Here is a 57372-nt window from a genome sequence, read left to right as displayed (position 1 = left end):
TTTGCCTTTGAACTCCACTCCGTAGAACTTGCTGTAGAAGTCCTGAGCGCGTTCTTTAACGTAGTCGGCGCTAACTTTGTCTGGGTAGAACTTGTGAGCTAAGAATAGTTCACCAAGTGCCATCGAATCGGTATCGGGGTTACCCCACGGTTTCGTCCAGTATGGCGCTTCGATTACGTTACCTTCTTTCACGGCCCGCAGCGCTTGCCACTTCGCGTCGTTCTTTACGGATTCAAGTACCTCCGGGTAACGGTCCTGGACGATCACGTAGTCCGGATCCCACTTGACAACTTGTTCAAAGTTGTATGGTTTGTAGCCTTGAATGTCGTCTGCAGCAACGTTCACAGCGCCTGCGCGGAGCAGCTGGGCGCCCACGTATTTGTCGTTTCCGTAGGTTTGGTCACCTTCGTTGGCGACGAATACTTTGACCCGCTGGTCGTCGGGTACTTCTCCGACTGCTTTTTCAACGTGGTCGCGCGAGTCTTCAACGAACTGCCACAATTCTTTCGCCTTATCTTCCTTGCCTGTTAGTTTACCTAGCGTTTCAACGCTCCACTTGAGCCCGTCGGTGTACGCTTTGTCAGAGTTCGCCAGGCGTGGGTTCTGCGCTTCTTTCTGCTTCCCTTCGGCACGCAGAGAAACGGTCGCGTAGGGAATCTTCAAGGAGTCTAGTTTCTTGAGGTCCTCAGGGTTCGCCTGGGAAGCGACAATCACGATGTCTGGTTTGAGGGCCGCGACTTGCTCAACGTTCATGGATTTTAAGTCGCCGGGCGTGGGGAGGTCTTCAACTCCGGGGAAGACGTCTTTCATGTAGTCACCGAGGTCGCGTTCCCATTTTGCTTCGGTACCCACCACTTTGTCTTGCGCTCCCAGCTGAGCCAGAATGTCGAGCGAGTGGTGTTGCAAGACGACCATGCGGTCAACGGGAGCTTTGACTTTAACTTCGTGATCGGCCTGGTCGGTGAATGCTATTTCACTTTTCGATGTCTGCGCTGAACTGCTGGTTGCAGAGGGGCTGCTGTCTGCTTTGTTATCCGTTGAGGTTGTGCAGGCCGCCATCGTGAGTGTGAGGGTGATGGCACTGAGTGATGCGATGGATAAGCGCTTTAAATTCTTCAACTATCTTTCTCTCAAAAACGGGTGGAAACGTATTTTCCCACGCAAAAGCGTGATAATTACCCTAGCACACATGAATCCGGGGGCCGCGTTGGTGCGCCTGCCCCCGGACTCATACAACCGCAGCAGAGTGAGCCTGCGTCGCTATATACAGCGCCGGCTTCGCGCTGGCTGCAACCTTACTTGGTTTGCTTGTATTTGGCGCCTGCCCACGCACTATTTATTTTGCGTGTATTTTGCATTTGCCAGCACGTTACTTATTCTGCGTGTATTTTGCTTCGATTTTCTCTCCGGTTTCGGTGTCAATGTGTTTCCAGTAGTCGATCGCTTGGCGGGCAACGTGGTCATCGACCCCGTCGAGTAGCATTCCGCTGACGGTGTCGACCAGGCGGGTGCGCGCGGCCTCGTCCATTACGTTGCGCACGAGGTCGTGTGCTTGCCCCCAGTCGTCATCTTCTTCGTGCAGTGAGTACGCGGCTCGCACAAGTTCACCGTCCGCTTCCCAACCGTTGTCAACCGGGCCCTGTTCGTCTTGGAACGCGCGTTCGTACGAGTTCGGAGCGTATACGGGCGCGTCTCCGGAGTGGAAGAACTGCATCGCTCCTTCTTTGTCATACGAGTTCGTGTTCACGATCGGCCGGTTAACAGGTAGTTGGTTGAAGTTCGTGCCCAACCGGTTGCGTTGCGCGTCGGGGTAAGAGAATACACGGCCGAGCAGCATCTTATCGGGGGAAACCCCGGTTCCCGGCACCATGTTCGAGGGACTGAACGCCGCCTGCTCGATCTGCGCGTAGTAGTTCACGGGGTTTTGGTTCAGAGTAAAGTGACCCACCGGAATGCGCGGGTAGTCTTTTTGCGACCAGGTTTTAGTGAGGTCAAACGGATTAAACCGGTAGGTCTTCGCTTCTTCGTACGGCATGATTTGCACTTCGAAACGCCACGTGGGGTAGTCGCCGCGAGCAATGGCGTCGAACAGGTCTTGCCGGTGGAAATCAGGGTCGGTTCCCGCTAGTTTCTCGGCTTCTTCGTTGGTGAGTCCTTCAACGCCCTGTTCGGTAAGGAAATGGTATTTAACCCAGTAGCGTTCCCCCTGCTCGTTGACCCACATGTAGGTGTGTGAGCCGTAGCCGTTCATGTTCCGGTAAGTCTTGGGGATTCCGCGGTCACCCATTAGGTAGGCAACTTGGTGCGCGCTTTCGGGGGAGAGAGACCAAAAATCCCACTGCATGTTGTTCGAACGCAGCCCGGAGTCTGGGGTGCGTTTTTGCGAGTGGATGAAATCGGGGAATTTCATGGGGTCGCGCACGAAGAAGATGGGCGTGTTGTTGCCGACGAGGTCGAAGTTTCCATCCTCGGTGTAGAACTTGAGTGCGAATCCGCGAACGTCACGCCACGTGTCGGGCGAACCCTGTTCTCCAGCGACGGTTGAGAACCGGGCGAGCATTGGCGTTTTCGTACCCGGTTGGAAGAGTTTGGCTTTCGTGTATTTAGACACGTCGTGCGTGATAGTTAGCTCACCGAATGCTCCGGCGCCTTTAGCGTGAGGGCTGCGTTCGGGAATGCGTTCGCGGTCAAAACGCGCAAGCTTTTCTACTAGTGCTACGTCGTGTAGCAGTAGTGGGCCGTCTGGTCCGACACTGAGGGAGTCCGCGTCGCTTTCCCTTACCGCACCCGTTTCAGTTGTGGATGGTTTCTTGGGATCGTGCTGTTCCAGTCCGTCGAATCGTTTCATGGTCCGCTCCTCCTTGACGCTGTTTGAAAACGATGCTTTTCCACTCTAACCGCCGAAAGGTGTGGGCGCTCTTCGAAGCTTTAGATATGGACTCCGTAACTCTCGCTGGACTTAATTAAGAATGGCATTCTGTGTTAGGGTGGCCTTATCTAGATTTGATCCTGGAGGATAAACATGACTCTCCCAAAAACTGAATCCGCACAAGGCTCAAATGGAGCACGCATCTTAAAGGGTAGTGATTCCACATCGCTGGTGCGGTACCTCGTGAATATTGGCGTATTTGCCGCCCTATACTTCGTGATTTTATTTGCCACCGGAATGCTCGGGGTCTTATCGCCCGCGGGAAGCTTGGTGGGGTGGAGCATCGGTCTGATAGCGAATGCTCTGGTCATAACCTTGTTTATGGCGCGTACTCCAACCGTGTGGGCGCTTGCTGTTCTAGGGCTATTAGTGGGCTTACTGATGGTGGTTACAGGGCACTCGTTCCTAACCCCACTTACTTCCACGATCCTAGGATTTGTGGGTGGCCTAGTGGCAGCTACTGGTGGTTTTGCCAACCGAACTAAAAACTCCCTTGCGTACGCTGTCTTTTCACTTTGGTTAATTGGGCCGCTTCTACCAATGTTTTGGGATCGGTCCGGATACTTGAAATACATAGAAGAATCCATGCAGAACCCAGCGTACGCGAAAGCGTGGGGCGCTTTGTTTACGAACACCACTCTTATCATCTGGACCTGCGTAGTGTTCGCGCTGGCCCTGGGATCGGGTTACTTGGGGAACAAGATGCTGGGCAAGCATTTTCGACGCGCTGGCCTCGTCTAAGGCAAATGGACGGGCCTCGTCTAATGCAGATACAGACAATGGGCAAACCGGGCGCTACGGCAATGCAGCGTAAACACCGGGGTGGGGCAAAAGCGAACACGAGCAGTCAGGTGGACCCTCGAACGGGCATTATCCTGCTCGCCGCAACTAACTGGGTCGCGTGGCATCCGCAAAGCGCAACATTCATTCTTGTGCTGGTCGCATGCGCATTCGCCGCGGCAATCGGATTCACCGGCAGAACTGGGGTTGCGCTCGGGCTTGCGGGCACATACTTTGCTTTGTTGGGCCTGCGGTATCTTCCACTAGCTTGGCCTAACCTTTTAACCCACGTTTTGGGAATTAGCGCGTACTGGAGTTTGAAACTACTACTTGCGCTGCTGAGTGCAGTTTGGTTCCTCACCGCGATCCATATTTCCGATCTTGTTGAAATTTTGCACCGACTGCGTGTTCCGATCCGCGTAGTTGTTCCGTTCGCGGTGTTATTCCGATTTCTTCCAGTGGCTTTTGGGCAGTTCAAGCTGGTTTGGCAGGCGATGCAGCTACGTGGATATACCGGAATAGCACTAGTTACGCACCCGGTGCTCACTGCTGAACGAGTAGCGGTACCTGCGCTAGCAGCGGCGGCGCGTTCGAGTGATGATTTAGCGGCTTCTGCTTTGCTGCGAGGCGTCGGTGCCAATGCGCGGCCCACCCCGGTGCGAGTACACCGGTTTCAGCTTTCCGACGCGGTGCTGCTTGCGATTACCGCGGCGATAGTTGCGATAGTGCACACGGAATATTTGAACGTGGACGAGTATCTGCATTCCGTGCTAATGGGCGGGTCTGCCCATGCATTAGTTGGCCAACCATGTCTTGGGCTTGGAGTTGGGCTCGGGCTTGGATTTGGAGGGGTTTGATGCATCCGAGGCTTTCAGCATTAACGTCGTTTTTGCGGGCAAGCAACCTACGCCGAGGCAAAAGCAACATTGCGCTTCAGACCAGTGCCACTCATATGTTGGATAATGACCAGTGCGCAACCGACGACGCCGCTTTTGAAAGTTTTTATGAGGGAGTTGGCCGAGTCGGTGAGCGAGTAGTGTTGCGCAACGCTGGCTTCAACTACTTGCACGGTGGAAGAAATGAATGCGCTGTGCAAGACCTAAATCTAGCTTTAGAACCCGGCTCAACCACTCTTCTGTGCGGTGCCTCAGGTTGCGGAAAGTCAACGGTCTTACGGATGGTGACCGGGTTGGTTCCACATTTTTACGCGGGAGAATACTACGGTTATGTAAAGATCGGCGAAACTGATGTGGCAACCACCCCACTTGTGAACGCCGGGAGAATAATCGCTAATGTCGCGCAGAATCCTAGACGACAGTTCTTCACCACTGATGTTGACTCGGAACTCGTATTTGCTCCAGCTAACTACGGTTGGGGCCTGGAGAGAATCCAACAAACCGTGGGAACTGCTTGTGAGTTGATGGGCATAAACAGTTTGCGTGCTAGCTTGCTTTCTCACCTGTCAGGTGGTCAACTGCAACGCGTTGCGTGCGGTGTTGCGCTTGGGCAAGACACTCCGGTTGTGGTTCTCGACGAGCCCACGTCGAATCTAGACGAAGCAGCAATCTCTCAACTGCGGCGCACACTCGATCTTTTGCGGAAACTGGGGAAAACGGTGCTGATTGCCGAGCATAGGGTCCATTATCTTAACGGGCTTATTGATACGGCGGTGTACCTGCAAGACGGTCGGGCGAAAGCTACGTATACGGGCGAAGAGTTTTTCGCGCTGTCCGATAAGAAACGTAAGCAGTTAGGCCTACGGAGTTTGGAGTGCGTTGCCCTGCAACGCTTGCCTGCGGCGCAGTTTGATCAGCCACAGCGGTCAAAAAAGAGCTTTTCACGCCAACAGCCCTCGAACCTGGCCACCCCCGCCACAAAAGGTGGTCTGCTGCTAAAAGGTCTGATTGTGAAGATCTCGCGCAGAAAGAACATCACCTACCCGCAAATGTTTTTTCCAGCCGGTGCGGTAACGGCAGTTACTGGTCCAAATGGGGTTGGGAAAACGACGTTAGCTAACGCGCTGTGCGGTTTCAAAAAGATCTGCAAGAAAAGGGGTGACACAGAAGCAGTGCGAGTACTCGTAGGTGTGGATGGTCAATGTAGGTCATTGCATAACTCTGATTGCTTCTTAGTGATGCAAGACGTTGGCCACCAGTTGTTCGCATCCCGCGTGGACAATGAGGCACCAATCGGGGTTCTGCAGTCTCTAGGGTTAGCAGACCAGGCTGCTGCCCACCCGCTTTCCCTATCGGGTGGGCAGCAGCAACGGCTTGTGATTGCAACAGCGCTTGCCCAGGATTGCAAGGTTTTGATATTTGATGAACCCACGTCGGGGGTGGACTACAGGCACCTGCAGTCAGTAGCCACAAAAATACGTGAGTTAACGAACGAAGGAAGAGTCGTCATTATCCTCAGCCATGATGCGGAGTTTATTAATGCATGCGCCGACTACCGAATAGATCTGGCGCCGTCCGGGTCGTCCAGGGGTAAGAAGAAAACATGCACCGGTTTGGAAGGAAACAAGCATGAGTGACAATGCTGCACCAATTAGTCTCAGGGGTGGTCAAAAAGCGCTAAAAAAAGTGCTTGCGCCAATCTCGAAGCGGATCCTCGTAGCAAGAGTTTTAGCGATGGTGGCAGCAGTCCTGGCGGTAGCTCCCTACGTTGCGCTGGTGGAACTTGGGAACGTGTGGTTAAACGGCGCAGACACATCGCGCGTTAAGCCTATTCTGTTTTGGCTCCTAGCTGCGTTCTCATTGCGCCTAGGGTTTTATTTTGGCGCGTTGGTTATAACACATTTCGCGGATCTAAAACTAGGGTATCTATTGCGCAAACAGGTGGTAGATCGGCTGGCTAGGGCGCCACTAGGGTGGTTCACGGAAACAAATTCCGGGCGGGTACGCAAAAGTCTGCATGATGACATCAAGCAGATCCACCATCTGGTAGCACACGCACCCGTAGAGATGACTACCGCAGTGATACAACCTGTGCTTACGCTCGCCTACGCATTTTTTCTGGATTGGCGATTGGGACTTTTAGCAATCTCAACCATCCCAGTTTACGCGGTGGTTATGGCGTATGAAACCCGCGGAATGGGAGATAAAACCATGCAGATGGATACCAAGCTCGCTCGCATCAGCACAACCATGCTCGATTTTGTAGCGGGAATTACGGTAGTGAAAGCGTTTGGCAGAACAGGGCAGGCCCACAGGCAGTACCGGGAAGCCACTGAGGAGTTCAGGAGATTTTATATAGGCTGGTGTGGTCCGCTGATGAAGATCGCATCGGTGGGGGAGGCTGTAGTTTCAGTTCCGCTGATTCTTGCGATCAACCTCGCGGTTGGAGCCGCGCTGATCACTGCCGGGTGGGTTGAGCCGGCGCAGGTCATGGCCACAACCTTGATTGCACTGCTGCTTCCGCGAACTATAACGATTTTCGCGACCCTTAATTGGTCGTATCAAACAGCAGGTGCGGCGGCCTATCGGATTGTAAAACTGCTTAACACAGAGCAGTTACCCTCGGTTGAAACTGGTAACACTGCGCATGCGTACGACGTTGAGTTCAAAAGTGTCACCTTTGGATATGCGGGTGAGGATGATCCAGATCCAGCTGTAAAATCGTTTTCTTTGCGTATTCCTCAAGGTAATGTAACAGCACTAATTGGGCCGTCTGGTTCAGGCAAGTCAACAGTTGCTTCTTTGCTTGCAAGATTCTTCGACGTCCAAGCCGGGGCGGTGTTTATCGGTGGGGTTGATATTCGCCAGATGGATACTCGCGCGCTGTATAAAACAGTGGGGTTTGTTCTACAGAATTCGCAGTTAGTGCGTGCTTCGATTCGAGACAACATTTCGCTGGGCCGTCCGGAAGCGGTATTTGAAGACATCGTGGCGGCGGCGAAAGCCGCAAATATTCATGAGGAGATAGTCGCGCTTCCCAACGGGTACGACACGGTATACGGCGATGAAATCCAACTTTCAGGTGGGCAACGGGGCAGAATAGCGATTGCTCGCGTGCTGCTCATGGATACCCCGATCCTCATTTTGGACGAGGCCACGGCATATACGGATCCGGAGGCGGAAGCACAAATACAACGAGCACTCACTCGGCTAGCAAAAGGACGCACCGTGTTGGTTATCGGACATAAACCTGAGGTCATTAAAGGAGCTGACCAGATTGTAGTGCTAGACAACGGTTGTATTGCCGCCTGCGGTACACACCAAGAACTTAGTAGTAATAGCAACTACCAAAAGCTCATGAGGCAGTCTAGTCACGCAAGGCAGTTTATGCACCCACGCGAAAGGATTACGCAGTGAGTATCGTTGAACGGTTCACGAATGCTACGGTCCCGCTGGGGATACGCCGAACCATCCGGCATGAACCGACGTTGCAATACACGACGTTAGCTAGTGTGCTGCTGGGAATAGTAGAGGGAATTGGGCTTTTCTTACTGGTTCCTAGCGTGAGTGCGCTCGTGTCTAACAACTCGGTGTGGGGTTTGCGCACAGGTGGGTGGGTGATAGTGCTTGCTGTGCTCGCAGTGGTTGGGTTCGCATTGCAGTACTCGCGTTCTCAGTTTGCGTATAGACTTGCTTTACGTTTTTTTGAGTTGATGCACGTGCGCATTGGACAGCAGGTTGCCCGTGTTCCCCTGGGATGGTTCAAACCTGGGGTGGCGGCACGGCTGTCACGCGCGGTTTCGTCTGAGTTAATGCAAACGGGGCAAATTGTTGCACATGTGGCGGCACCACTACAGACTGCGCTAGCGGCTATTTTTACGCTCACAGTCGCCACCTGGTTTTGGAACCCGTTGATGGGGCTAGCGATGACTATTGCGATTTTGATATTTGTCGCGCTCACCCAAGTAAGTGTGTACTTAGGGCGGATGGGCTTTCAAAGTAGGGAACCTCGCGAAGCAGAGTTGAGCGCGCGCATTGTTGAGTTCGCTACATGTCAACCACTGCTTCGCGCGTCTGGGCAGGCTGACCGTTTCCAACCACTTGCAAACGCTAACCGAAGTTGGTGGAAGACAAGTGTGCGGGCACTTTGGTTACAAACGGGCGGACTCGCAGTTTCGGGTGTGGCGGCGCAGCTCGTGGTTATTGCGTTGATTTCTTTTAGTGCTCTAATGGTTACGCACACAACTATGGCAGGTGTTGCCGGAATTGGCTTCATAATTGTGGCGTTGCGGTTTATGGAAACTTTGTCCGCTGCTTCAGAGGGGTTTATTAGCATGGAGTCCACCCGGGAGCCGTTAAAAGCCATTGAGGCAGTTTTTGCGGCAAAGCCAATGCCACAACCTCAAGAGAATGCGCCATTGTCTAAGCCCGGAGAGGCTAAACTCGAACACGTAGATTTTGGATATAACCCGAATAACTTGGTTCTTCGAGATATTAATATTGAGGCGCCACGCGGGTCAATGGTTGCCCTGGTGGGGCCCTCGGGATGTGGGAAAACTACCACGGCCATGATAATTGCAAGATTCTATGATGTAAATCGTGGGCGTGTGCTGGTAGGGGGCGAAAGTGTTCGGGACCAACCTATCGAGCAGTTGATGCAGCAGATCTCCATGGTGTTCCAAGATGTGTACCTGTTTGATGACACTTTAGAAGCAAATATAGCTATCGGAAACCCAAGTGCGAACACGGAAGAGATACAACGGGTTAGCGAGTTAGCGGGAGTGGGGGAGATTGTTCGGCGGCTCCCTCAAGGGTGGAAAACCCGAGTTGGGGAAGGTGGTAAACGCCTCTCAGGTGGAGAACGCCAACGCGTATCAATAGCACGTGCACTATTAAAAAAGGCTCCCATTGTGCTCTTAGATGAGGCAACTAGCTCACTGGATCCAGAGAATGAGTCGAATATCGTCAAGGCTGTGGAGGAACTCCGGAAGACATCTACGGTAGTTGCCATTGCCCATAAACTGCACACCATAGAGACCGCAGACAGAATCTACATGTTCACCCCAGATGGTCGTATCGACAAAGCCGGTACCCACAGTGAACTGATGCGAACTTGCCCACGGTACGAGTCGTTTTGGAAGGCGCGGGAGGATGCCACGGGGTGGCGCCTAGTGTGAACTAGAGGTGGAACAAAGCGATAATAAAAGTGTGAGACCAAAATGTGAAGCCACGAATCCGGGTATCGGACCAACAAAACGGTCGCAAAACTCGTCGCAGCTAGCGGCAGTTACCGCGAGACCGGGGCCGAAACCCTCATTTTCTAAAGATGATGTTGTGAATGCGGCTCTCAAGATGAATCTACACGAGTTCACCATGGCACAGCTTGCACGCACCGTTGGGACAGTACCATCAGCGCTCTACCGCCTATTTGCCTCGCGCGACGCGGTCTTAACTGCCTGTCTGGATAGGATCGCCGAAAACATGGATTTAGGCCGCATCGGTTCGGGTTCCACACCGAGAAACCAAAGTACCTCAATAATATTGAAAGAATACGCTGAGGTGTGTTGGCGAACAATGGAACAATACCCCGGCCTGTCGCAAGTGCTTACAAGCAACCCGAATGCCCCAAGAAGTATCAGTGAGCCAATGGAAAAACTGATAACTAACCTTACGAAACGTGGTGTGAGTCGCGGGCAGGCATTATTCGCCTTGGACTTCTTAGGTGATCTAGCAATCTCAACTCATCTAGCAATTCAACCGTATCGGCAGATGGACGCGGCTCAGCAGCGTGAGCACAGGCGACGTGGGGGAACCTGGGCGATGCGCAGCTACTGGCTGGACCGCGGAAGCTACGATCAAAAAGTTGATTTTGTGATCCGCGGTCTAGAAAGTGACTGGCCCGAAATGGAGTAGTGAGCGAATCGACAGAGCCTTCAAAGCCTTTGCAATATCCTGCTAAAGTTAATACTCAAGACGCAGGTGCGGCTGAGAATGGCTGTGCCCGCGGTAATCTACGTTCCGAAAGGGCAACCTAGAGCCAACGTGCGCTAGATTGCAGAGCGAGACTAGCGAATACAGGGGTAGAAGAGCTGATCATGTACCGCGCCCGGACTGCATTGGTGTGGGTCAGCCCGGTCATCGTGTTCATGCTCGCTTTATCCGTGGGCCGTTACCCGGTGAGCCTCGGATCCCTATACGACGCAACTAGCGCATATCTAACCGGTGCTCCGATGGACGCCGGTCAGCTTGCACTGATCCGCGTGCGCCTTCCACGTGTGCTCGTCGCCATGATTGTTGGGGCAGCGTTATCTTCCGCAGGCGCGGCGTTCCAAGGCTTGTTCCGCAACCCCGTGGTCTCACCAGACTTGTTGGGCGCTTCGTCCGGTGCTTCCTTCGGTGCTGCGCTCGCAATTTTCGTTGGAATCTCCAGCCTGGGCATACAAGTTGTCGCATTCACGTTCGGACTGCTGGCCGTGATAATAGTAGCTACCCTCAACGGACTGCTCGTGCGCCGCGCTAACACAATTATCACCCTCATCTTGTGCGGTATGCTCATCGGCAGCCTGTTTAACGCCTTTGTTTCACTGTTGAAATTCGTAGCTGATACCGAAACAAAACTACCGGCCATCACGTTCTGGCTGATGGGTTCGCTCGCGGGCACGCAGCTCAGTGACTTAAAAATTCTGTGGTTATTTGTGCCCGTAATGCTTGTCCTCCAACTGGTGAGGTGGAAGATTAACCTCCTCTCTCTTGGCGATGAGGAAGCGAAAATGCTGGGGGTAAACGTGGCTGTGTACCGGTGGCTAATCATTGGTTGCGCCACGCTACTGACCTCACTTTCAGTTGCAGTGAGCGGCAATATTGGGTGGATCGGTTTGGTGGTGCCACACCTGGCGCGCATGCTGGTGGGGTCTAACTACGGGCGGCTCATGCCCGCAACTATTCTGCTAGGGTCTTCATTCTTACTGCTTGTCGACACGGTTGCTCGGCTTTTGTTCACCGTCGAGGTGCCGCTCGGTATCCTCACCGCGATTGTGGGCGCACCCTTTTTCTGCGTCCTGTTGTTCCGCGCGCAAAAGGGGTTTGTATGATTATTAAAGCGCGCGAACTAGTGTGCGGATACAAGCCTGGGCACCCAATTATTGGCCCCATTTCCCTCGGGATTAAACGCGGATCAATCACCTGCATAGTTGGGCCAAACGGGATCGGTAAGACCACTTTGTTCAAAACCCTCTTGGGCCTGCTGAAACCTCTTTCGGGGAGTTTTGAAGTAAGTGGCAAGGATGCGTCGCAATACTCGGCGAAAGAATTTGCACGTAAAGTCGCGTATGTACCTCAAAGTCATATTCCACCATTTCCATTTACGGTCGAAGATTTTGTGGTTATGGGTACGAACCCACATTTGAATGAACTGGCTTCGCCTGGGGAAGAAGAGTTTGAGGTAGCGCGCCGCGCATTGGCGAACATGGGGATTTCGCATTTAGCTAAGCGCGATTACACGCAGATCAGTGGGGGAGAGCGGCAACTGGTTGTGATTGCCCGCGCGTTAGCACAACAGGCGGAGCTGATCATGATGGATGAGCCAACTGCGAGTCCGGACTTTGGGAATCAAGTGTTGGTTCTGCAGCGGATTCAACGGTTGAGCGAATCTGGGTACACGATTATTTTTATTACCCATGATCCGACGCAGGCTTTCACAGTTGCAAACGAGGTTGTGGCGTTGGGGCGTAATAGCTTCGTGCAGGCCGGTAACCCTAGTGCCGTACTGACCGAAGCGACTTTGAGTGATCTGTACGGGGTGGACGTGCAGGTAGCGGCGATCCCCGTGCAAGGCGCGGGCGTTACTACAAATGTTTGTATTCCAGCACAGTTAACGAGAGGAAAGAGGAGATGAAGTTACACTGAAAGTGGCGGCAGATAGCCGCTCTTATGGCCGGTTTAGCCCTAGTGGTGACTGGCTGCGCATCGAGTGGTGGTGGTTCGGAGAGTTCGAGTTCACCGCAAGCTAGTGAATCCGTGTCGGATACTTACACGTTCACGGATTCTACGGGTAGGGAAGTGGAACTACCTAGAAATATTGAGCGCGTGGCTAGTGGCGGCCCGCTTGCAAATATCATGTTGTACGCGGTGAAACCCGAAGTGATTGTGGGTTGGTCGAAGAAGCCTTCGAAGGAAGCTCGCGAGTGCATGGATAAGAAGTACTGGGATCTGCCCGAGTACGGTAAGTTCTACGGTAAGTCCGGTGACTTTAACCGCGAGGCGTTGATGGCTGCCAAACCACAAGTGGTGATTGACGTTGGCGAGTGGGATGAGGACTACAAGAAGGATCTGGATAAGCTGCAGGAGCAGATCGGGATTCCGGTTGTCCTAATTGATGGGAATATTAAAGAGAATCCGTCTGCGTTCCGAACCATGGGTAAGCTGTTGGGTGAAGAAGAACGCGGGGAAGAACTCGGTAAATACTCCGATGAGGTTCTGCAGGATGCGCAGGATCGGGTGAAGAAGATTAAGGACCACAAGAAGGTTTATGTGGGTGAACGCGAAGATGGTTTGTCCACGATTCTTGCGGGTACGATTCACGCTCAGATTTTTGAGATGGTTGGCGCCGACGTGGTGGCCACACCGGAGGTGGCGAATAAGCAGCAAGGTGGCGGCACGGTCTCGTTAGAGCAGGTGCTTGCGTGGAATCCGGATGCAATTTTCTTTGGGCCCGATTCGATTTATGAGTCGGTTGCGAGTGATCCGACTTGGAGCGGGCTTAAAGCTATTCAGAATGGGGATTACTACAGGATTCCGGATACGCCTTACAACTGGGTGGGCCGCCCCCCAGGGCCGAACCGTCTGATTGGGATCCGCTGGGTTGGGAACATGCTTTACCCGGACGTGTTTGATTACGACATGGAGAAAGAGGTTAAGCATTTCTACAAACTCATGTATCGTCACGATTTGACGGATGAGGAAGTGGCGGACCTGTTGGGTGATTCAGATTCGCATGAGGAGAAGGCTGCATGAGTAACCCGTGGTACCTGTACGATCGCCTGCTGGAACCGATCGGTGACAGTGTCACGGTTGAGGATTACCAGGTGGGGCGTTCATGGACGCAGGTTCATACGAGTGAAGGTTCTGTTGGGCTGGCGATGAACACGGAGTTTGGGACGCGCCCGTAGTTAACGGCCGATGACTCGTTAATTGGTAAGCCTCTGCGTTCGGTTGCGGAACTTGTGAAGAGTTGGAATGCGCCCGAAGCTTCGGTGGGAATGGCGGCAATAAACGCTTGGTATAACACACCTGATGCGTTGAAGTCGTTTACCCCACATCCGAATGCTCGCGAGCATGATGCGTTTGCTGTGTACGCTCAGGACATTGTGGACAAGCGGGTGGCGGTAGTGGGGCACTTTCCGGGAGTTGAGAACCGATTGAGTCAAGCTGGTGAGCTCACCGTGTTGGAACGTAAACCGTGGCAAGGTGATTATCCAGACCCGGCATGTGAATACGTGCTCGGCAACCAAGATTACGTGTTCATTACTGGGAGTACGTTTGCGAACCGGACGGCGCCGCGTATACTGCAACTTGCTGAAAATGCGTGGGTAGTGATTATGGGGCCTACTACTCCTTTGGCGGCCGTTTTATTTGAGGAAGGAGTGGATGGATTATCCGGACTCGTGGTGAGTGATCCGCAGAAACTTAAGAAGTCACTGCGCGGCGTTGGTGGTTTGAGTCATTTCGACGCTGGTGTCACGTACGATGTTGTGAAACCACGATAGTTGTGTGAACGCGAAGACTCCCGCTTGGCTAAGTAGTTGCAGCTCAGTTAAGCGGGAATCTCTTAACGGCGATATTAGCTTGGGTTATTCCAAAGTGCTTGTCTATCGTCAATATCCTAGCGTTGGATAACTGATTGTCATTATTCTCAACTAAGACACTGACAATATTTGCGGTTGTCGAATAGTGAGACCCCACGATATGCATTTCAACGGAATCACCCAAACTTTTGGGCGGGCTCCCCGCGTAACTTCTACAAGCTCAAGGAACCGCCCGCAAACCTCTTAAGCATGCTTTCACCTAACCGGTCGTAGCTGCTTCGAAAATACAATTACTACATCGGAACCACGTAATCCCGGCAATTACTTGATTCTCAAAGTAATTCCAAACCCACGTATTTATATCCAAATGAGCCCCTAAACAGTTGCCTTCACGCTACTATGGATACTTTTGTGTAGCGGGGGTAGTTTTTCGTGAAAGGGGTGCACTTTCCACGCAGAAGAATAAACAGATATAGGCCCACACTGAAACGAGACAATCAGTACTGAAACTCTTCGATTGGTCTTTGAAACGGAAGATTATGCTCGATTTCAACCGCTCTGTTTCCGACAATGGATGTCACTCATTGATAAGCCCAAGGGTGCGATCTCTTAGCAAATCACCGTGGTTGCCTCAGCGGCCTATCGAAGCAGCCTGATCATCACCCTTGATAAACGCTAGTGCCACCAACGCTGGGATAACGGTCAGAGCTAGAACAATAAGATATGTCGCTACGTGACCGTCCTTAATCAATAGACCTGCCAGCAGAGCAGAAATAGATGAGGCGCCTAAAAAGACCAGGTCGCCAATAGAATCTACGCGCGAGAGGTGCGCATCATCCGTGACATACTGACTCAGCGTACCCGAATAAATAAATAAGCCAACCCAGCAGAAATCTAGAAAAAATAAACCTGTCGATGCCAAAAATACAGAATTAACAGTCGAGTACGTACCGAGGATAGCGCCGACACCAAGGAGGGAGACCAGAAGGACAGCACGATACTCCTTCAAAGGGATAAAGCGTTCGAGCACGATAGACGCAATAATTCCTCCTACGCCAGAAGCCGCCATGGTGAAACCGACTTGCCATGGACTGAGTCCCATATGGACCCCGAGATGAACAACAACACCAAACGCATAACCTGCAGTTGTTGCCCCCAGGGCAAAATGTACTGCCATCATCGCAACAAGTGTGCGGCTCTTGACTACATACCCGACACCTTCCCGAATATCGTTGGCAATAACAAGAAGCGAGAAATTCTTTGCCTTTTCACCTTCACGGGGCGTCGGCTTATCTGGAAGCCTCGAATAAATTGCGCCATTGAATAATGACAATACTGCGGGCACAAACAGGGCGTATGCTCCACCAAGAATTCCCACTAAACCACCTGAAATCGATGGTCCACCGATCGCAGCAACTCCCTCTATCGTCTCAACTCGAGAGTTAAATTTCAGCATCGCCTCGCGCCCCAAAACCTGGGGTATATAACCTGAACTCGCAGCAACACCGAATTGACTTGCGACACCACGAACGACCCCTAAGGCAACCGTGATCGCCATATTCGCAACCCCACCCAATAGCAGGCTCCCCAGCACCGTCAGGCAAAAACCTTCAACGAGATACCCCGCAAAAACAATTTTCCTCCTAGGTAACCGATCAGCAACTGCCGCCAAAGGCAATGAAAGGAATAACTGAGTCATCAAGGTGACGCCAGCAAGAGTCGATGCCAATGCGATCGAACCTGTCGCATAAAGAAAAGCTAACGGAAGCGCGAGTTGCGCAATAGCATCACCAATCAAGTTTATCAGCGTCGTACTGTATAACTTACGAAACAGGGCGTTCTCAGAATTCAAGATTCTTCACCTCAATGGCATCATTAAAGCAGCTGCGCGTAAACGAAGACCACATGATACAGGAATAGAGGCTGAAAGTTCTTCACAAACCATCCTGTAAATATCGTAATGGTACCGCTCTCGTGGCGGCCAAGAGCGTAGCCTCCGCAGCGTATCTTCATAAATAAACTGTTCACATTCGATAAGGTCATCCAGCTTTTCGTTTCTAGAGTCATGCTCATCAATTTCTGCTGCCATAAGGTGCACACGAAGGTGGGAAATTACATCTTCTCGGCATGCCGCCCCATGCCTGAGTGCCAAGGCGATTTTAAGACGGCTCGTACTCAGAAGTACTCGCTCTTCAAAGGGCAAATTAAGCGGAGTCCAAAGGTCTTTAACCAGCTTTTCATACCTTGAATCTTCATTCATAGCCCAAACCACATTTCCATCTTAAAAATGATTTGGTGATACGCTCCGCGAGAACACGATGGCCGTCAATGTTTCGCGCAACGGGACCAATCGCAGCTTTTGCATTTGCACCAATTACGTATTCTCGCTCACCGATAGACGAGTCTATACTGCGCAACGATTCACGTGGTATGTCTCCGTTTGGTTCAAGACCAAGACATAGGATAACGAAATCATATTTACTCAAATCCAGACTTACCCCATCCACACGCTGCGGCAGCTTCATTCCGCACCAGAGGCACCACCGCCCATCAGGGTCAGCTTTTACTGTTGGTTCGATGCCGATGGAGGTGGTGTTGGTGGCGAAGTAACCTGCATGCCAGGCAGTATCGCAGTCCCATACGAGTTGGCTGATTGTGCCGTCGGACTGCACTTGGTAGTGGGTGGACGCGGGACGGGTTTGCCACACGTCGTAGCAGCTCCTAATGGTGAAGTTGCCTGCGTTGTGGTGGATGATGACCTTATCGATCCGCCTACCGTTTCGGCCGTGTGTGTAGTGTGTGTTCATGATGAGGTAGATGTCGGCCTCAAGGGTGTTCCAATTCTTCATGACTGGTTCTCCTTTGTGTTTTCAGTGGTTGAGGGTTCGGTTAGGGAAGGTCGGGTTTCGGCTCGGTTAGCGATCGCGTCCAGTGCGGTGCGCATCTGGACTGGGACGGGTAGGCCGAGGCAGGTGGCGTTCTCGACGAGGGAGATACCTTCGTTGGACAGGTAGAAAAAGATGACCGCTGCCCTCAAAATTCCTGGGGTACCGAGGATGTGGACGTCGATGAGGTGTGCGAGGCCGACGAGGGTGAAGATGAGGATCTTGCGGCTGATGCCCCGGAAGTCGACGGAGCTGGAAGGCGGCGTTCATTGATGGCGACGAGGACGCCGGTGGTGTAGTCGGCGATGGCGAAGACGATCAGGGCGTAGACGAGGCCGTCGAGGCCTCCGAGGTAGGCAAAGCACAAGCGATCCGCACCACCCGAGCCCAACCACAGAAACCTTGACACCAGACAAGGAGAACTCGCTGAACTGGGACACCACCCAAATGTGTTCATCGAAGACGACAACCTCGAATAAGTAGGCTCAGATGCTCAAGCACGTAACGCATATTTCGTCCTCCATCAAGAAGGACTCATCAACGCAGCTTGTCTTGGACTTAAAGCAAGATTCGACTCGAACATTCGCTCGTATCAGACAAAGAAGCCATCGCCGCCAAAGCCGCGCGCAAAGCTACACGCTCTGCCGAAGAACTCAAGCTCAAACAAGAAGCGAGCCGGTGGCGGCACAAAGCTGACGACGCCGGGAATGACTACCGGGCCGAACGCAACCACCTTCATAAGGAGTCTGACGAATACCCAGACAATGCCCACAGTGTACTCAACGCGAGCGAAACTAGGCGCGAACTATTCACGATCAGCTGGGAAGCGCACTGATCAAGTCTCGCCACGAGAGATTCTGCAGCGGTGACCGATTTCTTTATACAGCTGCAGATCACCAGATACTGCTGACAAATAACGCTTGCACTCGGATATGCCGTTAACGAGGAATTAAAAGTAGTCAATTTGCGAGTTGTCGGAAGCTCGTGTTTTCGTTCAAACCACCACTGTGTATTGAAAATCATCGGCTTCGCGGTTATACGGAGAATGACAATCCCTCGTCTGTTTCATTTTATGAGTTCATATTGCACCAATAAATTTTAACAATCGATAATTGGCATATCTTGCTATATCTTGAGCGGCGAGTGGGTTCCTTCTTGCTGCAAGTGATAAAACTGGCTGTGTCGCCTTTCCACCCCGAACCTTTCGGCGGCACCCAAACTTTTCGGCGCAAGCCACACTTTTTGGCACTACCCCCTTAAGTACTATTCCCGACCCCAGCGAAGCGCCCAAAAGCCGATCGAGAATCCTCTCCCGTGCCTGTTCCAAGCTTCTTCGGAAACACAACAACCCTCTCGAATTCCTTGTTCTACTAGGTAAAACTCGGAACCGGAGGGGTTCATTTCGCACTCACACTTTTGTACCCAGAGTGGCGTGCAGGCGGTGGAGCTAAGGGGATTTGAACCCCTGACCTCTTCCATGCCATGGAAGCGCGCTACCAACTGCGCCATAGCCCCGCGTACAGCAATAAACTATATCGGATCACAAACCGCGTAACCAAATCTTAGACTGTGTTAACACTCACCTGTTTTATTTCCTCAGCGATCTGTCGGATCACGGGTTCAAGAGGGGAGGATGAACGCCAAACTAACCTTAACTTCCGAGTGGGTTGGGGATCTTCGAAGCGGATCAGATGCAACGAGTCAGGCTGAATAAACGGAGGTTTTACCGACAACTCAGGAAGTAAAGTAATTCCCGCTCCCGATGCAACCATGTAACGAAGTGTTTCCAGTGACGTCGCAGCAAATTGGGCCTGCCTAGCGCCCACGTGTTGACACGGCGCCCACGAATGGTTCCGCAAACAATTGCCTTCCTCAAGCAACAAAATAGTTTCCCCACGCAGTTCCTCAAGGGAAACAGGTTCTTTCAGGCAAGCTAAACGATGTGAATCCGGCACCGCTAGAACCAAGTTTTCTTCAAATAGAAACGAGGAAGAATAGCGGGGGTCTTCAACCGGATCCGCCACAATCACCGCATCAAGACCGCCCACAGCAAGCTGGTTAAGTAGCGTAACCGTTTTCTCCTCCACGAACTGAAGTTGCGCATTCGGTATGCTCTTATTCAGCCGAGGCAGCAGATGCGGAAGTAAATAAGGAGCAAGAGTGGGGAAAATGCCAATGGAAATACGTGCCGCCCACGGATCTGCCCCCCGATCCGCCGCGTCTCTAATGTGAGTCAAGTCCGACAAAACGTGGCGTGCATACGCCACGACCTCCCGCCCAACGGGCGTGAAAAGAATCTGCGAGCCACAGCGCTCCACCAAAGCCGCACCCAAATCAGACTCAAGCTTACGGACCTGAGTTGACAGCGTAGGTTGCGACGCTCCAGCGGCAGCAGCTGCGCGGGTGAACGTGCCCTCATCCGCCAAAGCAACCAGGTACTCCAAATCTCGCAGATTCATTTCACAATCCCTAAAACAACAATCGAACTAAAACCCGCCGCGATAGATCCGTGCGGAACCGCAATCGTGCCTCATGCTTAGTCCTGAGGTACCTTGCTCGCTCAGCGCAAAAACTACTCATGGGTACTTGGCTAGCTCAGCGCACAAAACCACGAACGGGTACTTGGCCAGCGCGGCAAGCGTATCTAGTTAGCAGTGTGGCGGATAGAGTAATCAAACGCTCCCAGCGCGGCTGTTGCTCCAGCACCGAGCGCAGTTAGGATCTGCTTATACGGCGTATCCGTGCAATCCCCAGCGGCGTAAATGCCTGGCACAGACGTCGCTCCCGTGCGGTCCACCTTGATTTCTCCGCGACCATTCAACTCCAGAACTCCTTCAAGCCACTGCGTGGAAGGCACCAGGCCGATTTGAATGAACACACCATCTACGTCCAAACGGTGTTCTTCCTGCGTTGCCCGGTCTAAATACGTAAGTCCGGTTACCTTCGAACCATCACCGTCAATGGAGGTTGTTTGAGCGCCCGTCACAAAATCAATATTCGACCGTTCGCGCGCGCTCTTTTGCAAAACCTCGTCGGCCATCAGATGGTCTGCGAACTCAACTACCGTAACGTGCTTCGCCACGCCCGCAAGGTCAATCGCAGCTTCAACCCCAGAGTTACCACCACCAATCACAGCCAGGTTCTTCCCCTCAAACAACGGTCCGTCGCAGTGCGGGCAGAACGAAACTCCCTTGTTGCGGTACTCAGACTCTCCGGGAACCCCAAGAAGTCTCCACGACGCACCGGTTGCCACAACTAGATTCTTCGCTTCCAGTGCACCCCCAGCTGCGGTAGTTACCTTATGAAAACCGTTTTCTTCAGCTGGCGTTAACCCAATTGCCTCATGCGGGGCGTAAACGTCGACATCGTAGTGCCGTACATGTCCCTTCAGGTCTTCCGCAAGCTGAGGTCCAGTGGTTGCGATTGTGGGCACGAGGTTCTCAATGCTCATCGTGTCGAGCACCTGTCCGCCTTCGCGTTCGGCAAGAACCGCTGTGCGTAGGCCCTTGCGGGCACTGTAAATTGCGGCGGACGCACCTGCCGGACCACCGCCGACGACGAGAACGTCGTATGGTTGCGCATTGTTCATCTCTTCAGTTGCCCGGGACTGCGCATCAGTGTCGATCAGGGCGATGAAGTCATCCACGGTCGCGCGGCCTGAGTGGACCATTTCGTCACCTTCGAACACCGCTGGAACAGACATTATGTTGCGTTGTTCAACTTCGTCTTTAAACGCTCCACCTTCGACGGTGGTGTGTGAAATCAACGGGTTAAGCACAGAGATCATGTTCAACGCCTGAACTACATCTGGACAGTTCTGGCAGGTGAGGGACATGTACGTTGTGAACTCGCGAGGGGTTTTAACCGCCTGGATGGCCTCCACCTGCTGGTCCGTTAGTTTCATTGGGTGCCCACCGACGTGCAGCAGTGCTAGCACAAGCGATGTGAACTCGTGTCCCAGGGGGATACCTGCGAATGTTACGGCTACGTCAGAATCGTTACGGCGAATAACAAAAGATGGGGTGCGACGCATTGGCTCTTCAGCGATAGAGACGAGCTCGCTCTTATCAGCAATCTCTTGGAGCAACTCCCGCATCTGCGTTGACTTATCGCCTTCATCCAAAGAGGCAACGAGCGTGATCGGTTTGCGCAGGTTTTGTAGTACTTGCGCCAGTTGGGCGGATAGTTGGGGATTTAGAACACTCATTAAAAGTCCTTTTCGTTAGTGTTGGCGGCCCTTTCGGGGCCGCCAACACGTGTTTTCCAATGGGGTGGAAGGTCTTAGATCTTACCTACGAGATCGAGTGACGGCTCGAGTGTCTCTTCGCCCTCTTCCCATTTCGCAGGGCAGACCTCACCCGGGTGAGCCGCAATGTACTGCGCTGCCTTTACCTTCCGAACTAGTTCTGCTGCGTTACGCCCAATCCCTTCTGAGGTAACTTCGAAGAATTGGATTGTGCCTTCTGGGTCGATGAGGAAGGTGGCGCGGTCTGCGAGGCCTTCTTCTTCCCGCATGTTCTCGAAGTTGTTGGTGACTATGCCGCGTGGGTCACCAATCATCGGCCACTTGATTTTACCGATAGAGTCTGAAGATTCATGCCACGCCTTGTGGGTGAAGTGCGTGTCGGTAGAAACGGAGTAGACCTCCACACCGAGTTTTTGTAGTTCGTCGTAGTAATCAGCGAGGTCAGATAGTTCCGTTGGGCAGACGAATGTGAAGTCTGCTGGGTAGAAGAAGAAGATTGCCCATTTTCCAAGCACGTCTTCTTCGCTTACTTCCACGAATTCCCCATTCTTGAACGCTTGCGCGGTGAATGGTTTGATCTTCGTGTTCATCAGGTTCATTACGATCTCCTTTTGGAAACTCTTACCTTTTTAGAAACTAATATCTGTAAGTCGCTTGCCCTTTTGAAATCCTCAAGCAACCCCATTATTGGTCATAGCTATAGAGAAAGCAAATACCATCAGATGCGTGAATACGTACTGGTCAAGACCTGTTCTGCAGGTAGGTGTGAGGTGCTCGCATGAATATAGGTAAGCCTCGTTGTCATCGCATTTAACTGTTTGTGTTGTGAGTTACATTGCTTATTGTTTGAGTTCGCTTTCAGCTGACGCGCCTGAGTTTTTGAATTTGCAGCGGGGTTATTGCTGGGCTGGGTGGTTGTTTGAGTAGAATTATGGGAGTTGAGTTATTGGGGGAGTGGATATGAAACCGCTGGTGATTGGGATTGCTGGGGGAACGGGGAGCGGGAAAACGACGCTTACGCGTGAGTTGATCCGTAGTTTTGAACAGCAAGTTTCGGTTATTTACCACGACAATTTCTATAAGGCTCATGTTGGGCTTACGTATGAGGAGCGTTCGGCATTAAATTATGATTCGCCGGATGCGTTTGATACGGATCTGATGATTGAGCAGTTGCATCAGCTTATGTCCGGGGTTGCGGTTGATTGTCCGGTGTATGATTTCAAGATTCATAACCGTAGTGATGAAACGGTGCGGATTGAGCCGAGTCCGGTATTGATTGTCGAGGGGATTTTGATTTTCGCGTACTCGGATTTGCGGGATTTGTTCGACATTAAGCTATTTGTTGATACGGATGCGGACGTGCGGATTCTGCGTCGAGTTAAACGTGATGTGGTGGAGCGTAAACGTACGCTCGATTCCATAGAGTCGCAGTATTTAGGTACCGTTAAGCCGATGCATGAGTTGTACGTTGAGCCTTCTAAACGGTATGCGGACTTGATTATTCCTGAGGGCGGCCGGAACTTGGTGGCTCTTAACATGGTGACTAATCGGATTCGTCATCATTTAGACAGCGCGGGTGTGGAACATTAGTTCCGCCTGCAGTGGCCCTGGTGTTTGAGCTGTGTTTACTCCAACGGCTTGTAAATCGGAATTCAGCAGTTTCGGACCCACGTGTTTGTATCCTGCGGCGCGCATTCGCTGCAGTAGACGGCGTAGTGTTTTCTCGTTGTCCCACTGCGGGTGGTCTAAACGCTCCCACACTAGGTCTGCTAGTTGGTATCCGTCTGCGTTTAGTTGAACGGTGGCGCGAGCATTCGCAATGATGGCCTCAATTTTCCTGCGGTTTCGGATTACCTTGGGGTCTTCTAAGATTCGGTTCACGTCCACCGGCCCAAGTTGAGCCACCCACTCTGGGTTGAACCCCACGAACACTTCCCGCAGGTGCGGGCGTTTAGCGAGGATCGTTGACCAGCGCATTCCACATTGGAAAATGAGTAAGGACAAGGTTTCAAACAGGACTCTTTCAACGAATTGCGCTCGGCCCCACTCTTTAAAGTAGTAATCCCGTGTCTGTGCATTGTGCGCCGCCCATGAGGGCAGCGAGGGGAACTGTTCAGTAAGTAGTGCTTGTGGCATTGGGACACCTTTCTATTTTGGGGGCATGTGCACCTGGGCAGGTGGTAGTTTTATTCTTCCCGGCAGTGGCACGTTTGAAAATGCCGCGTGTAAACAATGGGGAATGTCCGGGGTGTGGATAAGGTTTATCCACTGCGTTTAGTAGACGCATTGCGTGCCTTAGAGTAGTGCCTTGGAGTGGAGTGTTGTGTGAATACTGAGATGACTGTCGCGGGCCGGCGCGTTCTGGTTGTACGCAGGCGTCAAAAACATATGTATCTGCGGGTTAAGAGTGGGTATCTGCTAGTTACAGCGCCGACCCGGACTTCTTTGAATACGGTCCGGAGTTTCGTGCTAGGAAAAGAAAAGTGGATTCGAGACCGGATCAATTCTGGGGTGCAAGACCGTCCCGCTATTGTGCCAGGCAAGGTAATTAAAATTTGGGGTGAGGATGTGCGGTTGGTGCACGCACAATCTGCGAACATACACCTCGGGCACGTAGGGCAAGGTCGAGCGTTAGCTCCGGGTTACTCGCTGTCTAGCGGGGTTCTTACCGTGTACTCACCGCACGACCGTGGGTCTGATTGGGAACGTGCGTGTGCGGATGCGTTTAGCAATATTTTGCTTGAGGTACTGTCACAACTGCGGCATGAGTGGGAACCTAAAATGGGTGGAGGCCCAAGGCGGTACTCGTTGCGGAACATGAAAACTCGGTGGGGGAGTGCGCGGGTGGATGGTGAGAGGATAACTATTAACACGAGGTTGGTGCATTATCCACGACGATCATTGGAGTACGTGCTGGTGCACGAACTTGCGCATCTTCACGTGCCCAACCATGGCACTAACTTTTACGCCATGGTGGACCGGTTTTTACCTGATTGGCAATGCAGAAGAAGTGAGCTGAATACTCTAGATCGGGAAACTGCTTGGTGAGAGTCGTAATGCGGCAGGTGCGCACCTTAGCATGCTGTAGAGGTTCTACTGGACCCTTTGTTCGTTAACAAGACTTATCTTGTTTTGAGGCTTTACGTGTCCGGATTGTAGGAAGGTTTTCCACAGTTGGGTTTGGGCTCTGGTTTTATTTGTGGGGTTCGTTTATTGTTTTTTTTAGCGGTTGGTTTTTGTTAGCTGGCGGCTTGTTCGTGTAGGCGAGTTTGAGGATTTTCGATGTTGCGGACCCTCTTTAGTAATCGTGTGTCTCGACTAGTTTTAGTGTTGGTTTTGTTGTTGGCTTGTGTGCTCACTGTTTCTGCCTGTGGTGGTACGAGTACGGGTGAGGAGTCTAAGGGCGCGGTTGGGGCTTCTCCTGCAGCGTCGTCGTCTGGTGGGGGTTCGTCTTCCCCGTCGGTGTCGGCTTCTGAGGAGGCATTGGTTCCTCCGCCTCCGGTGTCGGAGCGTTATCCGCATGATAAGCCTGAGTATCCGCAGGAAGGGTATGTGCATTCCCAGGAGGGGGCGATTAAGGTTGCGCAGTATTTTACGGAGCTGATTGGGTATTCCTACAGCACTTTGGATACCAGGCCTCTTGAGAAACTATGCGACAAGAAGACAGCGCAAAACTGCTTGGAACTCATAGAGAGTGTAGAGGAGTCTCACAAGGACCATTCATGGTATGTGAATGTCGATACAACGGATTACTCCGTTAAGGGAGCATATCTTCCCAAAGAGAACACCCCAGGTGAGATTGCTTTCCGTTTTATCGTCAAGGGGAGCACCTACAAGTTCTACAACGGTAAACCGGGTGCAGTTGAAGAAGATGTCTCCGATCCGGATCAAGAGGTCGTGGTCAATCTTACATGGAAGAACAATAACTGGATAGTTACAGACGGTACGTTCATGTTCCTAGAGGAGAAATAATGGGTAAGCCGCTTGTCTTCTTAGCTTGTGCAGCTCTGCTGATATCCGCAGCAAGTCCGGATGGTGAAGGGAATACTCATAGGAGAAAGTTTGGTGAAACGCATGAAGATACAAAGAGCTTAACGTTATCTCCCACAGGCTTTATAGATATTAATGTTCAGTCTCATAGTGTTATTTATTCTTATGATACGGGTGGTGAGGCTTCGGTTGCTCAGCCTAGTTATGAGGCTTCTGCTCCTGCTGCGGGTGGGGTGAGTGCTTATCGTGGGGGTGGGGCTAGTGGTGGTTGGGGTGGGGGTAGGGACTTGTCGTTTAAGTCTTCTGCTGCGCCTGCTGGGCTGGGGGAGGAGCCGAAGGTGGTGACTCCTTTTCAAAAGGCGATTGCGGCGGTGGCTGCTGATAGTCCGCCTCAACCACGGTTGCATGTCCAGCCTGATCGGGGGTGGGTGTGGACTGGGTTACCAACTATTTTCTACTATACGAATACGTCTAAGACCTCGCGGGTTGATGGGGCGGAGGTTAGTTGGTATGTGACTACTCACCGGTTGGATTATGCTGATGGGAGGACGCAGTTGTTCAGTGGTGATGGTGCTCCGTATCCTAATCAGTCGCTGGTGCATGAGTATGTGGAGCCGCTGCGTAATATTGAGGTTCATTCCACTACGTTTTGGAGTGCGCGAGTGAAAGTTGATGGGCAAGTGTTCACGCTCGACACTAATCGCACTACCCATGAGGTTAGTAGCATGTTTGATGCTAAACGCCCCCGCTCGTCCCTAGTAGTCACCCCCGGATGGGACGAATAACCAACCAGCCCCCAAACAGGCCAAATAACCAACCAGCCCCCAAATAGGGCGAACAACCACTACGACGAGTGGCACCCTCAGGGAATACTTTAACTGCCAGCAGAGAAACCCACTGATTTCATAACGTAAATAGAAACCTGATTATTAACTAGAAAACTAATTACTACCTAAAACCAGCCTGGTTCAAAACCAGCATGGTTCAACCCTGGTTCAAAACCAGCATGCTTCAACAAATCAAGGGAGGACACACACCGGCATGTCCTCCCTCAAAAAACTGTTCTCTAACAGAACGCCGCAGCTAACGCCGCGTCCAATGCCTTCTCAAATAACGTCTCACGCTCCGCGGAGCTCATATCTGCTGACGAGTCCAGCAAATTATCAGAAACCGTCAACACAGCCAACGCTTCATTATCAAACTCAGCTGCAACCCCATAAAGCGCAGCCGCTTCCATCTCCACACCCAACACACCATACCGAGCTAAACGCTCATTCTGCCCCTCAGGCGTCAAGTAAAAATGGTCCCGCGAAATAATAGTTCCCACATGCGCATTCGCACCAGCACGCTGCGCCGCAGCAGCTACCAAGTTATACGAAGCCACAGCACTAAAATGCACACCCGGCAGGCGCGGAACGTTCATAGAAGACTCCGTATGCGCACCCACACCAATCACCACGTCACCAACCTTCACCTTCGGCGAAAGCCCACCACATGTTCCAACGCGAATGATCCGCTCAACATCAAACTGAGAAAACAACTCCGTCGCATAAATAGTGATCGACGGCTGGCCCATACCCGAACCCATAACGGAAAGAGGCTTACCATCCACCGTTCCCGTATAAGCAAGCATGCCGCGCACATTATTTACCTGGCGCGCGTCCTCCAACACAGTCTCCGCAATCCGCTTTGCCCGCAGCGGATCACCCGGCATCAAAACCGCCGGAGCGAAATCCCCAGGTTCCGCAGCAATATGAGGTGTAGCCACAACAACTCCTAAAAACTAAAAACTAATCAAACAAAAACGACACCGTAGTCACCAAAGCAAAATCTAAGCCAGCGATCATGCCGCTAACTTGCACGGCGGGCAACTAGCTCAGAATCCGGATCTGGAATGGGTACTGATAAAGCTCGCCTCGGTTCGCTAACACCGCACCCCGGATTGAACACCACAGCGTCGCAATGAAAGCAATGCCCCACAGAACGACAGTTACAGGAATTAAAATGAATGTAAATAGTAAAGCCCAACCAATCAGGGTCATTATAGTAATCCCCAAAGCGAAGTTAAACGCTCCAGCCGCGGCCCTTTGCGCAAACGGATCTTTACCCCGCGCAAGCGCCCAAATAACAAGAGGACCAACGAACCCTAACCACCCCACCGAGAAAACCATCGCAATTAAGGCTGACAGGTGAGCGATAACAGCCAACGCATTCCCGCTCGGAGCGTTCGGCACATTGTAACGAACATTATTATTACTCATACAACTAATGATTACACGAGCAGGATACCGCCTGCATGTTAACTAGATCACACAAGAACGCGCACTCGCATTTACCCACCACTTTTCATACCATGGCTGAACGCAGACACTTGTTTACCAAAGTCAGCCATGTCCTAAAGAACCGACCCGAAAGAATCCATGCCAACCATTAAACTCGTCGCCTTCGACCTAGACGACACCCTCGCTCCCTCCAAATCCGCGCTTCCACAGCCAGTCGCTCAAGTACTGCGTCGGCTCTTAGATAAAACTCCCGTATGCGTTATCTCCGGAGGTCGTTTTCAACAGTTCGAAACACAGCTGCTGAACCATCTGCATGCCAGCGATACTCAGTTAAGGCAGCTTCACCTCATGCCCACTTGCGGAACGCGCTACCTACGATACCGAAACGGTAATTGGCACACTATCTACGCGCACGACTTATCCGAAAAAGCTAGAGTGCAAGCTATCCAGGCGATTGAACAAGCAGCGCGTCAACTCGGATACTGGCACCCCCACCCGCGCGGCCCCATTATTGAAGATCGCGGCAGCCAAATCACCTTTTCTGCGCTAGGTCAGCAAGCCCACTTGGAAGACAAGGCCAGTTGGGATCCAGACGGTGTTAAGCGCGCAAAATTGTGTGAGGTACTAGCCCAGGGGCTACCTCAACTGCAAGTACGCGCAGGGGGGTCCACCTCGGTTGACATCACCGAAAAGGGAATCGATAAAGCATTCGGCATGAACCACCTTGTGGACAGCACTGGGATCTCCCGCGAAGAAATGCTTTTCATCGGTGACCGCCTCGACAAAGGGGGAAACGACTACCCGGTTAAAGCCGCCGGATTTTCCACGCGCCAAGTGACGTCGTGGCAAGACACCGTCGAGGTCGTTACAGCACTCCTCAAGCGGGAACTATTTAATAGGGAACAATAATAATCCCCTCACTGTGGGCGGGTTGCCCAAAACACAACCGCCGCAGCGGCAGCTACATTCAAAGAATCTACACCGTGAGACATAGGGATCATTACCTTATGATCCACAGTGCGTAAAGTCCGATTCTTTATCCCATACCCTTCAGACCCCATAATCCAGGCGATTCGCCGGCCAGGGCTACCCTCAAGGTCATGCGCGAAATCCTGTAAAGAAACTGGTTTGTCATGAAGCGCCAAAGCAACCGTTTCAAAACCATGCGATTGGAACAGATGGGGATCAGGCCACGCGTCTAACCGCGTCCACGGCACCTGAAAAACGGTTCCCATCGAAACTCGCACGGAACGCCTGTAAAGGGGGTCCGCGCAAGAAGGCGTAACGAGTACCGCATCCACGTTAAGCGCAGCGGCGCTGCGGAAAATCGCGCCCACGTTAGTGTGGTCAACAATATCTTCGAGTACCACCACGCGTCGCGCATCCTGCAGGAGCGCTTCAACAGCAGGGAGCGGGTGGCGATGCATGGACGCTAACACGCCGCGGTGAACGTGGAAACCAGTGAGCTGTTCCAAAACTGATTCCTCTGCGACAAATACCGGCGCATCCGGAAATCTTGCAAAAACAGTTCTCATACCATCGAGCCACCGCGGGGACGTGAGGAACGAACGCGGTTCATAACCACCCTCGAGGGCGCGTTCAATCACGTTTTTAGATTCCGCAATAAACAATCCGCCCCGAGGTTCCAAAACCCGTCTAAGAGCCACATCGGTTAGGCCCCGGTAGTCGCGCAAACGCTCATCGGTTAAGTCATCCAGTTCCACAATCACGGACCCAATTAAACCACGCTGACTGGATGCCTAAACCACGCGGACCCAGAAACCAGGCGGACTCTAACCAAACGAACTAACGAGCTAAACCACTCTGGTTCTGCAACCAGGTCTCTACACGGCGGTGGAGAAACCTTGTCCACACCAGTTTTAACTCACGCTTGCCGATAGGCACCATAGACCACTCGGCGGCACGGTTGCATTCTTAAAACAGGTATTGCCGCTGAGTCCTCACTTGCGCCGGCACCAGACAAGACAAAAGCACTCAGATTAAGATCAGGAGGAACTTTGACACTCACAGCTACAGGTACAAGAGAACAAGTAGGGGTTTACGGCATGCGCGGTTGGACAACGCGCAAGCAAATCCGGCGTATCTTGCAACCATTTATGGATGCACGCATGCGAACGGACTCCCCATCCGAAGCGCTTCATTCCTTTCAAACATACCGAGACCTCGACGCGCGTGGTGCCCAGCTTTTACTGAGCACACTCCCGCTCGCCAATCTATCGGAACGTCAGAACCTAGCTCCGACCTGCGAGGCCATGTTGAAAGCATGTGCGGTAGGCCGAGGAGCGGTGCGAGTCTCCGGGTACGCGGTTGGGCCAGCCAGAACTGATGAACGAGTAACTGTTGACGGGCTCATTTATCAAAGCGATGCGGAATGCATATTGTGCACCTACCCCAGTTCGGCCGTGGAGAACCCGCAAAAAGGTTCTAAAGGATGCGCTCATTTGTGGCGCCGATTTCGCTCCGAACTGCAACTTCAAAGCGCGTTAGATTCACCAGATGAGTTTCAACGCGTGAGGTTCGAAACGGTGGGAAGGCCTGGGACTAGCCAGAAGAACGCGTGGTGGCTGTGGTGGGATTAGAGCAACCCCGGTAGGGCAGATACGGAATCAGCGGTTATTCAGGTAAGCTGGGAGCCGTGTTTGGTAAGCGTAAGAAGTCTTCACAAGAGCAAAATCCGGTTCAGGGCACCCGCAAACGCGGCAAAGGGCGGCCAACCCGCTCGCGTAAAGAAGCAGAAGCCGCGAACCGTAGAGACGCGATCCCTGCGGATCGGAAAGAAGCGAAACGCCGCGCACGGGAACGCCGAGACCGCATGTGGCGGCGCGAACAAGAAGCGCTTAACACTGGTGAAGAACGCTACCTACCAGCACGCGATAAAGGCCGAGTCCGCCGATTCACCCGCGACTGGGTTGACGCACGATACTCCATATCCGAATGGGTCCTCCCACTGATGATCCTGTTCATCCTCACCATGCTCGCCATGGCACTCATCGTGCGCTACGTATCGGCGTACACAGCCCAGCTGATCACCACCACAATCTCGGTGGGCACATACGGCATGTTCCTAGCCGCAATAATCGAATCAATCTGGGTGAACCTAAAGATCAAAAAACAAGTGCGAGAACGAATGCCATCCGAAGGGTGGCCACGCGGACAGTGGTTCTACACGTTCTCCCGAATGGTCATGGCTAGGCGCTGGCGCAAACCCGTGCCCATGGTTGAACGCGGAGAGTACCCCAACTAACCCCTCAAACTAAAACCGAGAAAACGCATCGAAACAGTCAAAACGCAAAGAGAGATTATGAGTAAGCAACTACGAGAAAAAAACGATCAACTCTTCGAACAATTCGTAGAAGAACTAAAAACACTCGTGCGGATCCCCTCAATCTCATCGGGATCATTCGACCAAAACAACATGGTTAAATCCGCCGAGCACGTGGCTGAACTCTTTACCCAAGCGGGATTAGAAACCCAAATCCTCACTGCGAAAGACGAAGCAGGCAACGAAGGCCGCCCCGCGGTAGTAGCGCAATCAAAACCTATCGAGGGAGCGCCCACCGTCCTCTTGTACGCGCACCACGACGTGCAACCAACCGGAGACGAATCACGCTGGCACACCCCGCCCTTTGAGCCGCAAGAACGCGACGGTAGACTCTACGGGCGTGGCAGCTCCGACGACGGCGCCGGAATAATTGTTCACTACGGTGCACTCAAACTCCTCGCAGAAAAACTACCTGTGAACGTAAAAGTCTTCATTGAAGGTGAGGAAGAAATCGGCTCCCCAAGCTTTGAGAACTTCCTCAAGAAATACCACGATCAACTGGACGCCGACTACATCATCGTTGCCGATTCCAACAACTGGGAAGCGGGGAAACCGGCCCTCACCTCCAGCTTGCGTGGCGTCATTCAAGTGACAGTGCGGTTGCAGATGCTGGAACACGCTGTGCACTCCGGCATGTTCGGCGGAGTAGTGATGGACGCGGTAACCGCAGCAAGCCGACTAATCAGCACATTCCACAACGAGGACGGATCCGTAGCCGTTGAAGGGCTCGTTAGTAAAGAAACTGCGGACGTTAACTGGGATGAGCAAGCAGTGCGGCGCGACACCTCCATGATTGAAGGAACAGAGCTCATAGGACGCGGGGATATTGCCTCACGTATCTGGACGCAACCGGCCATCTCCGTAATTGGAATGGACTCCACCAGCGTGGCCCATGCCTCCAACACTATTCAACCCGAATGCACATTCGTCATCTCCATGCGCACCGCACCGGGAACCGTAGCTGCTGAAGCCCACGAAGCACTTGTCAAGCACATTAAGGAACACACCCCGTTTGGTGCGCGCGTGACCATTACCGACGGAGAACTTGGCCCCGCGTACGAAGCTGACCTCGAAGGAACTGGCGCGAGGATTGCGCACGAAGCACTCTCCGAAGCGTGGGGAGTGTCATCCGTCAACATCGGCGGAGGCGGATCCATACCATTCATCTCCACGTTCAAAGAACAATTCCCGGGTGCGCAAGTGCTCGTCACCGGGGTGGAGGACCCGAAAACCAACGCGCACTCCGAAAATGAGTCGCAAGATCTAGCAGACCTCAAAGCCGCGATCTTAGCTGAAGCACTCATGCTAACGCAGTTCGCGAAACAATGAGCCTGCCGTTTAACCGCGTTATCCTAACCGCCGAGCCAGCCGCCCCGGTGAGCCAGCGGACCTTGGAAACAATCGTGACGCATCGGCACGTGGCGCAGCTACGTGTCGACAGCGTTACGCAAGCAGCTGCCCAAACCTGTGGCCAGGCAGAGACGTCTCTATTTGGAGAAACCATTGCAGAAGCACGAAGCGTCGTAGCGGGGCACGAGGAAGCCACTGCGCAAGCGGGTTTAGACCATCTGATCGCGATCGCGCAAGTACCTGCGGAAGAGGTCACGCTTAAAGCGTGGCAAGATCAGACTTTTCTGCGTGAACTACGGGCACGAGCGCTCAGGGAACTAGCGGGTGAACAACTCGAAGTGCTCTACACGACCTCGCGCCCCCTGTTCGGCTTGGACTCAGTGATGGCGCAGCACCCAGATGGGACCCCCCGCGCGTTCAATCCGCAAGAACAAGCTCGTCTGGGCCAGATTTGGAAGAATCTGCAGCGAATAGTCGACGAAGGGAACCTTGTGGGCAGGCCGGCGGACCAAGCAATAACGCGCATCCCCGGGTCTGGTGCGGGCGCGGGCCTGGGTGCCATCGCCCTGCTCCTACGCGGAGCACTCGCCCCATACTACCCACAGTGGGCGCGTGAAAACCTCAAAGATAGCGACGAGCGTACCTTAGTAATTTGGGTCGGTAGTGCTCTCCACCCACAAACCGTTGCCGACTCATCCCTGGAAGCACTCGGGGAAACCGCCGCGCAAAACGGAAGTGTTTTAATCGCGTTCGCAAACGAGTCTTCACTGTCCCCACACGAGTTAGCACAATGGGGAGTTAACAGTGCATACATCATTAACAACGATCCCGTGGCGTATCTAACGCGCGTAATCTGGGGCACTTGGCTCCGTGCCACATAGCCACAAGCACCGCAACGCTATAGAGTGTTCATGTAATCGAGATAGGAAGGCAGATCAATGTCTGTTGAAGCACTCCCAACCCATGAGGTTATTTTGACTGATGTGGCTGCGCAAAAAGTTCGTAGTCTGCTGGAACAAGAAGGCCGCGACGACCTGCGACTACGCGTCTCAGTTTCACCCGGCGGCTGCTCCGGCCTCATCTACTCCCTCTACTTTGACGAACGCCTGCTAGACGGCGACGCCGTGCGTGACTTCGGCGGAGTCGAAGTTGTAGTAGACCGCATGTCCGTGCCCTACCTAAACGGGGCCACGATTGACTTCTCGGACACGATTGAAAAACAAGGATTCACCATCGACAACCCCAACGCCACTGGATCGTGCGCATGCGGGGAATCCTTCCACTAAACAATCCGTGCCGCAATAAGACTTATAGTTGCGCAAGACAACTGGAGACCTAGCCTAAATGAGCAAACCAACCCCGTTTGGTTTGCTCATTTTTGAACCAACTGGGTGCTGCTCAGTGAGCGCAAAACGTAGACCTATAGAATTGAACACATGAGAAACACGATTTTCCGAGCACTCCTCGTGCCCCTAATAGCAATCCCCATGGTCAGTGCCTGTACCTCAACACCTAAACAGGACGAAGCACAACAAACAGCTTCACCAACCGCATCCGCACCCAGCGATGACACGCAAGATTCGGTACCGGTAGACCGCAAGTACTCAGGAAAACTTCCAGAAGTCAGCGGGGAATACGCAAAAAGCGCAAAAATCACCCCAGTCAAAGCCGACGAGCCAAAAGACGCGGTGGTTGTGAAAACACTCAAAAAAGGTGACGGGGACGCGGTTAAAACCACGGACACCGTTATCGCGCATTACCACGGCGCCCTATGGGATGGAACCGTTTTCGACTCCTCTTTCGAACGCTCAGAAAACGAGGGAGACAAAGCAGAAAATGGTGGTGCAAAACCGGAAAATGGAGCTGCGAAACCAATCGCGTTTTCTCTCAAACAAGTAATCCCCGGCTGGACCTACGGTTTGGAAGGCCAAAAAGTGGGGGACCGGGTTGAACTAGTAATTCCCGCAAAATGGGGATACGGACCGCAAGAACAGGGGAGGATCCCCGCTAACTCAACCCTCGTATTCGTCGTTGACATCGTCGGTAAACTCGATACGCACGACAAGTCTGCACTAAAACAAGGCGAAGATGCGAAACCGAAACTACCAGACGGGATTAAAGTTGAGGGGAAAGCCGGGGAAAAACCGACTATTCAGATTGACAGTAAAGCAAAGGAGCCCGCGAAGGTAGAGGCGATTACCTTAATTAAAGGTAAAGGACGTGTCGTTACTGAGAACGATTTCGTGAGCTACTTCGGTACAGCCCGCAGCTGGGATGGGAAGCAATCGGTGTCCGATTGGGACCGGGATGAAGGAAGCGCGTCGCCCCAAACCGTCGGTAAGTTGATTGGATTCGCGGGCCAAACCGTGGGTTCGCGCGTGTTATGCCTCCTACCGAAGGTTGAAGGGCAATCCGCTCAAGCTGTGGTTGTGGACATAACTAGTGCACAGGCGGCTAAGTAAACACCGGTAAGCGTTCACTACAACGCGGGCGCGGCCGAGCACGTATGCTTAGAATAGTTAACAGTATCCGTGTCACACATTTGAAGATGGTTTCAAAAAGGGGACTTAATGTCTGAAGCACAAGAACGTACCAGTATCCTGCTTTACTCTGACAACTCCGAGCGTCGAGCCGAAGTTATTAAAGCAATCGGTATCCGCCCCGCAGCTGGGCTGCCGCGGGTGGAGTGGACTGAAGCGGCGACGGCTGCTGGTGGTAAGCAAAAGTTCGCGGAAGGCCAGTTCGACCTCGTCATAGCGGATGGGGAGACGCAGAAAACTGGGGGGATGGCGTTTGCCCACGAGCTGCGTAACTCGTTCGACGAAGTCCCTCCGATTCTTATCCTCACTGCTCGTCAGCAAGACGAATGGTTGGCCCGCAGCGCTGGGTCCAGCGCCGTGGTCTGTGAACCTTTGGACCCCATCGCTTTGGAGGACGCGGTCGCTAAACTATTAACAACTAAACATTAGGCGCGAGTTGGGCTGGCACGGTTGATGCCAGCCCAAAACGTCATCCATTACAGATACGTTCCGTCATCAGTCACGCACATAGTTCAAACGTCGGAGGTTACTCATGCTTTATCAGGTTCTAAAGAGAGGTGCCGGTCCCTTTATGAAGGCGGTGTACCGACCTTGGATCCGGGGCAAAGAGAACATTCCCGAAACCGGACCTGCGATTTTGGCTTCTAACCACCTGGCGGTTTTCGATTCCGTGTTCCTACCGCTGATGATTGACCGTGAGGTAGTGTTCATGGGCAAAGCCGACTACTTCACCGGAACGGGTTTCAAAGGTCGGATGACAGCGCGGTTCATGCGGGCTGTGGGGACAATCCCAGTTGATCGTTCTTCAGCGAAAGCAGCGGAAGCAGCGGTGCAAACCGGGTTGAAGCGGCTAAATGAAGGAGGTTTATTTGGGATTTATCCCGAAGGCACCCGCAGCCCCGATGGGCGCCTATACCGCGGTAAAGTTGGTGTAGCCCGCCTAACCCTGGAGTCGGGCGCACCCGTTATCCCCGTGGCAATGATTGGGACAAACATTGCCCAGCCGATCGGAAAACGTATCCCCACTTTGCACCAGGTTGGTATAGTCATTGGCGAGCCCCTGGACTTCTCGCGCTACGCGGGTCTGAAAGAAGACCGGTACACGCTGCGGGCTGTTACCGACGAGATCATGTACAACCTGATGATGCTCTCTGGCCAAGAGTACGTAGATCGCTACGCCGCCGACGTTAAAGCGGAGTTGGCGGCGCAAGGTAAATTTGCTGGACCCATTCCCAATAGTGCGAAGGCGCCGGGTGGCCGCGAGAAACCACACACGGAGGTTCCCACTCCGCAACCGGGTGAAGAAGTGGACCTAAAAGGCAAGCTCGAAGCCGACGGATCCGGCGGCCAAGCTCAAGACGACGATTCAACAGCACAGGACAGCTAACCGAATCCTGCGAACCTGCGGGCGCCTCAAGCGCGAGATACCTTAAGCGGGGAATGCTTCAAGCGCGATATCCCTCAAGTGGGGAATGCTTCAAGCGCGATATCCCCCAAGCAGGCAATACCCCAAGCTGGGAATAGGGGGTCGGTGGGGGAACCGACTAAGATAGAAGCGGAACTGAAAACTGTAACTAAAATAGAACCTAGTTTATTCAACGAAAGGTGTTTTGATGACCGTCAAGCGCGTAGCTCTATTGACCGCAGGTGGTTTCGCCCCCTGTCTCTCATCAGCCGTAGGTGGGTTGATTGAACGTTACACGGAGCTGGACCCCAGCGTGGAGATCATCGCATACCAGTACGGCTACCACGGGCTGCTCACCGGTAACTACGTGACGATCACGGATGAGGCCCGGGCGAAAGCCGGTTTGCTGCATGAATACGGTGGGTCCCCAATCGGTAACTCCCGCGTGAAGCTAACGAACGCGAAAGACCTGGTGGAACGCGGACTCGTTAACGAAGGCGAAGACCCACTGAAGGTTGCGGCGGAACGTTTGCGGGCAGATCACGTCGACGTCCTGCACACCATCGGGGGCGATGACACGAACACAACCGCCGCGGACCTCGCGCACTACCTGGAGGACAACGGCTACCACCTAACGGTAGTGGGACTACCTAAGACAATCGACAACGACGTGGTGCCGATCCGCCAGTCACTGGGCGCCTGGACGGCAGCCGAACAAGCTTCGAAGTACGCGCAGAACATCATTGGTGAGCACCGCTCCAACCCGCGGATGCTGATTATCCACGAGGTCATGGGGCGTAACTGCGGGTACCTGACGGCAGCTGCTGCGGCGAACTACCACGAGTGGGTTAAGCAGCAACCATGGGCACCAGAACTGGGGCTGAGCCAAGAACGGTGGGATGTGCACGCCGTGTACGTACCCGAAGCACACGTGGACATCGACGCGGAATCTGAACGCCTCAAGAAGGTCATGGATGAAATCGGGAACGTCAACATTTTCCTCTCCGAAGGTGCGGGCGTTGACGACATCGTCGCGCAAATGGAAGCTGCGGGAGAAGAAGTGCAGCGCGACCCATTCGGACACGTGAAGCTAGACACCATTAACCCGGGTAACTGGTTCGCGAAGCAGTTCGCGCACAAGCTCGGTGCAGAAAAAGTGATGGTCCAGAAGTCCGGTTACTTCTCTCGCTCGGCGAAAGCTAACGCGCAAGACCTGCGGCTCATTAAATCTATGACTGACTACGCGGTGGAATGCGCGTTCGAAGGCACCTCCGGCGTGATCGGACATGACGAAGAAGATGGTAACAAGCTGAAAGCCATCGCGTTCAAACGCATCGCAGGTGGCAAAGCATTCGACACCACCCAAACGTGGTTCACGACGCTTCTGGATGAGATTAATCAGCCGCGATAAGACCGCATAGTTCTAAGTCTTGAGGGTGTGGGAGCCGCCGCGCGACCCCGCACCCTCAAGCCATATTGGAACTAGGGGCGACCAGAAATACGTAGCCAAGCAGATGATTATTGACCAAACGTTCCCGTGGGATTCGTGGCGGAACCTACCTGCCAGCCAACAACCGCAATACCCAGACGAAACCCACGTGCGAGCGGTCGCGCAGCAACTGCGCAGCCGTCCACCCCTCGTATTCGCAGGGGAGGTTGACGACCTGCGCGCACTCGTGGGGGAAGCAGCGCAGGGCAACGCGTTCATCCTCATGGGAGGTGATTGTGCAGAAACATTCGCGCACTCCACCGCCGACCGGATCCGCCTCAAAATCCAAACCATCCTGCAGATGGCAGTGGTGCTCACATACGGCGCGTCCGTGCCGGTGGTGAAAGTAGGCAGAATCGCGGGGCAGTATGCGAAACCCAGATCCTCAGACGTGGAAACGCGGGGGAATGTAACACTGCCTTCCTACCGTGGGGACGCCGTGAACGAACGCGAATTTACCGCGCAGGCTCGGGTGGCGAACCCGGCCCGGCTGCTGGACCTATACCAGCATTCTGCCGCATCATTGAACCTCATCAGAGCATTCACGCAAGGTGGATACGCAGACCTGCGGCGCGTACACGAGTGGAATAAAGGCTTCATGTCGAACCCCACGTACAAGCGGTACGAGCGGCTCGCACGCGAAATAAATCAAGCCGTTGGGTTCATGGAAGCCGCTGGGGTGGATTCCGAGGCGCTGCGGGTCGTGGATTTCTACGCGTCCCACGAGGCCCTGTTACTGGAATATGAGGCGGCGATGACCCGGGTGGATTCGCGCGGCGGTGACCACTACGACACATCCGGGCACTTCTTATGGATCGGTGAGCGCACGCGCGACCCGAAAGGCGCGCACGTAGACCTACTGTCGAGTGTTCGCAACCCAGTCGGAGTAAAAATATCCCACACGGCGCAACCCGATGATCTATTTGCCTTGATGGACCGTCTGAATCCACGGGGGGAACCGGGACGGCTCACGTTCATAACCCGGATGGGAGCGGGAAGTATTCGAGAGTGCTTACCGCCCCTGCTGGAAGCCGTTAAGCAAGATGGCCGGCCCGTAACCTGGGTGTGCGACCCGATGCACGGGAATACGATTACTTCCTCGACCGGTTATAAGACGCGTAGTTTCGAAACGATCATGGATGAAGTTGAGGGGTTTTTCACCGCTCACCGCGAAGCCGGTACCGCCCCGGGTGGTTTGCATGTGGAACTCACGGGGGATGATGTTACTGAGGTTCTGGGTGGGGCAGCTCATTTAGATGATGAGGGGTTGCGTGCCCGGTATGAAACAGCGGTGGACCCGCGGTTGAACCACCAGCAGTCCCTTGAGATGGCGTTCCGGGTAGCGGACTTGCTGCGGGAGGCAACCACCGCCTAAACCGAGCCTGCGCCGACTTCTTACAGACGCGAATTCACACCGACTTTTTGCAAAAAGCGACTTCAGACAGCTTTCTGGAAAGCGGATCCACATGGCCTTCGAAAACGCGGTTTTACACAACGCGGATAGTGACGGTGGACCCAATTTTTGCGTTGTCGCCTTTACCAGGCTTGGTGGCGATAACGCGGTCGAGTACCGAGGCCACACGGTCCACTTCCACTTTGAACCCGGCGGCTTCTAACTTGGCCTTCGCATCCGCTTCACTAAGGCGAGTCACGTCTGGAACAGGAACCACTTCGGGGCCTTTTGACACCACTAGTTTCACCGTGTCGGCGCGGTACCGCGTCTGGCCGCCCGCTGGGTCTTGCGAAATCACGGTGCCTTTTTTGACGGAGTCAGAGAACTCGCTGTCCGTAGTCACGTTCAACCCCAGGTCGGTGAGAATCTTCTGCGCATCCGCCTGCGGCTTACCCGTGACGTCCGCGACTTCGATGGGTTTGCGGCCTTTAGACACCACTAGCTCTACGGCACTGTCGTGCTTAACTACCTCACCGGATTGCGGGCTGGTGGCAATCACAACGCCTTTCGGTACGGATTCGGAGAACTCTTCTTTCACTTCCCCCGGTGCGAGCCGCGCGTTTTGTAACGCCTGAGCAGTTTCCTCTTGCTTCATCCCCACCAGGCTTGGGACCTGCACCATTTCCACACCCTTGGATACGACAAGGTGCACGACGCCTCGCTTATGTACCCGGCCACCCGGTTTCGGTTGGGACGTGATGATCGTGTCTTTTTTGACGGTGTCCGAAAACTCGTCTTCCCGCACGTACTTGAGGTTGAGTTTCTTCAGTTCCTCACCCCCTTGAGTGGCGGTGAGGCCCGCTATTTTCGGGATCGTAATGTACGAGCCGGGGCCGTATTCGAACCACCACCACGACAGGGCAGCGGTGGCGGCTATGAGGAGCACGAGAATCGTGGCGATAACGAGCGGTAGTTTTCTGCGTTTCTTCGTTGGCTGCGGCTTCGCAATGCGGATCGGCTTACTATTGGATTTCCTGGTTGCGGGCAACGCCATCGTGGGGGATTGCCACGCTATCCGGTTCGTGTCCTGGCTGGTTGCGGGTCCGCCTGCGCGCTGCGCCCGCCGCTGAAGGATTTCGTTGGGCAGCTGCTCGCGAATATGCTGCAGTGCCGTGAGCGCTGCGGACGCGTCGATCGGCCGGTCTTCCGTGTGCCGGGCAGCGAGCGCGCACACGAAGTCATCTATTTCAGAGGGGATCCACGACTCGAGCGTTGACGGCGCGGGAATATCTTGGTTCACGTGCGCGAGCGCGATTTGGATTGGTTTGAGTGTTTCAAACGGGGTGTGGCCGGTGAGCATTTCGAACATCATGATGCCCAGCGAGTACAGGTCAGCTCTGGGACCGACCTCAACTTCATTAACCACTTCTGGAGCGATGTACGCAACGGTTCCGAGCACCGTTCCGGTAGTTGCAGCAGAAACGTCTGAGGCAGCGCGCGCTAACCCGAAGTCCGCTACTTTCGCGGGACCTTCAGGGGGAAGGAGCACGTTCTCTGGTTTGATGTCGCGGTGGGCCATACCCACTCGGTGAGCGAGCGAGAGGGCTTGAAGCACATTTTCCGTGATGTCGAGGCACCTGCCAACAGAAATGGCGCCTTGAGCGTTCAGTACTTGCCGCAGGTTAATCCCGTCCACGAGTTCCATAACCAGGTAGCCGCTCCCCGCAACTTCCCCCTGGTCAAAAACGGATACTACGCACGGGTGGATGATGCGTGCGGCGGACCGGGCTTCGCGGCGAAACCGCTGCACGTAGTCGGCTGATTCTGCCAGGTGTGGGTGCATGACTTTAACCGCTACGGGCCGGCCGAGTCTTTCGTCATGCGCAACGTAGACGGTTGCCATCCCACCGCGTGCTAGCCGGCGTTCGATGCGGTACCTGCTGTCTATCGTCATTCCCACGAGGGGGTCGGTGACTCGGTTCGCACTTGCCCGGCGGTGAGATTTAGGCTCCAAGTCCGCCTCGGGTTTTTCAACGGGGTCTTTGCTGGGCTGGGAGTCAGGTTGATTGGGTGATTGCGTTTGCTCAGAAGCGGACACGCCTTCGGGGCGGGTCCGCGAACTTGTTTCCTCATGCCCATTAGCCACGGCAAAATTGTACATAATCTAACGGCGAAGGCTCAGATGTACGGCGGCGAGCCTGAGTACCCGCCAAAGCGCCGAAGCGGAAACCCCCTTCAAATCGTTGCGGAATGGAAACGGTGAATTCGTTAAAATGGGGGTATGGACGATTTTCTAACGGTAGCGGAAACTGCGCGACTACTCGGGTTGCCGCAAACGCGAATCAAGCAGCTTTGGGCTCGCCGCGAACTCATGAAAGTACGCAAAGATAAGGTTGCGATGGTTCCCGCGCAGTGCCTGGTGAAAAGCGAGAACGGGTGGATTCCCCGCCCCAGCATAATGGGAACGCTCACGATGCTGGCGGACGCTGGTTTTTCTGATGAAGAAGCGGCGCAATGGATGCTCAGCCCTCAGGAGAGCCTAAATGATCGCCGTCCCTTGGACATGCTTGCCGCAGACGAAGTGCACGCCGTGCGGGCAGCGATCATCCCACTTGCCTTCTAGGTTCTCTAACTCGCGTGACTAGGAGGCGCGCTGCGTGAGGATCCGGCCAAGTTCTAAGAGCGCGTGCTCGCGCGGCCCATCTAATTTGAGGGTGCGGGCAATCTGCGCGCCTTTTTCCGTGTACTGACGAATCATCGCTTCGTGCACGCGGGTGGCCCCAGTTGTTTGACAGATACGGCGTACGCGCGCAACCTCTTGCGCAGTAGCATCCGCCCGGCCCAGCGTCGTTTCAATAATTTCGCGTTCAGCCGCGTTCGCCCGCTGCAGTGCCAGTGCTATCAAAACGGTGCGTTTGCCCTCCAACACGTCGTTGCCAGTGGGCTTACCAGTCTGATCCTCGTCACCGAACATACCGAGGGCATCGTCACGCATCTGAAACGCGATACCCCAATAGCGGCCCACTTCCTCGAGCTTCTTCACGACCAGGCTGTCCGCCGGTTCGTTAACTAAAGCTCCTAGTGCGAGGGGGCGCATCGCAGAATAATCCCCAGATTTCAAGGCAATAACTGTTTTAACCTCCTCTTCCAACGCATCCGGATCCGCTAGCGGCGCCTGCTCAGTGAGGATGTCCAAGTACTGTCCCCAGGCAACCTCAGCAGTCATCGTCGCCATGTAACTATGCACGCGCGCGGCTACCTCAGCGTCTAGGCCTAAAGTGGCGTGTGCTGTCGCCAAGTGGTTTAAAGACAGCAGGAAATCGCCAACGAGGATCGCCATGTGCTCCCCGGTGTCCACACCGTAACTGGCCGCGGCCTCGGCGTGAAGCGAAGCATGACCGCGCCGCGTGCCAGCCGCGTCAATGACATCGTCATGCACCAGGGCAGATGCCTGGTAGATCTCAGTTGCCACCCCCAGGGCCTGTGCCACAGGGTCCTGCCCGAAAGGTGCGGCGCCCGTAATATACGCACCAATGTTCACACACAGTGCCCGCAGAGCTTTTCCCTCCCCGAGGTAAAGCCTGGCTAAACGCAAGAACTCCTCGCGCTCAGGGTGTTCTAACCAGCGAGTTTGCTGCTGCTCAAAAAAGGCGAGCGTGCGCTCGTGAACGCCGCTTGCAAAGTCGGTTACGAAATCGGAAGAGAATTCTATATTCCGGTCGGATTCATGCGAACTCATGATTACAAAGCTACCCTAATAGATACGAATCGAGTATTGATTAGGGGGAACCCATGTCCGTGTTAATCAGCTACCACGGTAATGCCGAGTCGGACGCAGCCTTGAAACTAGCGCTGCAACTAGCGCACCTGCGCCGCACCCACCTGGTGATAGTGGTAGCAGCCCGCTTCTCCAAAGGGGATAAGCGCACTGTCTCGAACGCCCACGACCGACTTTGGGAAGCTCTAGAGGGCACCACCATCCCCTTTAAAGTTATAAGCGCTACCGCCGACAAAACCGTTTCCGAATCCGTACTCGACACCGCAGTTGCAACAGACGTGGATCTGATCGTCTTGGGATTGCGCCGCGGCGGGTCAAAACATACGTACATGGGAGATAACGCAACCCGAATCCTGCTCGACGCCCCATGCCCGGTGGTGACCACTACGGAACACGTTTTAGAAGACGAGTAACCCCGGTTAGTTAGTAACCGAGTGGTTTCGGTTCGCCGTAGAAGTAGTTACAATCGCGTTCGCGGTTAGCCGATAATAGCGCTCAAAGTGGCGGATATGGCGTGCGGATGATTACAATTGTATGCGATTGTCCACTCATCAGTTTAACGCGCCCAAGATATCCCATCTTGCGCAACAGAACTTTCTAGGTCAACTGCGGAAAGGTTGATTTCGTGACTACTGCTTCAAAGAGCACTAAGACGACGTCTAAGAAACGGGCAGACGAGAACGCCCAGAAGACGAGCACCACCCCTCAGCAAGCTAAGTCAACGGCGAAGAAGGAACCGGCGAAGTCTAAAACAGCTAAGAAACCAACCACGAAGAAAACAGCCGCTAAAACTGCGTCCACCAAGGCAGCTGACACGAAGACCGCGAAAACGCAGGCGGGCAAATCCAAATCTACTAAGAAAACTACGGCTGCGAAGAAGACATCGGCTGCGAAGAAGACATCGGCTGCGAAGAAGACAACTAAGAAAAAGTCAGCGGCGAAAACAAGCGCTGCAACTAAGGAAACTGCGGCGGAATCTGCGGCAAGTAAAGATGCTCCGAAGAAGTCTGCTAAGAAGAGTGCGGCTAAGAAAACTACCGGTAAGAAAACCACTAAGAAGACTGCCGCGAAGAAATCTACGGCGAAAGCTACTGGTGGAAGTTCTAAAAAGAGGGCTTCGAAGAAGAAAACTGCTAGTGAGGAGCCGGTAAAAGACCGGACGCAAGACGTTGAGGACGCGAACGAAGAAGAGGAGCGCGACCCTCAACTAGATGAGCTTGAAGACGAAGAAATCGAGGACCTCGAAATAGACGAGGATGAGGAGGAAAACTCCGACTCGGACGAGGGTGAAGAAGACGAGGACGACGACGACAACCCGAGAACAGCGCGGGGGCGGCGCAAACAAAAAGAGAAAGAACACCAGGAAGCGCAGAAGTCCGGTGGGTTCGTGGTCTCGGACTCTGACGACACGGACGAGCCCGTGCAGAAAGTTACGGTGGCCGGTGCTACCGCGGATCCGGTTAAGGACTACCTCAAGCAAATCGGTAAAGTAGCGCTGCTGACCGCAGAAGAGGAAGTGGACCTGGCGCGCCGGATTGAAGCGGGGCTGTTCGCAGAGCAGAAAATTAAACGCGGCGGAAACGAAATCCCTTCGCGGTTACGCCGTGAATACCAGATCTTGGTGCAAGACGGGCAGCTAGCTAAGAACCACTTGCTGGAAGCAAACCTCAGGCTGGTGGTGTCGCTGGCGAAACGGTACACGGGCCGCGGCATGCTGTTCCTGGATCTGATCCAAGAGGGGAACCTGGGGCTGATCCGCGCGGTTGAGAAGTTCGACTACGCAAAAGGCTACAAGTTTTCTACGTACGCAACCTGGTGGATCCGCCAGGCAATCACCCGGGCGATGGCGGACCAGGCGCGGACAATCCGGATTCCTGTGCACATGGTGGAGGTCATCAATAAGCTGGCGCGCGTACAGCGGCAAATGCTGCAGGACCTGGGCCGGGAACCCACTCCAGAGGAGTTGGCGGAAGAACTCGACATGACGCCTGAGCGCGTGGTGGAGGTGCAGAAATACGGGCGTGAACCCATTTCACTGCACACCCCACTTGGCGAAGATGGGGATTCGGAGTTCGGTGACCTGATTGAAGACTCCGAGGCGATTGTGCCCACCGATGCCGTATCGTTCACACTGCTGCAAGAACAACTGCACCGCGTGTTAGACACGCTGTCTGAGCGAGAAGCTGGGGTAGTGTCGATGCGATTCGGGCTCGGGGATGGGCAGCCAAAGACGCTGGATGAGATCGGGAAGGTCTACGGCGTTACGCGCGAGCGGATTCGACAGATCGAATCGAAAACCATGTCGAAACTGCGCCACCCGTCTCGCTCCCAGGTGCTGCGCGACTACCTCGACTAAGCAGCAGGCTGCACAAGTGAGGTAGCGCGTCTACTGCGTTCAGCCGCCCCGCGGGGCGCACCCGCCGGGTTTGCGCGCTTAGACGTAACTACGCGTTCAAACAAAACTAAGGGCCTAGATCCACTGTGGATCTAGGCCCTATTAATACGCGCCTGGCTTAACGCAACGCGTGGCCCGATGTAGCGCGCCTTATTGCAAGGCACCTTTCGGTAACGCGGATTGTGGCACGCGTCTTTTTATCGCGGACATTGTTGCAAAGCGCATTGTTGTAGAGCACTTTGTTGCGGCGTAGAAACCGGGTTAGGCTTCGAGCTCATCGGTGTAATCGTGTACCGCAACCGCGGTTTTCGAATACGAGTCGCGTAGCGCCCGCGCGTGGTGGGCGCAAAACAGTAGTGAACCTGATTTCATAACTACCTCAACCCAAGCGCGTGCCCCACAGGCATCGCAACGGTCGGATGCTTTCAACTTCGTAGGTTCTAGTAAAGTCGATTCCTTCATGCCTCTATTTAAGTAAAAGAAACGGGTAAATGCACGCGAATAAGTACCCTTTCGCCACTGGCTGAAGGGCGATGGCGCCCTCCTAAGCGGTGGCTTTTAAGCCCGCCAGAGTGGCGTTTTCGGGCGTGGGAACCGGGCCGCATGCGCTCGATTGCTTACAATAACCAGGTGAGTAAAACATCTAACGCAGCATCGGAGTACACAGCCCGGCATCTTTCCGTTCTTGAGGGATTAGAAGCCGTGCGCAAACGCCCCGGAATGTACATTGGGTCAACGGATAGTCGGGGCCTCATGCATTGCCTGTGGGAAATTATCGATAACGCGGTAGATGAAGCCCTGGAGGGATACTGCGACCACATTGAAGTAGTGTTGCACCCAGATCACTCCGTGTCGGTGGCGGATAACGGGCGGGGGATCCCCGTGGACACCGTTAAAAGCGTGGGCCTGTCCGGCGTGGAAGTTGTCTTCACCAAACTGCATGCGGGCGGCAAGTTCGGGGGCAGTTCCTACAGTTCCGCCGGTGGTTTACACGGCGTGGGGGCGTCCGTTGTGAATGCGCTGTCCGCCAGGTTGGATGTGCAGGTTGCCCGCGGTGGTAAACGCTACCAAATGTCTTTCTTGAGGGGGGAGCCTGGCCGGTTCGATGACGAGGCCACTCGCACCCCGGATTCACCTTTCCAACCGTTCGTAAACGAATCCCACTTGGATGTGGTGGGTAAGGCGCCGCGCTCGCAAACGGGGACGACCGTGCGGTTTTGGGCTGATTTCCAGATTTTTCCACGCAGCGACGGGTTCAACTGGGATACCTTAGTGGAACGCGCCCGGCAGACCGCGTTTCTCGTCCCTGGCCTGCGGATCACGGTGCGGGACGAACGCGGGTCCGAACCAGTTGAACAAGACCTGCACTTTGAGGGCGGCCTAGAAGACTTCGTGGACTTCTTGGCGGTAGATGGCTCTGTCACCGACACGATGCATATTCAAGGTGAGGGTGAGTATGACGAAACGGTGCAGAAGCTGAACGAGAAAACCGGGCATCTTGAACCGGTAGAAGTGCAGCGCACCTGCGAGGTAGACATTGCGTTGCGCTGGGGCGTTGGTTACGACACGAACGTGCGTACCTTCGTGAACATCATTGCTACCCCGAAGGGTGGGACTCACCTGCAGGGTTTCGAAGCGGCCCTCACGAAAATGATTCGGGGGCAGATTGAAAAGAATCCGCGTCGCTACAAGGTGACTGCGCGCGACGGGCGCGTTGAAAAAGACGATATCCTGGCGGGCCTGACGGCGGTGGTGGCGGTTCGTTTACCGGAACCACAGTTTGAAGGGCAAACTAAAGAGGTGCTGGGTACCCCGCAGGTGCGCGGGTGCGTAAACAAAGTAGTTTCCAAATACTTTAAAGACCGCTTTAAATCGACCAAACGCGATATTAAACAAACAAATGATGCGATGCTAGAAAAAATTGTGGGGGAGATGAAAGCCCGCGTCTCTGCTCGCATGCACAAAGAAATCTCGCGTCGCAAAAACGCGTTAGAAACCTCCTCCCTTCCCGCTAAGCTAGCGGACTGTCGTTCCACGGACGTGGCCGCGTCGGAACTATTTATTGTGGAGGGAGACTCCGCGCTAGGTACTGCAAAGTTCGCGCGATCTTCGGAACACCAAGCGCTATTTCCGATTCGCGGCAAGATTTTGAACGTCCAAAAGAAATCAACTGCCGATATGTTTTCTAACGCCGAATGCGCCGCGATCATCCAGGTGATCGGCGCGGGCTCGGGGCGCACATTCGACCTGTCTGCGGCGCGCTACGGCAAGATCGTTTTGATGACAGACGCGGACGTGGATGGTGCGCACATCCGCACGCTTCTTCTGACTTTATTCTTCCGCTACATGCGCCCCCTCGTGGAAGCCGGACGAGTATACGCGGCGGTGCCTCCTCTGCATCGGGTGGAAGTACCGAAATCTGGGCGGAAGAAAAAGGAAATTATTTACACTTACTCAGAAGAACAATTGCACGAAACACTTGCGAAACTGCACAAGCAGGGCCGTAAATACAAAGAACCGATCCAACGCTACAAAGGATTGGGGGAGATGGACGCGGACCAGCTCGCCGAAACCACAATGGATCCAGCGCACCGGACGCTGCGGCGCATAACGCTAGAAGACGAGCAGGCCGTGTTAGAAGCCGAGAAAGTGTTTGAACTTCTCATGGGCTCAGAAGTGGCGCCGCGCCGCGAATTCATAGTGGTTGGGGCGCAAGAATTGGACCGCGAACGGATAGACGCGTAACCCCAATAATTCTTACCCCACAACCGAGTTGTCATATCATTGTGCCCATGAACCGTAATCTCAACGACCTTTTGCAACCAGTCGAACACGCGCCCTTACCGAGTGCCCAATTGGGCTTGCGGTGGAGCCCGATTGAACCCGCCGACGGCAGACAACTGCTGCAACTCGTTGAGGTGTGTAACGATCACGATCAGTCCCTAGAATCGTTCTCGCAAAACGACATTGCTGACCTGCTGGAAGAGGCTCGCGAGCACATTATCCAAGACGTGGTGGTGGGCCGTGATTCTGAGGGGATTATCCGCGCGATGGGATCGGTAGAGGTGGTGGTGTCGCGCCAAACCGCGGCTCAGGCCACGGTGAATGCATTCATTCATCCGCAGTGGCGGGGCCGGGGAGTGGGCCGGGCACTACTGCGCTGGCAGGATGCGCGCGCCCGCCAGATCATTACGGGCCACTACGGGCCGAAAGCGCACGTGGATGTGCGGGTGTCGAACATGGTTGATGCTCACCTGAATGACCGGCGCCGGCTCTACATGGCCGCGGGGTTCTCGCCGATTCGCACGTTCCAAACGATGTATAAGGATCTGACAAGTGGGGAGCCTGAGGTCTTTGGTGTGCCCGAAGGGTTCCAGATAGTGAACTGGCACGGAAACACGAACGACAAAGTGCGTGCACTGCACACCCGTGTGTTCAAAGACCACTGGGGTAGCGAAGTGGATGCGGAAGCGTGGTGGGATGATGCGCGTCGCACCATGGAGAAACGCTGGTCTTACGTCGCGTTCAGCCCCGAGGGGGAGTTGGCTGGCTACCTGCTCGTTTCGCGCCACCCCGCGCAGTGGATCCGCACGGGAATCCGCGAAGCATACGCGGAATTGCTGGGGGTTGCGCCCGAGTTCCAGGGACACGGTATCGCCCGCGCGTTACTGACCCACTCGATCCACGCCGCGTGGCAATCTAAGATGGCTCGCTACGGACTGGATGTGGATAAAGAGAATGCGCATGGAGCGATGGCATTCTACGAGCGACACGGCTTTGTTCCTGCGGGCGCGCGGGTATTCTATTCCCTAGACGTGTAACCCACCGGAACAAAAGAGAATAGTAACGGTTCCAGTAGTTTTTTTATTCTGAGGAGGCGAAGTAATGGACAAGCAGATGCCGCAGAGCTACGGCACCCCCGATGACTCTGGTGACTGCGATTTGCCTCGTATCCCTGATTTGCCGGATATCCCTGACGTGGAGGTGACGTGGCGGGCCCTCACGCGCGCAGACGTGCCATCGCTGGCGAAACTGATCGACCGGATTGAACGCCACGACGCGTTGCCGTACCGAACCTCAGAATCAGAAGTGGATGACTTCTTCACGTCCACCGCTAAACGCGTGCTCGTCGGTGGGGTGGTCGACGGGATTTTGCGCGCATTCGGTTTCGTGCATATTCGCGAGCAGGACCCCAACACGGCGATTTGCCTAGGTGGGGTGGATCCGACGGTGCGCGAACGCGGCATCGGGGGCGCCCTCGTTAAATGGCAAACGGTGCAGGCTCGCGAACTGTTGGGCAACGAGGGGGCGAGCAAGACCATTACCTTCCACGTGGAGCAGGCGTATTCGAATCTCGAACCGCGGTTAAATGAACTGGGCTACGGGTGGGCATGGTCGTTTTACGACATGCGGGCAGAACTCACTGGTGACCTACCACAAGTGGGACCCACCCCGTTTTTGACGGTACGGCCCTGGCAGGAATGCGCCCCAGAGAAGATCCACGAGCTGGTCAGTGACATCTCCATATCTCAGGGGGCATCTAGCCCGCCCTCACACGAAATGTGGACGATCGGCGGGTCGAGCTTTAAACCCGAATGGTCGTTTGTTGCGGTAGATACGTCAACGGATCGGCACGAACTCGTGGGGTTCCTCAAGGCCTCCCAGTACCCCCAGGACTGGTCTGCGCTGGGGTGGCGCGAAGGCACCATAGACATGCTGGGGGTGCGTTCCTCCGACGAATCTGTTGCCCAAGCCCTGCTGGCCGCCAGTATGGCCGCGCAGCAAAAAGATGGGATGCAAGCAGTTTCAGCGGGTTTTGCCTCAATCAATAACTCCGCAATCTCCGGCGTGTTTGAACGCGTTGGTTTCGAAACCGTGGGCAGTACGCGCTGCTACACCCTGCAGTACGATCCGCCGCAAGCCAGCTGCGACAAAGCCTAAGGAAGCAGACGCGGTGCCTGCGTGCCCCCGCGGTGCAGTGGCGCTGTTAGGAAATGCGTGCGATCGGGCGGTCTAACCCCACGCCGGAACCATCCCGGTGCTCATTCACGGGAGGTAGCGATACCGCTTTCCCGTTCTCGTCGGATGCAATTGCAGTGCCCGCACTGATCCCCGCCAGGCACAGCGCCGTCTCGGACTTCAAGAACCGGTGCGCACGCACGCCTTTAGTGGCCCGTCCCTTTGTGGGGAACACGGCGCCGGGCGTAACCTTCACGCTCGACTGCATCGCGTCTGCCAACAGGCCCGCGTCACTCGTCGCAACAGTCACGATCTGCGCCTCGTCCATATTCACAAACCCCGCGGCAATCACCTGCGCATCCGCGGACACGCTCATCCCCGCGACACCACCGGACACTTGCCCCTGCGGGCGAATCTTAGCCGCGGGCGTGCGCAACAGCTGCGCATCGGAAGTAATCATCACCACGTCAGCCTCATCGGGACACGGCGCCGCGTAGACCAGTGCATCCCCTTCAGCCAAGCGAATTACCTCAAACGTATCTGCCTTCGCAAACTCGGGACGCATCCGTTTCACAACGCCGCGGCGGGTAACGAAACCTGTAACCGACGCCGAAGCCAAATCCACCAACCCTACGGCATCAACCGGGGTGCCCAGGAGGCGGGAAACATCCACGGCCGCTGCGAAAGACACGTTCTGCGCGGTCCGTGCCACGGCTGGCAGAGACATCACGTCCACGCGATGCAGCACGCCCGCAGCGTCAACGACCCCAACTTGCCCGCGTGTGCGCGAACCAACCTGCACTTTGAACGTGTCAAAAGGCGAACGCGCGCCCGTAAGATCCAGCTCATCCCCGCCCGAAACGCGCACCAAGCCACGGTTGGTCAGCACCACCCGGGTGGGTTCATCGGGAATCTCCAATGGGACAGAGGTATCGATCGCCACCGTCGGATCCGCAGCCTCAGATTCCAACACAATCGTCCGCCGAGGAGTACTCAGGCGCTTCGACACCTCGGTCAGTTCATCGCGCACCATGTTGCGCAACAAAACTTCGGAGCCCAACACCTCGCGCAAAGACGCAATTTTTGCCTCAAGCTCATCGCGTTCGGACTCTAACTCCAGGCGTGAGAACTTAGTGAGGCGACGCAAACGCAACGAAAGAATATGATCCGCTTGAACTTCAGACAGGTCAAAGGCCACCATCAGGCGAGAACGAGCTTCATCAACGGTTTCGGAAGAGCGGATAATTGCGATCACATCGTCGATATCCAAAACCGCCACCAGCAGGCCTTGGACCAGGTGTAGGCGCTCGAGCGCCCGATCTAACCGGTATTGACTGCGCCGGCGGACGACGGATAAGCGGTGATCTAGGTACACCTCCAGCATCCGCTTTAACCCCATCCGTTCCGGCTTCCCATCCACCAGAGCAACCGCGTTGATCGCAAACGAATCCTCCAGCGGCGTGAGCCGGTACAGCTGCGCCATCACCGCCTGCGGGTTGAAACCGGTTTTCACCTCGATAACTAGCCGTACCCCGTGGTGACGGTCCGTTAGGTTAGTGACGTTAGAAATACCTTTGAGCCGTTTCGCATTCACTAGATCTTTGATGCGTTCAATAATGCGTTCGGGCCCCACCATGTACGGCAGTTGCGTCACCACTAGACCTTGTTTACGGGCCGTGACGCGTTCAACGTCAATTTTTGCGCGCACCCGAAACGAGCCGCGACCAGTTTCGTACGCCTGCGCAATCCCGTCGGTTCCGACAATAATCCCGCCTTCAGGGAAGTCGGGTCCGGGAATAAAGTGCATGAGGTCCTCGGTGCTCGCCTGCGGGTTTTCCAACAGGTGGCACGCTGCTGCGACCACTTCGCCCAGGTTGTGCGGCGCAATGTTCGTGGCCATTCCCACCGCAATCCCAGACGCGCCATTAACCAGGAGGTTTGGGAAACCAGCGGGCAGCACTTCGGGTTGCATCAGGCGGTTGTCGTAGTTCGGAACCTGGTCGACCACGTCCTCATCCAGGTCCGCCACCATATCCAAAGCGGCGGGGGCTAACCGCACTTCCGTGTACCGCGGCGCAGCTGGACCGTCGTCTAGGGAACCGAAGTTGCCGTGCCCATCCACGAGCGGTAACCGCAGGTTGAAGGGTTGGGCTAAGCGCACTAGGGCGTCGTAAATCGCGGAGTCACCGTGCGGATGCAGTTTCCCCATGACCTCACCGACCACGTTCTGGGACTTAACGTGACCGCGATCTGGCCGCAACCCCATTTGCGACATTTGGTACAGGATCCGGCGTTGAACGGGTTTACAACCATCCTTCGCATCCGGTAGCGCGCGGGCGTAAATAACGGAGTAGGCGTATTCCAAGAAAGACGTGCGCATTTCAGACGACACGTTCACTTCTACGATGTGTTCCGCTATGGGGGCGCTCGACGCTTTGGACGCAGTTTTCGACATAAAGTAGATTGTGGCAAATTAATACTTAGGAACACTTATTCCACGCCGGTAGGAAGCAGAAAGACATCAATGCCACATTCGCGTACGGCCCCACTGATAACCGACATTCTCCCCACCACATTGCGATCTTTAGGTAATCCACTTGAGGACAATCGCGCCTCGGTGGTGGCCTTGGGCCAGCAGTTGGGGCTGGGTGCGGAACGAGGGGTCGTGGTGGTGCTCGTGGACGGGTTGGGATACCGGAACCTGGTGGATTCGCTGGCCCACACCCGGTTTTTACGGGCCCGCAAAGAGGACATTATCTTGGGCCACACCGTGTTGCCGTCTACTACCGCGGCGGCAATCACATCGTTTGGCACCGGTCGGCAGCCGGGGGCGACCCGCATGGTGGGGTGGTCGGTGAAAGATGGGGCTCGCACTACCGTGTTGATTTCGTTTGAGGGGGCGTCGCAACCGCCGAGCCGGTGGCAGCCCGTGCCGACCCTGTGGGAGCGGGCGAAGCGCCGCGGGTTGGAAAGTGCCGTGGTGTCCGACCCGAAGTTCGCGCATTCAGGGTTAACCATGGCAGCATTGCGAGGCACTCGGCATGTCGGTGCGCGCACTTTAGAACAACGAGTGGACACGGCCGTGGAGCTAGCTAACCGGGGGCAAAAACTGATCTACCTGTACTGGGGGCAGTTAGACCACGCGGGCCACAAGTACGGGTGGCGGTCCGCGCAATGGCTGGCGCAACTGGAAGAAGTGGATTCGGGCCTGCAGCGTCTAACCGATCGGCTTCCCGCTGGCTACAGCGCGGTGTTAACCGCGGATCACGGGATGATTGACGCGGACCCTCAAGAGCGCTGGGATCTGGCGGAACAACCACAACTGCGCGATGGCGTAAGTGCGATTGCGGGGGAGGGCCGGTTCGTGCACCTGCATGCGGACCGCGATCCAAACGGGGTGCTGCAGCGGTGGCGCAGTGTTTTGGGTGGCTCCGCACGGATCGTTCCTAAAGCCCATGCGCCGCGCGTTATCGGGAACGGGCCGGGGAACAATCTGATAGGGGATGCGCTAGTGCTGGGGCGGGGCGCCACCACTATTGTGGATTCACGCCATCAACCCGACGGGATGGTCCACTTGCGGGGCGTGCACGGATCAGACAGCGCGTGGGAGAGCGACATTCCGATTCTGCGTCTGCGGTAGTTACCTGGAAAGAACTCGCGGCGCCACCTGCGATAAGGCAGCAACCGCGAGCTATGTGCGCCGGCGTTTACTTAGAGCCGAACACGATTTCGTCCCATGAGGGAACCGAACGGCGTTTCGAACTGCGCCGCCGCTTGGGGGGCCGCTCAGAATCTGCGGCCTTCGCCCCCTCCTTTTCAATACCTTCAAATCCGGGTAGGGACGCCCCCCGGTCGTCACTGCGCGAACCCGAGCGTGCCTCATCCTCACCGGCATGCTGAGCCCGTTGCTTCGCCCGCTCTCGCCGCGACGGTAATGGGGACGGACGGTTTGCCCGTTTGGACGCGGATTCACCCGTCTGAGCGCGTGCTTCACCAGGTGAAGTGGAGAAGTCTTCCGCAGCGGCATCATCACCCGCAGAATTTCCGCTACTAGTTGCAGTGCGATCCGCGGACGCGGTTTCCTCACCCGGTTCCTCATCCTCATCTGGGAACTGCGGTGGATCCTCCTGATCCGGCGCGTTCAATGCGAAAATAGGGGCGATAGGGGAATCCTCATCCTCATAAATCTCCACTCCCATCCGCTTGCCGCGAGCAGCAGTGAGGGTGTCGAGAATCTGTTCCACATCCTCACCGGACGCAGACTCACCGGGACGGTTAGACGCGTGTGAGCGGCTGGGAAGCGGTTCAACGTTCGGCGCGGCCTGCGCCGGTGAAACCGTTTCGGTGAGCCAATGCGCTTCTTCATCAATCGCCCGTACCACGCGGCCCATCGGGGTTACCTCCCAGGTCGCCCGGTTCTCGCGCGCATCCTGGACGAACAGCAACTGAAGTTCCCACGGGTGGTCGCCGCGCCGGTAGGCCCGCCATTCAAACGACGTGGCACTAACCCCGCGGGTTGCGAGCCGGTCGATGCACAAATCCTGTAGCGACGGGGCGTCATCAGCCCCACCCACCGGGCCGCGGAGGGCACGCGAAATAATGTAGTTCTGCTCCGCCCGAACCGGGGAGAGGAACCGGTTGATCCGCACCACATCCACGTTGTACTCAGACGAAATCTCTTCGGGCTCCATTCCGGCGCGCAACAGTTCTTGAATCTGCCGCGGACTCAAGCCCGCCCCACGCTTAGGCATGGACTCCAGCTGGATGGATTCTCGCCGAATCGTGGCTTTCAGTGCGTTATCAATAGGTACGGTGTAGCGCGTACCCCCTTCGTCTGTGAAAACTAGCTGCGTACCGTCGGAATTGGCACCGAGCAGTTCTAGTTCAATCATGCAACCTCCCTTGCCCCATAGTGAAGCATGCCAGTATTAGAGCCATTTTACTTTCTCCACTGCGCGCGTGTCGCCTTAGCGTTCGCATTGACACACTATTTGGTGTTAATATCCCGGCGCGACACCTTATTATCTAAAGTAACGTCTGTGTGCATACACAGCTGGGAAGAACGAGGACACGATGGCTACAGATTACGATGCCCCCCGCAAGAATGACGATGAAGTTTCGGAAGATTCCATTGAGGAATTGAAGAGCCGTCGTAACGATACGGGCTCGAATGTCGTGGATGAGGACGAGAATGAAGCCGCTGAGGACTTTGAACTGCCCGGCGCGGACTTGTCCAACGAGGAATTGACGGTGCAGGTTGTGCCGCGTCAAGACGACGAGTTCACGTGTTCTGAGTGCTTCCTGGTACACCACCGGTCTCAACTGGCGTATGAGGAAGACGGGCTCATGGTGTGCACTGATTGTGCGGAATGACCACACCTTGAGATGATGGAGTGGTTCCGCTACTAGCGTAGAAGAGGCGATTTGGAATGGGGTTTTTCCGCCGGAAGAAACACCGGCCGACACACCAGCAGTCACACAGTGCTGCGGATGCGAACGGGCTTGAGGAGGAGTCGGCGCAGCGCGCGGATTCACCTGCGGCCACTGAGCAGTCACAGCAGGCCGGGCCACGGGATATCTCGCAAGTGCGAGAAATTAGCGAATCCCACTTAGACTTCGGACCCATACTCGTGCCCGCAATCGCGGGAATGCAGTTGCAGGCCATTAAAGGGACGGGCGATGAGAATCTAATCACCCACCTGGGAGTTGTCCTAGGTGCCTCCGCCGTACAATTACTGGTCGCTGCGGCGCCGCGCAGCGGAGGGGTGTGGGACAACCTGAGGGTGGAAATGAGTGAGCAACTCAAAGAGCAGGGGGTTCGGGTGCGTGAAATAGACGGCCCGTGGGGAACCGAACTGCAAGTTAAAGCGCCTGTACGTAACGAAGACGGGGGTGTGGGCACGTCAATCTCTCGGGTGATCGGGATTGAAGGGCCACGCTGGTTCCTCCGCGTCGACGTGCTGGGCCCCGCCGCATATGAAGAAGCTGCGATGCGCGAAGTGGAGCCGCTGCTGAACAACCTGATTGTGCGTCGCGACGACGAGCCGCGCCCACCCATGTCGATCTTGCCGCTGCAGCTTCCGAAAGCGCAGTAGCGGTGGGAACAGCACGCGCCCACATCAGAGACATTGTGCCGCGCGAACACGTGAGCGTTGCCGGCACCGTGGTGGCAATAACGTTCCCCGCCCAGGGGACGAACCGGCAGGCATACGTGTATTTGAAAGACCCGACGGGCACGTTGGTCATCACCTGGTCGGGGCGCACTAATGTGCCGGATATAACGGTGGGAAGTGTGCTGCGAGTTGAAGGGCTCCCAACGCAGTCTGAACGCCAGATGATAATGCAAAACCCCAGTTATGAACGGATCACGGAGCGTGAACTGTGAGCGAAAACAAGGTACAGTCCGCGGCCGGTGACCTACTGGCCGGCGGCGAGTTCAACATGTGGCGCTCGGTCGGTGGTTGGCGCGGCGTGGTGGAATCCACTCTGCCGGGCCTGATGTTCGTAGTGGTCTACATCGCTACCGGACAGTTGAAGGTCACGTTGATCTGCGCGGCCGTGTGCGCGCTCGGGCTGATTGGGGTGCGGCTGCTCACCCGCCAGTCCGTGACCTATTCGCTTTCGGGCTTGTTCGGCGTGATGCTGGGCGTAGTGTGGGCATGGTGGTCCGGTCGGGGAGAGAACTTCTACGCCATCGGATTAATCACCGCAGCCGTCTACGCGGTAGCGATCCTGCTGACTATCGTGTTGCGCACGCCCATAGTTTGCTGGGCTCTCGCCTACGTGTGGCAACTTCCGGCGCGTTGGTGGCGAACCGCACAGTACCGGCCGTTGGCACGCGTGGGCTTGTCCCTGTCGTGGATGTGGTTCGCCCTGTTTGCCTTCCGCCTTGCCGCACAACTACCACTG

General features: G+C 54.8%; 52 protein-coding genes, 1 tRNA gene and 2 pseudogenes (2 of these 55 cut by a window edge). 36 read left to right on the top strand and 19 right to left on the bottom strand.

The features are described 5' to 3' along the window. Both CJ187_RS03895 and CJ187_RS03890 read right to left on the bottom strand, forming a co-directional pair. On the bottom strand, positions 1-1119 hold the 5' portion of the coding sequence (locus tag CJ187_RS03895; RefSeq protein WP_233187268.1) for an ABC transporter substrate-binding protein. The gene continues 9 nt to the left of window position 1, outside the view; only the first 1119 of its 1128 coding nucleotides appear in the window; it begins with the start codon at positions 1117-1119; the stop codon falls past the left edge of the window. Between the two features lie 250 nt (positions 1120-1369). Further along, positions 1370-2848 (bottom strand): catalase, encoded by a 1479-nt coding sequence (locus CJ187_RS03890; RefSeq protein WP_158237690.1) that lies wholly within the window; start codon positions 2846-2848, stop codon positions 1370-1372. A gap of 174 nt (positions 2849-3022) precedes the next feature. Between CJ187_RS03890 and CJ187_RS03885 the strand changes: the two genes are divergently transcribed. The 11 genes and pseudogenes from CJ187_RS03885 (at position 3023) to CJ187_RS03835 (ending at position 14369) form a co-directional block, all read left to right on the top strand. Then, positions 3023-3670, top strand: a complete 648-nt coding sequence (locus CJ187_RS03885; RefSeq protein ID WP_102215665.1) for an MptD family putative ECF transporter S component — start codon at positions 3023-3025, stop codon at positions 3668-3670. Positions 3671-3693: 23 nt separating this feature from the next. After that, a complete protein-coding gene (locus CJ187_RS03880; protein ID WP_158237691.1) occupies positions 3694-4566 on the top strand; it encodes an energy-coupling factor transporter transmembrane component T in 873 nt (290 codons plus the stop codon). A 95-nt stretch (positions 4567-4661) separates the two neighbouring features. After that, entirely contained in the window at positions 4662-6242 is a 1581-nt protein-coding gene (locus CJ187_RS03875) for an ATP-binding cassette domain-containing protein (RefSeq protein WP_158237692.1), read from the top strand. Further along, complete coding sequence (locus CJ187_RS03870) at positions 6235-8022, top strand: ABC transporter ATP-binding protein (RefSeq protein ID WP_102215668.1); 1788 nt, start codon at positions 6235-6237, stop codon at positions 8020-8022. The genes CJ187_RS03875 and CJ187_RS03870 overlap by 8 nt, the downstream gene beginning before the upstream one ends. After that, positions 8019-9782 carry an ABC transporter ATP-binding protein gene (locus CJ187_RS03865; protein WP_102215669.1) on the top strand — a complete coding sequence of 588 codons (1764 nt, stop codon included), beginning with the start codon at positions 8019-8021 and terminating at the stop codon, positions 9780-9782. The genes CJ187_RS03870 and CJ187_RS03865 overlap by 4 nt, the downstream gene beginning before the upstream one ends. 31 nt (positions 9783-9813) lie before the next feature. Beyond that, positions 9814-10518 (top strand): TetR/AcrR family transcriptional regulator, encoded by a 705-nt coding sequence (locus CJ187_RS03860; protein WP_146003030.1) that lies wholly within the window; start codon positions 9814-9816, stop codon positions 10516-10518. Between the two features lie 182 nt (positions 10519-10700). After that, positions 10701-11696 (top strand): FecCD family ABC transporter permease, encoded by a 996-nt coding sequence (locus CJ187_RS03855; RefSeq protein WP_102215671.1) that lies wholly within the window; start codon positions 10701-10703, stop codon positions 11694-11696. Then, the gene (locus CJ187_RS03850) at positions 11693-12499 is read left to right on the top strand and encodes an ABC transporter ATP-binding protein (protein ID WP_102215672.1); all 807 of its coding nucleotides are present in this window, start codon (positions 11693-11695) and stop codon (positions 12497-12499) included. Before CJ187_RS03855 ends, CJ187_RS03850 begins: the two co-directional genes overlap by 4 nt. A gap of 35 nt (positions 12500-12534) precedes the next feature. Then, complete coding sequence (locus CJ187_RS03845) at positions 12535-13617, top strand: ABC transporter substrate-binding protein (protein WP_102215673.1); 1083 nt, start codon at positions 12535-12537, stop codon at positions 13615-13617. Further along, a pseudogene (locus tag CJ187_RS03840) lies at positions 13614-13874 on the top strand (enolase N-terminal-like fold-containing protein); the annotation flags it as partial. The gene CJ187_RS03845 and the pseudogene CJ187_RS03840, both read left to right, overlap by 4 nt. Beyond that, positions 13863-14369 carry a Rossmann-like domain-containing protein gene (locus tag CJ187_RS03835; RefSeq protein ID WP_269843578.1) on the top strand — a complete coding sequence of 169 codons (507 nt, stop codon included), beginning with the start codon at positions 13863-13865 and terminating at the stop codon, positions 14367-14369. The pseudogene CJ187_RS03840 and the gene CJ187_RS03835, both read left to right, overlap by 12 nt. Positions 14370-15039: 670 nt before the next feature. Here CJ187_RS03835 and CJ187_RS03830 read toward each other — a convergent pair. From CJ187_RS03830 to ahpC, 8 genes and pseudogenes are all read right to left on the bottom strand, one after another. Beyond that, complete coding sequence (locus CJ187_RS03830) at positions 15040-16260, bottom strand: MFS transporter (protein WP_158237693.1); 1221 nt, start codon at positions 16258-16260, stop codon at positions 15040-15042. A 6-nt stretch (positions 16261-16266) separates the two neighbouring features. Next, positions 16267-16668, bottom strand: a complete 402-nt coding sequence (locus CJ187_RS03825; RefSeq protein ID WP_146003031.1) for a hypothetical protein — start codon at positions 16666-16668, stop codon at positions 16267-16269. Next, a complete protein-coding gene (locus CJ187_RS09480) occupies positions 16661-17257 on the bottom strand; it encodes an N-acetylmuramoyl-L-alanine amidase (RefSeq protein ID WP_434737342.1) in 597 nt (198 codons plus the stop codon). The genes CJ187_RS03825 and CJ187_RS09480 overlap by 8 nt, the downstream gene beginning before the upstream one ends. Continuing rightward, a pseudogene (locus CJ187_RS03815) lies at positions 17254-17750 on the bottom strand (phage holin family protein). Before CJ187_RS03815 ends, CJ187_RS09480 begins: the two are co-directional and overlap by 4 nt. A 985-nt stretch (positions 17751-18735) precedes the next feature. Beyond that, a tRNA-Ala gene (locus tag CJ187_RS03810) sits at positions 18736-18808 on the bottom strand. A 47-nt stretch (positions 18809-18855) separates the two neighbouring features. Further along, the gene (locus CJ187_RS03805) at positions 18856-19752 is read right to left on the bottom strand and encodes a LysR substrate-binding domain-containing protein (protein WP_102215679.1); all 897 of its coding nucleotides are present in this window, start codon (positions 19750-19752) and stop codon (positions 18856-18858) included. A gap of 185 nt (positions 19753-19937) precedes the next feature. Next, positions 19938-21500 (bottom strand): alkyl hydroperoxide reductase subunit F, encoded by a 1563-nt coding sequence (gene ahpF, locus CJ187_RS03800; protein ID WP_102215680.1) that lies wholly within the window; start codon positions 21498-21500, stop codon positions 19938-19940. 74 nt (positions 21501-21574) lie between these two features. Beyond that, positions 21575-22138: an alkyl hydroperoxide reductase subunit C gene (ahpC, locus tag CJ187_RS03795; RefSeq protein WP_102215681.1), complete on the bottom strand. Its 564-nt coding sequence runs from the start codon at positions 22136-22138 to the stop codon at positions 21575-21577. Between the two features lie 361 nt (positions 22139-22499). Between ahpC and udk the strand changes: the two genes are divergently transcribed. Beyond that, positions 22500-23129, top strand: a complete 630-nt coding sequence (gene udk / locus CJ187_RS03790) for a uridine kinase (RefSeq protein ID WP_102215682.1) — start codon at positions 22500-22502, stop codon at positions 23127-23129. On the opposite strand, the gene CJ187_RS03785 is transcribed toward udk, so the two are convergent. After that, on the bottom strand, positions 23103-23675 hold the full coding sequence (locus CJ187_RS03785) for a DNA-3-methyladenine glycosylase I (RefSeq protein WP_284667951.1): 573 nt from the start codon (positions 23673-23675) through the stop codon (positions 23103-23105). The two genes, udk and CJ187_RS03785, sit on opposite strands and share 27 nt — an antisense overlap. A 201-nt stretch (positions 23676-23876) precedes the next feature. Between CJ187_RS03785 and CJ187_RS09405 the strand changes: the two genes are divergently transcribed. From CJ187_RS09405 to CJ187_RS03775, 3 genes are all read left to right on the top strand, one after another. Further along, positions 23877-24587 (top strand): M48 family metallopeptidase, encoded by a 711-nt coding sequence (locus CJ187_RS09405; protein WP_102215684.1) that lies wholly within the window; start codon positions 23877-23879, stop codon positions 24585-24587. Positions 24588-24848: 261 nt separating this feature from the next. Next, entirely contained in the window at positions 24849-25511 is a 663-nt protein-coding gene (locus CJ187_RS03780; RefSeq protein WP_146003033.1) for a DUF6318 family protein, read from the top strand. After that, complete coding sequence (locus CJ187_RS03775) at positions 25511-26314, top strand: hypothetical protein (protein ID WP_146003034.1); 804 nt, start codon at positions 25511-25513, stop codon at positions 26312-26314. Before CJ187_RS03780 ends, CJ187_RS03775 begins: the two co-directional genes overlap by 1 nt. A gap of 281 nt (positions 26315-26595) precedes the next feature. Here the strand turns inward: CJ187_RS03775 and deoD are convergent, their stop codons facing one another. After that, on the bottom strand, positions 26596-27297 hold the full coding sequence (gene deoD, locus CJ187_RS03770) for a purine-nucleoside phosphorylase (RefSeq protein ID WP_102215687.1): 702 nt from the start codon (positions 27295-27297) through the stop codon (positions 26596-26598). A 103-nt stretch (positions 27298-27400) separates the two neighbouring features. Beyond that, complete coding sequence (locus CJ187_RS03765; RefSeq protein WP_102215688.1) at positions 27401-27790, bottom strand: DUF4870 domain-containing protein; 390 nt, start codon at positions 27788-27790, stop codon at positions 27401-27403. Between the two features lie 168 nt (positions 27791-27958). On the opposite strand from CJ187_RS03765, the gene CJ187_RS03760 reads away from it, so the two are divergent. Next, the gene (locus CJ187_RS03760; RefSeq protein ID WP_102216521.1) at positions 27959-28720 is read left to right on the top strand and encodes an HAD-IIB family hydrolase; all 762 of its coding nucleotides are present in this window, start codon (positions 27959-27961) and stop codon (positions 28718-28720) included. Positions 28721-28728: 8 nt separating this feature from the next. Here the strand turns inward: CJ187_RS03760 and CJ187_RS03755 are convergent, their stop codons facing one another. Beyond that, positions 28729-29541, bottom strand: a complete 813-nt coding sequence (locus tag CJ187_RS03755) for a TrmH family RNA methyltransferase (RefSeq protein WP_102215689.1) — start codon at positions 29539-29541, stop codon at positions 28729-28731. A 926-nt stretch (positions 29542-30467) separates the two neighbouring features. On the opposite strand from CJ187_RS03755, the gene CJ187_RS03750 reads away from it, so the two are divergent. From CJ187_RS03750 to CJ187_RS03710, 9 genes are all read left to right on the top strand, one after another. Further along, positions 30468-31076 (top strand): DUF3043 domain-containing protein, encoded by a 609-nt coding sequence (locus CJ187_RS03750; protein ID WP_233187269.1) that lies wholly within the window; start codon positions 30468-30470, stop codon positions 31074-31076. 57 nt (positions 31077-31133) lie between these two features. Then, the gene (locus CJ187_RS03745) at positions 31134-32483 is read left to right on the top strand and encodes a dipeptidase (protein WP_102215691.1); all 1350 of its coding nucleotides are present in this window, start codon (positions 31134-31136) and stop codon (positions 32481-32483) included. After that, positions 32480-33385 carry a hypothetical protein gene (locus CJ187_RS03740; protein WP_102215692.1) on the top strand — a complete coding sequence of 302 codons (906 nt, stop codon included), beginning with the start codon at positions 32480-32482 and terminating at the stop codon, positions 33383-33385. The genes CJ187_RS03745 and CJ187_RS03740 overlap by 4 nt, the downstream gene beginning before the upstream one ends. Positions 33386-33442: 57 nt before the next feature. Further along, entirely contained in the window at positions 33443-33790 is a 348-nt protein-coding gene (locus CJ187_RS03735; RefSeq protein ID WP_102215693.1) for a HesB/IscA family protein, read from the top strand. A 150-nt stretch (positions 33791-33940) separates the two neighbouring features. Further along, the gene (locus CJ187_RS03730; RefSeq protein WP_102215694.1) at positions 33941-34966 is read left to right on the top strand and encodes an FKBP-type peptidyl-prolyl cis-trans isomerase; all 1026 of its coding nucleotides are present in this window, start codon (positions 33941-33943) and stop codon (positions 34964-34966) included. A gap of 108 nt (positions 34967-35074) precedes the next feature. Beyond that, entirely contained in the window at positions 35075-35473 is a 399-nt protein-coding gene (locus CJ187_RS03725) for a response regulator (protein WP_102215695.1), read from the top strand. Between the two features lie 103 nt (positions 35474-35576). Beyond that, on the top strand, positions 35577-36431 hold the full coding sequence (locus tag CJ187_RS03720) for a lysophospholipid acyltransferase family protein (RefSeq protein ID WP_102215696.1): 855 nt from the start codon (positions 35577-35579) through the stop codon (positions 36429-36431). A gap of 226 nt (positions 36432-36657) precedes the next feature. Next, complete coding sequence (locus tag CJ187_RS03715; protein WP_102215697.1) at positions 36658-37860, top strand: pyrophosphate--fructose-6-phosphate 1-phosphotransferase; 1203 nt, start codon at positions 36658-36660, stop codon at positions 37858-37860. 103 nt (positions 37861-37963) lie between these two features. Then, positions 37964-39313 carry a class II 3-deoxy-7-phosphoheptulonate synthase gene (locus tag CJ187_RS03710; RefSeq protein WP_102215698.1) on the top strand — a complete coding sequence of 450 codons (1350 nt, stop codon included), beginning with the start codon at positions 37964-37966 and terminating at the stop codon, positions 39311-39313. A 112-nt stretch (positions 39314-39425) separates the two neighbouring features. Here the strand turns inward: CJ187_RS03710 and pknB are convergent, their stop codons facing one another. Continuing rightward, on the bottom strand, positions 39426-41492 hold the full coding sequence (pknB, locus tag CJ187_RS03705; RefSeq protein WP_233187270.1) for a Stk1 family PASTA domain-containing Ser/Thr kinase: 2067 nt from the start codon (positions 41490-41492) through the stop codon (positions 39426-39428). Positions 41493-41612: 120 nt separating this feature from the next. On the opposite strand from pknB, the gene CJ187_RS03700 reads away from it, so the two are divergent. Continuing rightward, entirely contained in the window at positions 41613-41954 is a 342-nt protein-coding gene (locus CJ187_RS03700; protein ID WP_102215699.1) for an Rv2175c family DNA-binding protein, read from the top strand. Between the two features lie 18 nt (positions 41955-41972). On the opposite strand, the gene CJ187_RS03695 is transcribed toward CJ187_RS03700, so the two are convergent. Beyond that, complete coding sequence (locus CJ187_RS03695) at positions 41973-43070, bottom strand: polyprenyl synthetase family protein (RefSeq protein WP_102215700.1); 1098 nt, start codon at positions 43068-43070, stop codon at positions 41973-41975. 53 nt (positions 43071-43123) lie between these two features. Here CJ187_RS03695 and CJ187_RS03690 point away from each other — a divergent pair, with 53 nt between their 5' ends. Next, positions 43124-43522: a universal stress protein gene (locus CJ187_RS03690; protein WP_102215701.1), complete on the top strand. Its 399-nt coding sequence runs from the start codon at positions 43124-43126 to the stop codon at positions 43520-43522. A gap of 212 nt (positions 43523-43734) precedes the next feature. Further along, positions 43735-45465 (top strand): RNA polymerase sigma factor, encoded by a 1731-nt coding sequence (locus CJ187_RS03685; protein ID WP_102215702.1) that lies wholly within the window; start codon positions 43735-43737, stop codon positions 45463-45465. Between the two features lie 300 nt (positions 45466-45765). Here the strand turns inward: CJ187_RS03685 and CJ187_RS03680 are convergent, their stop codons facing one another. After that, on the bottom strand, positions 45766-45966 hold the full coding sequence (locus tag CJ187_RS03680; protein ID WP_102215703.1) for a DUF7455 domain-containing protein: 201 nt from the start codon (positions 45964-45966) through the stop codon (positions 45766-45768). 141 nt (positions 45967-46107) lie between these two features. Between CJ187_RS03680 and CJ187_RS03675 the strand changes: the two genes are divergently transcribed. The 3 genes from CJ187_RS03675 (at position 46108) to CJ187_RS03665 (ending at position 50445) form a co-directional block, all read left to right on the top strand. Next, positions 46108-48249, top strand: a complete 2142-nt coding sequence (locus CJ187_RS03675; RefSeq protein ID WP_102215704.1) for a DNA gyrase/topoisomerase IV subunit B — start codon at positions 46108-46110, stop codon at positions 48247-48249. A gap of 47 nt (positions 48250-48296) precedes the next feature. After that, the gene (locus CJ187_RS03670; RefSeq protein ID WP_102215705.1) at positions 48297-49325 is read left to right on the top strand and encodes a GNAT family N-acetyltransferase; all 1029 of its coding nucleotides are present in this window, start codon (positions 48297-48299) and stop codon (positions 49323-49325) included. A gap of 64 nt (positions 49326-49389) precedes the next feature. Beyond that, the gene (locus CJ187_RS03665; protein WP_102215706.1) at positions 49390-50445 is read left to right on the top strand and encodes a GNAT family N-acetyltransferase; all 1056 of its coding nucleotides are present in this window, start codon (positions 49390-49392) and stop codon (positions 50443-50445) included. A 46-nt stretch (positions 50446-50491) separates the two neighbouring features. Here the strand turns inward: CJ187_RS03665 and CJ187_RS03660 are convergent, their stop codons facing one another. Continuing rightward, entirely contained in the window at positions 50492-52918 is a 2427-nt protein-coding gene (locus tag CJ187_RS03660) for a DNA gyrase/topoisomerase IV subunit A (RefSeq protein ID WP_102215707.1), read from the bottom strand. A 69-nt stretch (positions 52919-52987) separates the two neighbouring features. Between CJ187_RS03660 and CJ187_RS03655 the strand changes: the two genes are divergently transcribed. Then, complete coding sequence (locus tag CJ187_RS03655; RefSeq protein WP_102215708.1) at positions 52988-54103, top strand: alkaline phosphatase family protein; 1116 nt, start codon at positions 52988-52990, stop codon at positions 54101-54103. Between the two features lie 67 nt (positions 54104-54170). Here the strand turns inward: CJ187_RS03655 and sepH are convergent, their stop codons facing one another. After that, on the bottom strand, positions 54171-55355 hold the full coding sequence (sepH, locus tag CJ187_RS03650; protein ID WP_102215709.1) for a septation protein SepH: 1185 nt from the start codon (positions 55353-55355) through the stop codon (positions 54171-54173). 181 nt (positions 55356-55536) lie between these two features. Here sepH and CJ187_RS03645 point away from each other — a divergent pair, with 181 nt between their 5' ends. The 4 genes in view from CJ187_RS03645 to CJ187_RS03630 are tightly spaced (at most 56 nt apart) and all read left to right on the top strand, a layout consistent with a single transcriptional unit that may run on beyond the window. Beyond that, complete coding sequence (locus CJ187_RS03645) at positions 55537-55836, top strand: DUF4193 domain-containing protein (protein ID WP_102215710.1); 300 nt, start codon at positions 55537-55539, stop codon at positions 55834-55836. 56 nt (positions 55837-55892) lie between these two features. Next, on the top strand, positions 55893-56558 hold the full coding sequence (locus CJ187_RS03640) for a DUF3710 domain-containing protein (RefSeq protein ID WP_102215711.1): 666 nt from the start codon (positions 55893-55895) through the stop codon (positions 56556-56558). A 2-nt stretch (positions 56559-56560) separates the two neighbouring features. Next, complete coding sequence (locus tag CJ187_RS03635) at positions 56561-56848, top strand: OB-fold nucleic acid binding domain-containing protein (RefSeq protein WP_102215712.1); 288 nt, start codon at positions 56561-56563, stop codon at positions 56846-56848. Beyond that, on the top strand, positions 56845-57372 hold the 5' portion of the coding sequence (locus CJ187_RS03630) for a DUF3159 domain-containing protein (RefSeq protein WP_233187271.1). Its footprint extends 159 nt past the window's final position; the window shows 528 of its 687 coding nt (coding positions 1-528); its start codon is at positions 56845-56847; the stop codon falls past the right edge of the window. The genes CJ187_RS03635 and CJ187_RS03630 overlap by 4 nt, the downstream gene beginning before the upstream one ends.

Origin of the sequence: Gleimia hominis, assembly GCF_002871945.2 — a bacterium.
Lineage (GTDB): Bacteria > Actinomycetota > Actinomycetes > Actinomycetales > Actinomycetaceae > Gleimia > Gleimia hominis_A.
The sequence above is the reverse complement of the archived record's forward strand: the minus strand, read 5'-3'. Positions and strand labels throughout refer to the sequence as shown.

What these genes read in the sequence shown, in the direction of transcription:
- CJ187_RS03680 (WP_102215703.1), bottom strand. Translation starts at nt 45,966, where the DNA reads ATGAAGGAATCGACTTTACTAGAACCTACGAAGTTGAAAGCATCCGAC.
- CJ187_RS03660 (WP_102215707.1), bottom strand. Translation starts at nt 52,918, where the DNA reads ATGTCGAAAACTGCGTCCAAAGCGTCGAGCGCCCCCATAGCGGAACAC.
- CJ187_RS03775 (WP_146003034.1), top strand. Translation starts at nt 25,511, where the DNA reads ATGGGTAAGCCGCTTGTCTTCTTAGCTTGTGCAGCTCTGCTGATATCC.
- CJ187_RS03890 (WP_158237690.1), bottom strand. Translation starts at nt 2,848, where the DNA reads ATGAAACGATTCGACGGACTGGAACAGCACGATCCCAAGAAACCATCC.
- CJ187_RS03835 (WP_269843578.1), top strand. Translation starts at nt 13,863, where the DNA reads ATGGCGGCAATAAACGCTTGGTATAACACACCTGATGCGTTGAAGTCG.
- CJ187_RS03870 (WP_102215668.1), top strand. Translation starts at nt 6,235, where the DNA reads ATGAGTGACAATGCTGCACCAATTAGTCTCAGGGGTGGTCAAAAAGCG.
- CJ187_RS03695 (WP_102215700.1), bottom strand. Translation starts at nt 43,070, where the DNA reads ATGAGTTCGCATGAATCCGACCGGAATATAGAATTCTCTTCCGATTTC.
- CJ187_RS03805 (WP_102215679.1), bottom strand. Translation starts at nt 19,752, where the DNA reads ATGAATCTGCGAGATTTGGAGTACCTGGTTGCTTTGGCGGATGAGGGC.
- CJ187_RS03850 (WP_102215672.1), top strand. Translation starts at nt 11,693, where the DNA reads ATGATTATTAAAGCGCGCGAACTAGTGTGCGGATACAAGCCTGGGCAC.
- CJ187_RS03740 (WP_102215692.1), top strand. Translation starts at nt 32,480, where the DNA reads ATGAGCCTGCCGTTTAACCGCGTTATCCTAACCGCCGAGCCAGCCGCC.
- CJ187_RS03735 (WP_102215693.1), top strand. Translation starts at nt 33,443, where the DNA reads ATGTCTGTTGAAGCACTCCCAACCCATGAGGTTATTTTGACTGATGTG.
- CJ187_RS03670 (WP_102215705.1), top strand. Translation starts at nt 48,297, where the DNA reads ATGAACCGTAATCTCAACGACCTTTTGCAACCAGTCGAACACGCGCCC.
- CJ187_RS03710 (WP_102215698.1), top strand. Translation starts at nt 37,964, where the DNA reads ATGATTATTGACCAAACGTTCCCGTGGGATTCGTGGCGGAACCTACCT.
- CJ187_RS03730 (WP_102215694.1), top strand. Translation starts at nt 33,941, where the DNA reads ATGAGAAACACGATTTTCCGAGCACTCCTCGTGCCCCTAATAGCAATC.
- CJ187_RS03880 (WP_158237691.1), top strand. Translation starts at nt 3,694, where the DNA reads ATGCAGATACAGACAATGGGCAAACCGGGCGCTACGGCAATGCAGCGT.
- CJ187_RS03640 (WP_102215711.1), top strand. Translation starts at nt 55,893, where the DNA reads ATGGGGTTTTTCCGCCGGAAGAAACACCGGCCGACACACCAGCAGTCA.
- udk (WP_102215682.1), top strand. Translation starts at nt 22,500, where the DNA reads ATGAAACCGCTGGTGATTGGGATTGCTGGGGGAACGGGGAGCGGGAAA.
- CJ187_RS03765 (WP_102215688.1), bottom strand. Translation starts at nt 27,790, where the DNA reads ATGAGTAATAATAATGTTCGTTACAATGTGCCGAACGCTCCGAGCGGG.
- CJ187_RS09405 (WP_102215684.1), top strand. Translation starts at nt 23,877, where the DNA reads ATGACTGTCGCGGGCCGGCGCGTTCTGGTTGTACGCAGGCGTCAAAAA.
- CJ187_RS03845 (WP_102215673.1), top strand. Translation starts at nt 12,535, where the DNA reads ATGGCCGGTTTAGCCCTAGTGGTGACTGGCTGCGCATCGAGTGGTGGT.
- CJ187_RS03675 (WP_102215704.1), top strand. Translation starts at nt 46,108, where the DNA reads ATGCGCTCGATTGCTTACAATAACCAGGTGAGTAAAACATCTAACGCA.
- ahpC (WP_102215681.1), bottom strand. Translation starts at nt 22,138, where the DNA reads ATGAACCTGATGAACACGAAGATCAAACCATTCACCGCGCAAGCGTTC.
- CJ187_RS03715 (WP_102215697.1), top strand. Translation starts at nt 36,658, where the DNA reads ATGACCGTCAAGCGCGTAGCTCTATTGACCGCAGGTGGTTTCGCCCCC.
- CJ187_RS03885 (WP_102215665.1), top strand. Translation starts at nt 3,023, where the DNA reads ATGACTCTCCCAAAAACTGAATCCGCACAAGGCTCAAATGGAGCACGC.
- CJ187_RS03665 (WP_102215706.1), top strand. Translation starts at nt 49,390, where the DNA reads ATGGACAAGCAGATGCCGCAGAGCTACGGCACCCCCGATGACTCTGGT.
- CJ187_RS03645 (WP_102215710.1), top strand. Translation starts at nt 55,537, where the DNA reads ATGGCTACAGATTACGATGCCCCCCGCAAGAATGACGATGAAGTTTCG.
- CJ187_RS03700 (WP_102215699.1), top strand. Translation starts at nt 41,613, where the DNA reads ATGGACGATTTTCTAACGGTAGCGGAAACTGCGCGACTACTCGGGTTG.
- CJ187_RS03720 (WP_102215696.1), top strand. Translation starts at nt 35,577, where the DNA reads ATGCTTTATCAGGTTCTAAAGAGAGGTGCCGGTCCCTTTATGAAGGCG.
- sepH (WP_102215709.1), bottom strand. Translation starts at nt 55,355, where the DNA reads ATGATTGAACTAGAACTGCTCGGTGCCAATTCCGACGGTACGCAGCTA.
- CJ187_RS09480 (WP_434737342.1), bottom strand. Translation starts at nt 17,257, where the DNA reads ATGAAGAATTGGAACACCCTTGAGGCCGACATCTACCTCATCATGAAC.
- CJ187_RS03855 (WP_102215671.1), top strand. Translation starts at nt 10,701, where the DNA reads ATGTACCGCGCCCGGACTGCATTGGTGTGGGTCAGCCCGGTCATCGTG.
- CJ187_RS03745 (WP_102215691.1), top strand. Translation starts at nt 31,134, where the DNA reads ATGAGTAAGCAACTACGAGAAAAAAACGATCAACTCTTCGAACAATTC.
- CJ187_RS03655 (WP_102215708.1), top strand. Translation starts at nt 52,988, where the DNA reads ATGCCACATTCGCGTACGGCCCCACTGATAACCGACATTCTCCCCACC.
- CJ187_RS03785 (WP_284667951.1), bottom strand. Translation starts at nt 23,675, where the DNA reads ATGCCACAAGCACTACTTACTGAACAGTTCCCCTCGCTGCCCTCATGG.
- pknB (WP_233187270.1), bottom strand. Translation starts at nt 41,492, where the DNA reads ATGTACAATTTTGCCGTGGCTAATGGGCATGAGGAAACAAGTTCGCGG.
- ahpF (WP_102215680.1), bottom strand. Translation starts at nt 21,500, where the DNA reads ATGAGTGTTCTAAATCCCCAACTATCCGCCCAACTGGCGCAAGTACTA.
- CJ187_RS03725 (WP_102215695.1), top strand. Translation starts at nt 35,075, where the DNA reads ATGTCTGAAGCACAAGAACGTACCAGTATCCTGCTTTACTCTGACAAC.
- CJ187_RS03825 (WP_146003031.1), bottom strand. Translation starts at nt 16,668, where the DNA reads ATGAATGAAGATTCAAGGTATGAAAAGCTGGTTAAAGACCTTTGGACT.
- CJ187_RS03875 (WP_158237692.1), top strand. Translation starts at nt 4,662, where the DNA reads ATGTTGGATAATGACCAGTGCGCAACCGACGACGCCGCTTTTGAAAGT.
- CJ187_RS03690 (WP_102215701.1), top strand. Translation starts at nt 43,124, where the DNA reads ATGTCCGTGTTAATCAGCTACCACGGTAATGCCGAGTCGGACGCAGCC.